A 57,671-nucleotide genomic window follows, 5' to 3' on the forward strand; every position below is an offset into this window, starting at 1 on the left:
GCTCAGCTGGGAGAGCACCTGCTTTGCAAGCAGGGGGTCATCGGTTCGATCCCGATACGCTCCACCAACCTTCGATTTGATCGCAAAGCGCGTCGCGCGTTTTGCCGTCCAATCGGACGAAAATTGACATCGTATAGAGAGATACACATCAGTTTCATGCTGGTTCCGCCAAGTGGGGTGGAACCTGCGGCACTGGCCCTCGGGCCAACCGCGAGGCATGTTACTATCCAAGTCAAGTACACTAACCAAAGTCCTGGAGTGATCCAGGGCGGGAAAGTATGCTTTTGGTCCCGAAGAAGCCTTGCTTCTTCTGGATCAAATCAAGCGCGAGAAGGGCGTTTGGTGGATGCCTTGGCAGCAAGAGGCGATGAAGGACGTGATACTCTGCGATAAGCTAGGGGGAGCCGAGAATAGGCTTTGATCCCTAGATCTCCGAATGGGGCAACCCACCTGACAGTTCATTATAATTACCTTACGGTCTTTATAGTGCGCTGAAACAGGTACTTTTAACCTGAATACATAGGGTTATAAGAGCGAACCCGGGGAACTGAAACATCTAAGTACCCGGAGGAAAGGAAATCAACAGATACTCCCCTAGTAGCGGCGAGCGAACGGGGACCAGCCGAGCCATGAGTGTGACCAGAACTGGTTGGAAAACCAGGCCATAGTGGGTGACAGCCCCGTATGGGAAGCATGATTGGACGTATTAAGTAGGGCGGGACACGTGAAATCCTGTCTGAAGATCGGGGGACCACCCTCGAAGGCTAAGTACTCCTTGCTGACCGATAGCGAACCAGTACCGTGAGGGAAAGGTGAAAAGCACCCCGACGAGGGGAGTGAAACAGTACCTGAAACCGAACGCCTACAATCAGTCGGAGGCTCCATGAGAGCTGACGGCGTACCTTTTGTATAATGGGTCATCGACTTGGTCTCACGAGCAAGCTTAAGCCGATAGGTGTAGGCGCAGCGAAAGCGAGTCTTAATAGGGCGCATGAGTTCGTGGGATCAGACCCGAAACCGAGTGATCTAGGCATGGCCAGGCTGAAGGTAAGGTAACACTTACTGGAGGGCCGAACCCACATCCGTTGAAAAGGATCGGGATGAGCTGTGCCTAGGGGTGAAAGGCCAATCAAACTCGGAGATAGCTGGTTCTCCGCGAAATCTATTTAGGTAGAGCGTCGTACGAATACTCCCGGGGGTAGAGCACTGGATGGGTAATGGGGCCCCACAGGCTTACTGATCCTAACCAAACTCCGAATACCGGGAAGTACTATACGGCAGACACACGGCGGGTGCTAACGTCCGTCGTGAAGAGGGAAACAACCCTGACCAACAGCTAAGGCCCCCAATTCGTGGCTAAGTGGGAAAGCAGGTGGGACGACCAAAACAACCAGGAGGTTGGCTTAGAAGCAGCCATCCTTTAAAGATAGCGTAACAGCTCACTGGTCTAAATAAGTTGTCCTGCGGCGAAGATGTAACGGGGCTCAAGCCACGAGCCGAAGCTTTGGGTGTGCACTTCGGTGCACGCGGTAGCGGAGCGTAGTGTGACATAACTCCATTCCTCTTCTGCACCTTCGGGTGCAATGGAGGATAGGAGTTTTCTGTGAAGCCGGCCTGTGAGGGATCCGGTGGAGAGATCACTAGCGAGAATGATGACATGAGTAGCGACAAACAGGGTGAGAGACCCTGTCGCCGAAAGTCCAAGGGTTCCTGCTTAAAGCTAATCTGAGCAGGGTAAGCCGACCCCTAAGGCGAGGCCGAAAGGCGTAGTCGATGGGAACCAGGTTAATATTCCTGGGCCAGGAGGATGTGACGGATCTCGAAGGTTGTTCTTCCTTATCGGATTGGAAGGGCCGCTTAGAGGTTCCTGGAAATAGCCCTCCGTTAGATCGTACCCTAAACCGACACAGGTGGACTGGTAGAGAATACCAAGGCGCTTGAGAGAACGATGTTGAAGGAACTCGGCAAAATACCTCCGTAAGTTCGCGAGAAGGAGGCCCGGTTTCCAGGCAACTGGAGGCCGGGGGCACAAACCAGGGGGTGGCGACTGTTTACTAAAAACACAGGGCTCTGCGAAGTCGCAAGACGACGTATAGGGTCTGACGCCTGCCCGGTGCCGGAAGGTTAAATGGAGGGGTGCAAGCTCCGAAATGAAGCCCCGGTAAACGGCGGCCGTAACTATAACGGTCCTAAGGTAGCGAAATTCCTTGTCGGGTAAGTTCCGACCTGCACGAATGGCGTAACGACTTCCCCGCTGTCTCCAACATCGACTCAGCGAAATTGAATTGCCTGTCAAGATGCAGGCTTCCCGCGGTTAGACGGAAAGACCCCGTGCACCTTTACTACAGCTTCGCACTGGCATCAGGCACAACACGTGCAGGATAGGTGGTAGGCTTTGAAGCAGGGACGCCAGTTCCTGTGGAGCCATCCTTGAGATACCACCCTTGTTCTGCTTGATGTCTAACCGCGGTCCGTTATCCGGATCCGGGACCCTGCGTGGCGGGTAGTTTGACTGGGGCGGTCGCCTCCCAAACAGTAACGGAGGCGTGCGAAGGTTGGCTCAGAGCGGTCGGAAATCGCTCGTTGAGTGCAATGGCAGAAGCCAGCCTGACTGCGAGACTGACAAGTCGAGCAGAGTCGAAAGACGGCCATAGTGATCCGGTGGTCCCGAGTGGAAGGGCCATCGCTCAACGGATAAAAGGTACGCCGGGGATAACAGGCTGATGGTGCCCAAGAGTCCATATCGACGGCACCGTTTGGCACCTCGATGTCGGCTCATCTCATCCTGGGGCTGGAGCAGGTCCCAAGGGTATGGCTGTTCGCCATTTAAAGAGGTACGTGAGCTGGGTTTAGAACGTCGTGAGACAGTTCGGTCCCTATCTGCCGTGGGTGTAGGATACTTGAGAGGAGTTGCCCCTAGTACGAGAGGACCGGGGTGAACGAACCACTGGTGGACCTGTTGTTGCGCCAGCAGCAGTGCAGGGTAGCTATGTTCGGACAGGATAACCGCTGAAGGCATCTAAGCGGGAAGCCCCCCTCAAAACCAGGTATCCCTGAGGGCCGTGGAAGACCACCACGTCGATAGGCCGGAGATGTAAGCGCAGCAATGCGTTCAGTTGACCGGTACTAATTGCCCGATAGGCTTGATTTGATCCAGTAGCAGCAAGGCTTCTGGTCGATCGAAAGCATACACGAACATGGTGCTTGACTTGGATTTACGGTTTCTTTCTCGGTTTGGTGGTCATAGCACGAGTGAAACACCCGATCCCATCCCGAACTCGGCCGTTAAGCACCGTTGCGCCGATGGTACTGCGTCTTAAGACGTGGGAGAGTAGGTCACCGCCAAACCTAGTAAGAAACCGTATGTATCTCTCGATGCGATGCAAGAAAACGGAACGCCGGCCAATGGCCGGCGTTTTGCGTTTCAACTTCCGTCAAGCCTTTTGCAAGACCTCGACCGACAAGACCGCCGGCAGGTGCCGCGCAATCTCGTCCCACGTTTCCCCCTCATCCGCCGAGGCGAAGATCGAACCGGTGTTGGTGCCGAAGTAAACCCCGGCAGGGCTTCTCCGGTCCGATGCCATCGCCTGTCTCAGGACCGTGAAAAAGCAGTTATCCCGTGGCAACCCGTCTTGCTTGGCTGCCCAGGTCTCGCCGCCATCCTCCGATTTCCATACCGCCGCGGAGGCGTCCGGCGGAAATCGACCCTGAATGTCGCCATTCATCGGGATCGTCCAGATCGTCAACGGGTCTTCGGGGTGCACCATGATTGGAAACCCGAAACTGGACGGAAGCCCTTCGGTGATGTCATGCCAGTTCCGCCCGTCGTCGGTCGACCGGAAAACCCCGTGATGATTCTGTTGGTACAGGCGATCTGGCTCCGAGGGCGCGCGCACCATGTTGTGCACACAATGCCCGATTTCATGATCATCGCCATGTTGATGGTGGCTATGGCTCGGCGCATTGTCGAGGCGGTTGCTGCGCTCCCAGCTCGCGCCACCGTCTTCGGTGCTGAACACCCCGGCCGCCGAAATTGCGATCGCGATATGACCGGGCGTATCGGGCTTGGGCACGATGGTATGAAGGGTCAACCCGGCGCCACCCGGGTTCCAACTGTCTCGCGAGGGATGATCGGAGAGCGCGGGGAGCTTGTCCCAAGTCTCCCCGCCGTCTGAGGACGCAAAGAAATGCGCTGGCTTGGAGCCGGCGTAGATGCGGCCATCGGCTGCGCTCAGCGACCAGATCGAGTCGATCTCGCCAGTGTAAGGCGCAGGTTCGGGAACGCCCCCGATCATCGCGGCGAATTCCGGGTCGCTCGCCGCCCATCGGGCCATCTCGCCTTGGGACAACTGGCTCAAAGACCAGGTTGCCCCGTCGTCGACGGATCTCCAGACCCCGGCACCTTGCCAGTCGCTCCCGCCGCCGGCCCAGAGGTGCCCGGTGGCCGGGTCGCCGATCACGTGGTTGATTGGCCAGAGATCGCAATGCGGCCCGCTGATGTTCCAGCCGCCACCGTTCGGATCATCGGTCAGAACAAACACGCCCTTGGTGGTGCCTACAAGAATTTGCACAGGGTCCATCGGCTCACCTCCCGCTTTCTCGGACCCCCAAGTATGGCCCCGCAACCCGATTCCAGGCAAGGGAAGCAAAGGCAGCCGCCGTCCCCCGGCGCGTCTTGGCTTTTTCCCGAAAAACCAAGGATCAACCCTTGCGCTCCGCACCGACATGCAATAGATCACGCGGACGATTGGCGCGGGGTGGAGCAGCCCGGTAGCTCGTCAGGCTCATAACCTGAAGGTCGTAGGTTCAAATCCTACCCCCGCAACCAAAAATTCCTGCAATATATCAAATTCTTAGGCCGCCTTCAGGGCGGCTTTTGCGTGTCGCGTCGTGTTGCAAGCCCGTGCAACACGATCCCCAAAGATTCCAAACGCTTACGAACATCCCCGATTCCTCCGTGCAACACGGATGCGACACGGGGCGGCGCAGCTGTTCCGCACATGTTCCGGCTCAAAGTCCCTTGGACGACGCGATGCGGACGACCGAGATGCGCTCGGTCGCCCCTGCGATCTGCCGGTTGAGGTCCGCGAGCGCGGCGGCCAACTCGCCGTCGCTCGCGTAGGTGATGCGCTTGCCGTCGTATTCGACGGTGCGCACGCCCTGATAGCGCGCAGCCATCAGGGCATCGCGCCAGGCGGTGAGCTGGGCGAGGTCGGCCACGTCACGCGCCTGCGTTCATGAACCAGCCCCGATGGTCGATGAAGCCTGCCCCGAAGTCCAGGATCACCCGGATCTCCACGCCGTCCACGTCCCAGCCCGAGCGGCTCTCGACCTGCGGACCTTCGGCTCCCGAGAGATAGGCGAACTCCAGCCCGTCGATCTCGCCGGGCTCGGCGGTCACATACCAGCGCGTGGCGCTGGACAGGCGCGGCTCGACCACCAGCGAGAGCGACCCGGAGAACGGGTTCACGTCTGCGGCGGTGGCGGGCGCGATGCTGGCCAGCCACTTCTCGGCCATGGTCTCCAGCGCGGGCGGGACCAGCAGGTTGCGGGGCGTCACGCGGATGGTGCGATCCTCGATGCCCTTCTGGGTGCGCAGCGCCAGCCGAGCCGCGGACAGCGTGGCATCGGAGATCACCGCGCCAGTGCCCGCCTTGTTGCCGTGGTCGGCGTGGAACAGCGTCTTGCCGTCCGAGAGCGTCGGGCCGTTGCCGCTGCCCGCCTCGAGCAGGGTGACGAGGATCCGCGCCTCGGTCTCGGCCGCGGCCTGGCCCATGCGGCGGGCGAGGTCCGAGAAGGCTCCGAGGTCGTCGTTGACCAGAACCTGCCGCGTGATGCCGATCTTCCGCGCCCAGGTCTCGACCTTGTAGGCCTCGCGCGCCTCGGCCATCGTCCCGGCCTTGATCTCGCCGTGCTCGTTCAGCTTCTCCAGCAGCGGGGCCTCGCCCAGCATGATCTTGTTCACCGCGCGAAAGTCCCGCGCCGTGGTCTGGCGGCCGAGACGACGGATGCCCGAGGGCGCGGCCTGATAGGCGTCGCGCAGCACGCGGCCCACGGTGTCCCCGAGGATGATCGGGAAGTCCGAGGTGGTGTGCAGCGCGCGGGTCACGAGGCTCGCGGGCGACAGCGCCAGCGTGGACTCGCCCCGCAGCGTCAGCAGCTCCTTCGCCATCTCCACCGGCGTGGCGTAGGCATAGCGGCGGGCCGGTTCGCTGAGCTCGTGACGCGGATTAATCCGCGCATAAAGGGCCTCGCCCATCTGCCTTGCGCGGAGGGCAGGCTCGTCCTGGCTGTCGCCCATCTCGACGCGGACCTGCTCGGTGCGGATCGCGGGCGCGCTGCGCTTGGCCAGCGCCTCGAAGGCCGCGCGACGGGCGGTGTCGGGGTCCGCGCCTCCGTCAATCTGGCTGTCGATCCAGGACTGGTCCAGCCCAGCGATGCGGGCGATGGAGCGGATCTCGGCGTTGGCCTCGGCGCGGCTCTCGGTGGTCGGCGCCGTGCCGGCGGCCTCTCGGGTGGTCGTGTCGGTCATCTCTGCCTCCATGCGAATGTGGGCGCCGGGATCGGCGGGCGTCGGCACCAGGGAAATCTCGTGGGGTGTCCAGCGGACGGCGGTCAGCACGCGCGCGCCGTTCTCGGTGGTCTCGGCCCAATCCTCGACGGAGTAGCCGACCGAGACGTGGCGCAGGATGCCCGCCAGCACGTCCTGCCAGACAGGCTCCACCTCGGGCCGGGACGAGAACTGGATGAGCGCGGTGCCGCGCTTGCCGTCCACGGCGGCGCTGCGGACGGAACCCAGCACATCCCGCACCGCGGCCTGGCGATGCGCGTCCAGCACGCTGGCGCCTTCGAGGCGCGAGAGGTCCACCGCCTCGGGTGCGAGGCTCAGCCGCTCGATGTATTGCCCGGCCATGTCACGGCGGCGCACGGGCGCGCCGGTGGACCAGATCACCTCGACAGTGCGTGCGTCCGGATCGGCCGTGGTGGGCGCCAGCGTTGCGCGGCGGGTGAGCAGGCAAACGTCGTCCTTCCCGACGTTTGAGCACGTCGATGCCGGGTTTGTCGCTGTGTCAGCCATCGGCCGCTTCCTTCTGCTGCGGCGCGGCCGCCTGGCCGAAGGCGAGCCCCAGCCCCTTCGCGCGCTCACGGTCGGCGGCGATTTCGGCATCCACCTGTTCGGCGTCGTAGCCGCGCTCGGAGATCGCCTGGGACCGGCTCTTGAGCCCCGCGCCGATCGCCATGATCTCGGCCTGGACGTCCTTCATCGGATCGACGTAGTCGAACTTCGGCGGCAGCCATTCGCAGCCGAGATACGCCTCGGGCCTCCGGTCGAAGTCTCGCGCGGGCAGCTCGCCGGTCAGCACAGCAAGCCGAACGAACCGCTCCCAGACCGGGCGGCAGAACAGGTGTACCACCACGTTGTGCTGCAACTGCTCGACCCGGCGGCGGAACTCGATGAGCCCCGCGCGGATCGAGGAATAGGTGACGCCCTCCAGGTCGCCAGAGACCAGCTCGTAGGGCAGCCCCAGCCCCGCCGCGACGGCGCGCAGGTGATTCTTGACGAAGGGCGCGTAGGCGTCGTGCTCGGTGGGGTTCGAGAAACGGATGTCGGCGCCAGGAGGCAGCGGGATCAGGCTGCCGGGCTCCATGCCCACGGTCAGGGCGCCGCCGGTGTTGGAACCCGAGAGCCCGCCCGCCGTGCCGTCAGGATCGGTGATGAAGCCGGTGAAGAGCGCCGCGACCTTGGCCTTCACCAGCGCCGCGTCCTCGAACTGATCGAGCTCGTGCAGCCGCAGCAGCACCGGCGCGAGCCAGGTGATGCCACGCAACTGGCCCGCCGCGAGCGGCTTGAACAGGTGCAGGCAATCGGCGGCGGGAACGCGGAGCGGGTCCATGCGGAGAGACCCGAGAGGATCGCCCGGGCGGGAGGACAAGACCCGGTAGGCGACCCGGCGACCGGCGGCATCGAACTCGATGCCCGCGCGGAGCCGCGCCCCGCCGCCGATCTCGCGGTGCAGGTCCATGGGAACCTGCTCGCGATCCAGAAGCTCGAGGTGAAGGGGGATACCAGCAGAGTCGCTCGCGACGCGCAGCCGGGCGAAGCTCTCGCCGCTCTCGACCATCGCGCGCACGGCCATGGCCTGCAGCCCGTAGAAGTCGGCCAGCCCGTCCGGGGCGGCATGATCGGTCCAGCGCAGCCACAGCGCCTGCAGCCGCTCGCGCACCGCGCGGTCGGGGTGGCTGGACTGAGGCTTGATCCCGGCGCCCGCGACATTGCCTACCAGGCTGTCCACCGCCGCCGCGACCCACGGGTTGTTCCTCGCATACCACCCGGCCCGCCGCGCCGCCGTGGTCGCGCCCGCCAGGATCGCAGCGTTCAGCCCGTCGACCGTCCGCGCCCCCTCCCAACGCCGCCCGCCACCCGCAGCGTCGAAGCCGCGAGCGCGCGCGAGGCCGAGAAGGCGATGGAGGATAGTCCGCATGGGCGCGAGTCTCGCGCCAGCGGATCGATTAAGCTATTGGTAATGTTTTGCAAAATCCGGTATCGGGCGGCGTGTGTCGGGATGGCCGTCGCCCGGAATCCTTGACCTGGCCCTCGGCACATGCCATATATGCGTCATTGGACTGGGGGTTGTTCCCGGTCGGCGACTGGCTCTGGGGTCTCCCGGGGCCTTTTGCTTTTCAGGGGAATACCTTCAGTCCCCACCCTCTCACCGCACCGGCTGGGCTGCGCCGCAGCTTCGGTTCGATGATCTCCCAGGCGCGGTTCGGCTGGGCGGGGTCGAGAACGTGTCGCCCTATGGGGCGGGCCGTAAGGTCTGCGAGCTGCAGCCCAGCCGAGTTGGTCTTCTTGTCGGCGAAGATGATCTCGAAGCCCGGCATCTCGCCCACGTAGTTCGCGCCGTCGCGGATGCGGCGGAAGGCGAGCTCCAGTTCATCGTCCTCGCGCTTGCCGCGGCGCTCCACGACGATGTGCGTGGTCAGCATGTGCTGACCGCGATCCCGCAGGAACGCATGGGCGCGTTCCATGCAGAATGTCAGCGCCATCTCGTAGGGGTTGCCGGGCGCGGCGTATCGCTGGGTCAGCCGTTCCTTGTGGATCGCGGCGGCCACGATGGTGAAATCCGCCTGCTCGATCAGGCGGTTCAGCCCGTCCATGAAGGCATCGCGCTTGTCGCGGCTTTTCAGGAACACGAAGGGCGGCTTCTGCTTGCGGATCTCGTGCTCGTGCAGAACGACGATGTCGTGGCCGAAATGGGCGAACTTGAACGCCTGCACCTGCGGAGCGACGACGTTGGCGTAGCTGTCCTTCCTGAAGATGCAGAAATCCAGCACGAACACGGGATAGTCCCGGTCGATGGCGGTCAGGGTGTGGTCGCCGCTCTCGTCGACGTAGATCACATAGTCGCTGTAGGTCATGAGGCGGCGGCGATCAGGTCTGCTGCGTCCTCCGCATCCTCGGCGGCATAGACGGCTGCCTCGAAATCGGCCCAGGCCTGCGCGCGGATTTTTGCGGCATCGGTGCGCAAGCTGGTCGCTGTCGTCCGCGCATTGCCCAGCGCTTGAACCATCTTCTGCTGCTCAGGAACGGGTGGCAGCGGGAAAGTCAGGCCCAGCAGGGCCGGCTTCGAGATGTTTTTCATCGTAGGGGACGTGCCTGTAACGTTGGCTTCGATCTGTCTTCGCAGATCAGAGATTCGAAGCACCTCGGTCAGGAACATCGGATCGACCGGTTTGGGGTCCAAAGGCACAACGCGGAATATCTTGTCGCAGAGCATCAGCTTGTCACGGGTCTCGTTGATCATGGTGGTTGCGCCGACGAGTCGCGTAACATTTGCACGGCTGATCAGGATCTGGCCGGCCTTCACTTCCAGATGTGGTCGCGGCTTCAAGTGTTTTGGAAGCGCTTTGTTCTCGTTTTCATCGAACGTACCGAATGAAACAGCACCGAGCTTGAGAACGCCCCATTCGCCTGGCTCTGCAGGCCTGCTCAGGCAATTGGGGCTCCAGCCGTTTTCCAGATCGCCAATGACGTCGCCTAGCTGCACCATCGGAAATGGTGATGTGTGCCTCGTGCCTCCGTCCACCAGGCGGCGCAGGATTCCTTCATGGCTCCAGCGATCAATGTCCTTGAAGTTCGCCACGAATACCGGTCGATCGGGAAGCGGGGTGGGTGGTGCGAAGCCGAGCGCGGTCTCGAACGCCTCGGCGGCCTTGGCCTCGGTCTCGGCGGCCCCCTGTTCCAGCGACGCCGCCTTGTCGAGCGCCGCGCGCCAGGCGGCGACGATGGCCTGTTGCTCAGGGAGTGGCGGCAGCGGGATCCGCAGGTCCTGGAACGCCTCGGGCGTGATGCGCTTGCGGCCGCTGGTGCCGCTGGCCTTGCGTCGCAGGGCTTCGATGAAACCGCCGGTGCGCAGAACCAGCTTGACGAACTCGCCGTCCAGCCGCGCGGGGTCGGCGGTGAACACCGGGAATTCCGGCGTGACGACCGCCTTCGCGATCTCGGCGGGCAACATGCCGATGGCGCCGCTGCGCGCATCGATCTTGGAGAACACGATGTCGCCCGGATACGCCGCGAACATGCTGCCCTTGTAGGGCGCGGTCCTGTCGCGCGCTGAAATCTCGCCGGTCAGGTGCACCGTGATCGGCGTCCAGTCGCCGAAGCTGTCGGTGACGACCACCGCCTCGCGCCGCTGGGTCATCAGCTCGCGCAGCGGCGTTGGCGGGAAGTGCGAGTGCTGGTGCTCGACGTCTTCGGCGGTGATCCAGGGCTCGAGAGCCCTCCACTGACGGATCAGGCAGCGGAGGGCAGGAGAAAACCCGGCGTGTCCTCGGGCTTGGCCCCGGCCTCCAGCCACGTCTCGAAGGCGCGATAGGCCTCCAGCAGCGCTGGCAGCTCGTTCGGCACGCTGTCCCCGGTGTCGCCGGTCGAGGTGATGCCAACCGATTTCGGCGCGGCGACGAAGACGGGATAGTCGAACTCCTCGCGCACCGTTGCCCAGAGGGCGGCATCATGTGCCGCGTCGATGGCGCGCAACCCGGCGGTCAGTTCGCGCCAGAAAGCGTCAGACCGCTTCTGCACATCTGCATCGAAGGCCGCCATGTAGTCGCGCTTGAGCTTCGTCGCTTCCTTGGCTTTGCTCGCCGTGCCGTTCCATTTCGGCTTGCCGACCCGCGTCGATCCGATGCCGCGCGGATAGTCGGGCTCAGGCCCTGCCGTCCATGCCGGGGTGGTGCGTTCGACACCCAGCTTCGCCAGTTCGGCGAGGATGTCCTCCACCTCGGCCTCCTCGGCGGTGACGACCTTGCGGCCGAGATCACCGCAGAGGGTGTCGCGCTGCGCGTTGAAGGTGGCGTCGTGGTCGGCGTGCGCCTTGGTCCACGCGGCCTCCCATGCTGTCTCGTCCGCCTCGGTGAACCGTCGCAGGAACACCAGCGACGCCTTCACGGTGGCCTTGGCCGAGCTGAACGTCTCCTCGGGCAGGCTGACCACGCCGAGGATGCGCGCCTTGCCCTCGCACCAGCGGCGCAGCCATGTCAGCGACGGATTGTTGAGGTTGCCGTCGGGCAGGACGATGCCCATCCGCCCGCCCGGCTTCAGCAGATTCAGGCAGCGTTCGACGAACACGATCTCGGTGGCGCGGTTCTTTTTGCCCTTCCCGATCTCGAAGAGGTCGAGGATGTTCGTGCCCATCGCCTTCTGCATGGCGTCGTGGCTCTGACGCCATGGCTCGCCGTACCGGCTCTCGCACCTGTTGATGTACGAGGTTTCCTTGGGGACGCGAGTTTCCTCGCTGCCGCCGACCTTCTGGTCGCTGCCGACGTTGGAGCCGAAGGGCGGGTTGGTGATGACGATGTCGAAGCGGCCGGGGAAGATGCCGTTAATGTCGACGAGGCCGTCGTGGTAATGGATCCCGCCATGGCCATCGCCATGCATGATCATGTTCATCTTGGCGGTGCGCGCCGCGCGAGGCTCGGCGTCGCAGCCGAAGATGCAGTGCCACGCCAGGCGACCGACGCGGGTGTCGATCGGCTTGTTGTCGTCGCCTGACGGGAGAAGCTCCTCGTTCAGCTTGGCGAAGGCGTCGTCGATCAGCTTTTCCTCTTCCTCAATGGGAAGGCCCTTCGCCTCGATATCTGCCTGAACCTTGTCCTTCTGCTTCTGCACGTCGGCCGAGATGCGCTCGCGCACATGCTCGAACGCGCGGATCAGGAAGCCGCCCGAGCCAGCGGCAGGATCGGCGATCAGCTCGCCCTCCTGCGGGTCGAGCATGCTGACCATGAAATCCACGACCGGGCGCGGGGTGAAGAACTGCCCGAGCTCGCCACGGAAGGTGTTGCCGAGGAATTTCTCGAACGCGAGGCCCTTGATGTCGTCGCCGGTCTTCGACAGGTCAAAGCGCTCCAGCTCCTTCACGATGCGGCGGAAGGTCTCCTCGGAGATCTCCAGCCGGTCGGTGGCCGAGAACAGGTCGTCGGCCTTGTAGTAGGCCTTCGTCTGCTCAAAGAGCCCGTCGTGAACCTGAGGATCGGTCGGAAGTCTGGTCGATGCGCGCCGGTCGAGGAAATCGACGGTGAAGGTGCCATGCAGGCCAGACCGTTCGACATACATCTTCACGAACAGGATCTTGGAAATCGTGTCGAAGGCGCGGCCCGGGTCCATCTTGTGGACGTCACGCAGGATCGAGTGGCACTTGAACAGAAGGTCTTGGAATTCCTTGCGGTTGAACACCCGCAGCTTGCTGCGGATTTCCTCGATCCGCTTGGCGTCGCCCCAGTCGGACGCCTTGGCGATCTCGTTGATCTGCACGAAGTCGCCGGGCGCTCCGGGTACGAGCTTGAAGACAGCGGTGAAGCGGTTGTTTGTGGCGATGAAGAATTCCGCGCCGGCCGACCGGGTGTAGCTCTCGCCCTGATAGTAGTCGCGGAGGTTGATCTCGACGCTCTCGGCCTTGCATTCGATGACCAGCACCGGCGAGACACCTGCCCCTCCTGCTGCTTTCGCGGGAGTTTCCCAAATCACAATGTCGGCGCGGGCGCTGCGACTGCCCGAGGTCATCCGCATTTCCTGCCGCATCTGCTCAAGGGCATAGCCGTAGTTCTCGCAGAGGTGGCGGATGAATTTCTGCCGCACCAGTTCTTCCGGCTTTCCCGTGCTGTCGCGCCATTCCCCCTTGAGCGGCAGCCAGATCCAGGTGCCCTCCTGATGGATGGCATCGGGCGCAGCAGGCCAAGGTGTCGCCGGGGCGGCTTTCGGCTTCTTGGTTGCTGCCATGATCAATCTCCTTCGCGAACAGGTCTTGCCGCCGTCTGCTCGGTCGGTATGAGCGATTTCAGGCGTTCGAATTCTTCGACAGCGAGGACGACCACGACCGGACGACCGTGTTTCTCGATCACGACCGGCTCCGCTCGCGCGGTATCGATCAGCAGGCCGAATTGATGCTTGGCATCGCGGGCCGACATGGTCTTCATGGCCGCCTCCCCATATTCGGGTCACAGTGACCATAAGAGTCCGAAGTTTCAATCGGTCATTTCATCCATGCCGACCGGATCACGCCCTTCGCCTCGCGCACTGGCGCCGTGGCCTGTCCCGCCACCCCCTCCACCTCATCGTTCAGTCTGAGCCCCATGCTGATCAGCCCATGCAGGGCGGCGTGGGCGTAGACGAAGGTGTCGAGGGCCTCGTTGCGCTCGCCGTCGCGCTTGGGTTGCCAGGAGCGGATGGGGCGGCCCCTCTCGAAGCGGGTGACGACGCGCTCGGCGGTCAGCTGGCGGAAGTAGTCGGCGTCGAGACGGCGGAGGAAATGGATCGCGCCGGGGCCGGGCTCGGTGAGCCGCAGTCGGGCGTAGACGGCGTCCTTCACCGCGTCGACGCCGACGATGAACAGCGGGATCTTGCCCTTGTTGTTGCGGGTGGGGCGGCGCGGCCAGACGGGGATGCCGGGCCCGCCGCGGCCCTTGATCGCCCAGATGCGGCGGGCGAGGCGGGTGCGGCAGAACTCGTAGGCCATCTTGGTGTGGTGGCCACCGGTGTCGATGGCGGCGGCGCGCACCGGCAGATCGAACCCTGCGGGATGCGGGAACGTCGCCTGCAGCACCATGTCGAGGTCGGCCCAGAGGCGCGGCCCAGACGGGTCGCCCCAGAGCACGCGATAGTCGATCACCCACGCCTCCTCGTCGCGGCCCCAGCCGAGGATCTGCACCTCGATCCGGTCGCCCTGCACGTCGACGCCCGCGGTCAGCACGGCGACAGACGCGGGGAGCGCCTCGCCCCAGTCCTCGCGTCGGGCCATCAGCGGGTCGGCCGGGACGGTGTCGCCCGCCTGGTCTTCCCAGGACTCGCCCAGCTTGGTGTTGACCCAGACCTGCAGGCGGGCGGGATCCTTGCGCACGCGGCCGTGCTCGGCGGCGATCTCGGCCCATGTTTCCCAATGCGAATAGAGCGCGGAGAGGTGGAAGCCCGCGGTGCGGCCGTCGCCCTCGGCGGTCGCGCGCCATTCGCCTGCGGCGAGCAGGCGGGGCTTCTCGTGCTCGTGATGGATGCCGCCGCAGGCCTCGCAGACCAGATGCGCCTGGTCGCGCCGCCTCTCGGGCCAGCGGATACGCGCCCAGGTGATCGGGGCCATGTCGCCGCAATGCAGGCAGGGGACGTGATAGAAGCGCCGGTCGCTGTGCTCGAAGGCGGCCTCGATGCGGGAATGGCCTTTCAGCGTGGGCGTGGAGACCATGTAGATCTTGCGTCGGCCGCGGAAGGTGGCGGTGCGCTGGATCGCGAGATCGACCGGATCGCCCTCGCCATCGGCGTCGCCGGGATAACCGTCAACCTCGTCGAGGAACAGGTAGCGGACGGGCGTGGAGCGGAGACCCACCGCGCTGTTCGCGCCGGTCATCACCAGCTGGCCGCCGGGGAAAGACTTGCGGAACAGGCTGTTGCCTGCGTCGCGGGAGCGGGGCGCGGCGACGAGCTCGCGCAGGGCCGGGGTAGCCTCGATCAGCGGGTCGATCCTGACGGTCGTGTTCCGGCGCACCATATCGAGCGAGGGCATCACCAGCATGGCGATGCCAGGCGCGTTCTGGATGATGTAGCCGAGCCAGTTCAGCCCGGCCTCCGAGCCGCCGGTCTGCGCGCCCTTCATCAGCACGACCCGCTCGTAGGGGCTGGCGGTCGAGAGCGCGTCCATCACCGCGCGCAGGTAGGGCGTGCGATCCGTGCGCCAGCGGCCGGGCTCGGCCGAGGTTGGCGGCAGGATGCGGTGCCGGTCGGCCCAGTCCGAGACCGGGATCGGCGGTTCGGGGCGGATGCCGCGCCGCCAGGCGAGGTCGATCTCAGGCACCATCACCGAAGCTCCCGAGAGGCAGATCGGCCAGGTGTTCGAGATGCTCGCGCATCATCCGGTCGAGGGCGGCGAAGGTGGTGCGCGGGTCGGTGCCGAGCTCAGCGGCCAGCAGGGGCGCGGTGCGCTGCACCCATGCCATGTGCGCATCGCGTTCGGCACGGGCGCGCGCGAACACGGTCCTGGTGGCGGCGGCGGTCTCGACCAGCTGGCCCTGTTCGCGCTCGAACGCGAGCTTGGCGCGCTGAACCTTCACGATCTCATGCAGCCGCTTGGCCTCGGCCAGCGTCGTCGTCGCGCGGGTCGGGCTGACGGCACCGCCCTTGTTGCGCCGCGCGGGGTCGAGGTTGTTCTCGATCCATGCCAGCCCCTCGGCCACGTCGATCCGCCCGTCCGCGCGCACCGGCAGCCCCTCGGCCACCAGCTGCGAGATGCGCCCCTTGGTGAGTCCGACCCGCGCGGCAAAGGCGGTCTTGGTCTCGGCGCTGTCGAGTTTAGTCATTTCCGCCCCCTGACGCTGGCGGGCTTATGCGCTGCGCGTCCCCACATACGAATGTGCGCAGGAGGAACCGCCCGGTGGACTGCGACCCGGCGTTCCCGTTCGCGCACGACGGTTCTGAAGTTTTCGCGCGGCGTGCCGTACCATTCCGCCGGTTGACGATCTGTCTGGTGGGGGTGGTGGAGATTGGTGGGGTGATCCGGCCCGCCCCTGTAAACTGTCATGTCATGCGTGGTGGCGTGATGCATGGCGTCACGTGTCGTGGCGTTCCACGTCGCTGACACTTCGGGCGACAAACACAGATTTGGACGGGGACAAGTCCACCAAACCCACCAAACCCACCAGACAGATCGGGAATGAGCGTCACGCATCGGCATGGCTCCGGAGAACTTCAGAACCGTCGTTGATCGGCGCGGCCCCGGTCTCCGCGGTCTCCAGCTGCCAGCGCGCGCGCCCTGCCGACACGCCTGCGGAGACCAGGCGCAGCCCGTTCACGATGCGGTTCTGCTGCCCGCCGATCCACTTGCCGAGCCGCCCGCCGTTGATTGCGCCGCCTTCGCCCGCCACGCGCAGCAGGGCCTCGCGGAACTCGGGGTGGATGAACTCCGACCGGCCGTAGAGCTGCGGGCGCTGTTCCGTGGCGCGCTCGATGATCTCGCGGACGCTGACCCTGTCCATGCCGATCACCTCGCGCCATTGCTCCAGCACGGTGGTCAGGGCCTCCAGCTTCGGGTCGGCGCCCCGCATGCCCTCCATCGTGTCGCAGGGATCGGCCTCGCCCAGCCAGATCAGCGCGTCGCGCACCCAGCGCGACCAGTCGGTGAAGGAGCCGAGGGGCGCGCGCATGTCGGGCCGACCGGCCATGTGGTAGGCGCGCAGCACCGTCAGCCCGGCCGTGACGTAGTCGCCGCGCTGCGCCGTCACCATGGCGAGCGGATCGCGCTCGAAGGCGCGCAACTCGGGCCGCTCGACGCCCGCGTCCAGCGTCGCCCGGATGGCGCGGCGGGTCATGTCGCCCTCGAGGGTCAGGTTGTTGCCGGTGGCGAAGACGGCGGCGTTGCTCGGCACTTCGGCGTTGACGGACTTGCCGAGGATCCGGACCTTCAAGCTGGTCTGGGTGAGGGTCTGGCACAGGAGCTCGCCACCCAGCGGTTCTTCGCAGTTGTCGATGGCGATCAGCACGTCGCCCGCGATCAGCGCGGCGCCCAGCCGCTTCTCCATTTCCTCCTCGGACTTGCCTTGCGCGATGACGGGCGCGGGGCGGGCGGTTGCGATCTGGCTCGCCAGGTCGACCAGCATGGATTTGCCCGTGCCCGCCGTCGGCGCGTTGAAGCCATGCAGCGGCGCGGTCGGCAGAGACCGGCGGATCAGCGCGGTGAGGATCCCGGAGAGCGCGACCGAGCGGTCCGCGTCGGTGACGAACGGGAAGGTCGAGATCAGATCCTTGAGGAAGCCGAGCGCGCGCTGTGCCGTCGCCTGGTCTGGGTCGCGCGGCAGGGCGGGGAAGCGGACATCCTGCGGGTCGAACAGCAGCCCGGTCTGCGCGTCATAGCCGGGCAGATCGAGGATCGAGCCGTCAGGCCGCAGGGTCGGGCAGTTGATGATCCCGGTCAGCACCGGCAGTCGCCACTGGCCCTCGCGCGCCAGGAAGGTCTCCGCGATCCGGTGCGGGCAGTCGGTGCTGAGCCACTCGCCCTCGCGCTTGTCGAACCGCTTCCAATTCGCCGCGCGGGTGAAGGCCTCGGCCATGTGGTGCGCCTTCACGTCCACCAGCCGGGGCGCGTCGACAGTGCGCCCATCCGAGACCGCCACCGGCACCATCGCCGGGCGCACCACCATGCTGCCTCGCTGATAGTAGCCGAGCCCCGCCTGCATCAGCGCGCCCTCGGCCATGTCGACGGCCCGGTGCAGGAAGCCCGCAAAGATGCGGATCACCGGGCGGCCGTCTCCGTCGTCATCGTCGGCATCCTGGCCGTCTGGAATACGAGCGCGCGAGGTTCGCACCCGCTCCACCCGTTCCGCGCGCCAGCCGTTCTGCCGTGCGAGCCAGAACAGCGTGCCCACGGTCACGCTGCGCACGGACGAGAAGCTGTCCCATTTCTCGGCGCTGTAGGCGGGATCGTTCTTCGACGCCTCAGCCGACCAGGTCTCCCACAGGCCGCGGCCATCGGGCCCGAGCGCCGCGTAGAGCGCGAGCCCGACCTTGATCCAGTCGTCGTAGGGCAGCTCGTCGTTGCGGATGTGGGCGACCGCTTCCTCGATCAGCGCGCGCGACGGGGCTTCCTTCTGCTTGAGCCCGGCGGCCTTGCGTCCATCGCGGTCGATCTCGCGCCGGTCGGCGGTGGTCTGGCCGCCCACCTTGCGCAGGTACTCCTCGGCCGCCGCGATGAAGGCCGCGCAGCGGTCGCGGCTGACGATCGGCAGCTCGTGCAGCGGCACGTCGAGCGGCGAGCGTTCCGGCCAATGATAGGGTGCCTTCGTGTCGGGATGGATGCCGAAGGCCACGAACTGCTGCCCGGTCGCCAGCACCTCGACCCTCGCCACCGTGCCGTCGAGCATGTGGAACTCGCTGGTCTGCACCTTGTCGAACGGCGCATCGGTGCGGAAGGCGAGCAGGATCTTCGGCGCGCGCCCGATCCGGGAGGCAGGCGACATGCCGAGCATTTCGGCCGCGATGCAGGTCAGCCGGTGGGCATGGTCGCGGTCCAGCACGTCGATATCGACGCCGACCAACTCGCCGCAGAGCAGGCCCGTGTTGGTGCAGTTGCGCTGCGCCTTCGTCCAGCGCGCGATTTCGGCCTCGTCTGCGCTGGCGCAGACGGTCTCCCAGCCCTTCATCATCGGCCGCTTGCCCGCGCCCTTCATGGCGACATGCGCGCCCAGCACCGGGATCGGGCGATAGCCGTTGCGATGCAGCCGCAGGCGCAGTTCGGTCGGATCCTCTGGCGCAGCCGGGGTGCTGGACGTCGCATCCACAGTGTCGGCGCAAGACGTGTCGATGGTCAGGGGGATGGGCTCGTCCATGGTCACTCCTCGAGCTCCCATCCTGCAAAATCGTCCTTCTCCCGTTCATCCTCGTTGGTGAGGCAGCCGGAGATGTGCGTCAGCCCGCCATAGATGTGCCGCGTCATGCGCCTCGGATCGCGCCGCAAGGGCCTCGTCACCTGCAGATGGCAATCCATTTCGGAGCGGAGGCGGTCCATCGCGGCGACGGTCTCCCGCGCAATGCGGCTGACCTCGGTGTCGGGCGGCGAAACCAGCAGAAGGCCCATCGTGGCCTCGCGGGCCTGCCGCAATCGCTGGCCAAGCGAGACGTGATCCCAGGGCAGGAACCGGTACAGGGGATCCATCATCGCGCGGCCTCCTGCTGCTCGATCCAGTCGAGAAGCCGCGATTTCCGCGCGCAGATCACGTTACCCATCCTGAAGGTGGGCATCCGCACCTTGGCCTCGCCCGCATAGTAGTAAACCTTCCGGCGCGCCTTCGCGTCGCCGAAGACGAAGATCGCGATGGCGTCCGCGCCGCGCAGCAGATCGTCGGCCAGCGTCGGGCAAACCTCTCCCGTGGCGGGTCCAGCCCGCAAATGCTCCTGCATGATGTCCTCCGAAGTTTCTGGTGGGGTTAGGCGACGCCGAGGGACGCCCGCACCCGGTGTTCGAGTTGCTTGAGGTTCACTACCGCGAAGGCGCGAACCTGCGGATCGGCAACGATGGTGGCGATCTCGGCCATGGGGACGATGCTTCCCGAGGTGATGTCGATCTCGCCCTCGATGTCGGGGTTGGCCTCGGTGGCGCTGATCTGCCGGAAGACCGTGCTGATCACGAACAGCGCCCCACGCCCGTCGCGGAACCGCAGCTGCGCCGTGTGCATCGAGACGACCGCAGGCGAGAGCCCGAGGCGGCTGAACTCGGCAACCGCGCCGAGAACGATGGCGTCCTCGTACGTGAACTTCCGGGCCTTGCCGGTCTCGACCGGGTTTTCCGGCTTGAAGTGGCCGCGCGAGATCCACGCCTCGACCTGATAGCGGGTCAGCTGAGCCGCATCCGCGAGCTGCTGGATGGTGAATTCCTGGTTCATGGCGATTACCTTTGACAGTGCGTCTGAGCTATGGATAGATGACCTCTGACATACTGTCAATGGTATTCGTCCGCCTCGGAAATTCGGGCCTTGCCTGTCCCGCGAACCTGAGCGTGATGAAGCGTTGGAGGACGCGCATGGCCACGATCCGGAAGAGAACGCTGCCCTCGGGCCTGGTGCGCTGGCAGGTGGACTTCACCGACCAGGCAGGCAAGCGCCGCTCGAAGCTGTTCCCGCGCCGGAAGGACGCCGACGTCTATCTCGTGAAGGTTCGCTCGCTGGTCGCCAACCACACCTATCTGGCCGACAGCGAGAGCATCACGGTGGCCGAGGCCGCGCAAAGCTGGCTCGACCACTGCGAGGTGCGGTGCAAGACCGGGCGGCGGATGGAGCGGTCGACGCTGCGCGGCTACAGCGACTATGTGCGGCTGCACATCACGGACGCGCAGGTCGGGGTCGGGGACAAGCTGATCGCCCACCTCACGCGCCGCCATGTCAACGAGTTCCGCGACCGGCTGCTACTCAATGGGCGGTCCGAGCATCTGACCCGCCGCGCCATCTCGGTGCTGAAGCTGATCCTCGACCACGCCATCGACAACGGCCAGCTGTTCACCAACGCCGCCCACGGCGTCCGCATCATCAAGTCGAGCCGGATCGACCACAAGGCGCCAGTCCCTTCGAAGGAGGCGATCCGCGCGCTGATCGAGGCGGCCGACGAGGACTTCAAGCCGCATCTGATCGTCTCGGCCCTCGGCGGTCTGCGCGCGTCCGAACTGCGGGGCCTGCGCTGGCAGGACGTGAATTTCGACAAGGGCTTCATCCACATCCGCCAGCGCGCCGACGCCTACAACCAGATGGGTGAGCCGAAATCGCGCGCGGGCTATCGCGACATCCCGGCCGGGCCGATGGTGCTGAACGCGCTGCGTCGCTGGAAGCTGCGCTGCCCGAAAAGCGACCTCGGGCTGGTGTTCCCCGCCCCGCGCGGCGGGATCCTCCAGCACACCAATACGCAGGCGCGCTTCCGCAAGCTGCAGGAAAAGGTCGAGGTGACGATGCGCTGGCACGACCTGCGCCACTCCGCCGTGTCGCTCTGGATCGAGCAGGGCTTCTCGATCAAGGAGGTGATGACCTTCGCGGGCCATTCCTCGATCCAGATGACAATGGAGCGATACGGCCACCTGTTCCCGTCGCCCGACCACCAGAACGCCATGGCCGAGGTCGAGGCCAAGCTGCTGGGGTGATCGGATCCGAGTGGCGGTTGCTGAATGCTTCGCCCGGTTCATCCGTATGACCCGGATCGGCCCTCGCCAACGCCCCTGTTGCGGGGCTTTGAACCGCTCTACCGAAATGGCTCAGGCTCATAGGCCGCCTTGGCCACCACCTTGCTGGCATCCCCACGCGACCGATATCGGCCGATCATGTCGCCGCTGGCGGCGTCGTCGACCTCCTGCACCCGATAGAGCGTCAGGCTCTTGTCGCTGTTGGGCTTGAGCTGGAAGACCCGGCCGTTCTTGCGGCAATAGATGAATTTCGAGCCCTTGATCTGGGTCCAGGGACAATCGGCATAGGACAGGAGCCGCCGCTCCCGCTCCAGACGCGCCTCTTCCGACCGCCGCTCCGCCTCCGCACGCTCCTCGTCGCGCAGACGCTGCCACTGCGCGCCCACGTAGTCCGACAGGCGCCCGATGATGGCGGGCATTTCCGTGCCAGCCTCTTTCTCGGCCTGGTAGATGGCCAGACATTCGGCCTCGAGCTTCGGTTCCGGATCTCCGAGGTATTCCTCCTCGATCATGGCCTTCATGCGCTGCTCGAGATCGGTCATCGTCAGGGCCGGGCCAGGCAGGCCATTCAGGAAGGCGAGCATGTCGTCCTTCGGGATCCAGCAGTCTATCGCCGAGGCCAGGACCTTGTCCCGTGGGCCTTCCCACTTCTTCCAGACGGAGCTGTCCTGATCCAGTTTCGTGACGATCTCGAGGGCCAGTTTGGCGAGGGACCGCTGCTCTCGCATGTGGCGCAGGGAGGGGCTGCGCACATAATCGGCCAGTAGGCTGTAAACTACTGAGGTTCGCTGATTCATGAACATGCGGCTTTCCCGTTTCTTCCCAATGATTTGCGGCTGCTCCGTGCGACACGACGCCGACGTCGCCAGCCAAAAAACCCACTAAACATTTGCTATTCAAACACTATTCTAGCCCGGCCGGGTTGCCTCATAACCTGAAGGTCGTAGGTTCAAATCCTACCCCCGCAACCAAAATCGTTATCAATACCATAGGTTTAGCCTTTGCGCGCCGTGCATGGCGCGGGACTCCATCATCGCTCTGCGCAAATCACAGGGCCATGATCCTGGCGGTGACACCGGCAATTCCGCGATGCACTATCCCAACGACAAACGCCCCCTCAGAGCGCCACCTCGATCGCGAGGCCTTGGTCCACAGCCATCTCGACGACCGAAGCGGCGACGGCGAGATCCTGAAGGCCAACGCCGGTGCCGTCGAACAGGGTGATCTGGTCATCCGTCGTGCGGCCCGGGAGCGTCTTGTTGATCACCGCGCCAAGCTCGCCGATTTCTGCCTCGCTAATCAGCCCCTGACCCACGGCGTGTTGCGCCTCGCCGATGCTGACCGATTGGGCGACCTGGTCGGTGAACACCGACGCCCGCGCGAGCAGCCCCGGATCGACCTCCTGCTTGCCCCTGGTATCCGTGCCCATGCAGGCCACGTGGGTTCCCGGACTGACATGGCCATGCTCAAGGATCGGTGCAAAGGACGAGGTGATCGTGATGATGACATCGGCTTCGCCCATCCCGTCAAGATCGACCGTCTCGAACGCGACCCCAGCTTCAGCCGCCACCGCCTCGAGCCCCGCCAGCTTCTCCGGGTTCCGGTTCCAGCCGATGACCTTCACCAAATCGCGTTGTTCCAGCGCCGCGCGAAGCTGGAACGCCGCTTGGTGACCGGCCCCGATCATCCCGAGCACGGCGGCGTCAGGCCGTGCGAGATGCTTGATCGATACAGCCGAGGCCGCGGCGGTGCGCAACGCGGTAAGGAGGTTGCCGCCAACCATGGCGCGCAGGCGTCCGGTGTCGGGATCGAAAAGAACGACCGTTGACTGGTGGTTGATAACGCCATGGGCCGCCATGTTGTGGGGCCAGTAACCGCCGGCCTTGAGGCCCAGTGTCATGCCCGCACGGTCAAACCCGCCCTTGAACCCGAAGAGCGCGTCTTCATGCCCGATCGCCTCGCGCACCACCGGGAAGTTTCGGGCCGCGCCCTTGGCCATCGAAGCGAAAACCTTCTCCACCGCCTCGAAAGCGGCCTTGCGTGTCAACAGCTTGGCAATGTCGCGCTCGGGCACGATCAGCATGAAGCTCTCCTCGCTTGGTCGCGCCCCCGCAGCCTGGTTGACCGGGGAGTGCGCAGATGCCGGATCAATAGGCTTTGCCGCGTGCGGAGACCGGCCAGACAACCTCGACCTTGCCGCCCCGCACACCAACGTACCAATCGTGCACGTTGGCTGTCGGGTCGCAATGGCCGGGCACCAGTTTCAGCTTTTCACCCACCTTCAGCACGCCGTTCGGGTCGGCGATCACGCCATGTTCGTCGGAGCATTTGACATATTCGACGTCATCGCGGCCGAAGATCACCGGCAGCCCCGAGTCGATCGATTGAGCCTTGAGCCCGGCATCGCAGATCGCCTTGTCGGGCTTGGCGTGGCTCATCACCTGCGTGAGGATGAAGAAGGCGTTTTCCCACTCGCCCTGGTCGATGCGCTGGCCGTCGGCGTCGAGAATGCGGCCATAATCGGCGTCCATGAAGGCATAGGAGCCCGCTTGCAGCTCGTTGAACACGCCCGAATTGCTCTCGAACTGGTAGGAGCCGGTGCCTCCGCCCGATACCAGCTCGGGTTTCAGCCCCTCTGCTTCGAGGGCGGTGACGGCCTCTTTCACCATGTCCACGGCGATGTCGATCTTGGCCTTGCGGTCTTCGTAGCGGTCGATGTGCTGCATCGCGCCCTGGTAGGCCTGGATGCCGGTGAACTTCAGCCCCGGCGCAGCGTCGATCGCCTTGGCGATCTCCACAACGCTCTCCGCCCCGATCACGCCGCAGCGCCCCGCGCCCACGTCCATCTCGACAAACACCTCCAGTTCGGTGCCATGTTTCACTGCCGCGGCCGAAAGCTCGGCGACGTTGTCGATATCGTCAACGCAGACGATGGTGCGCGCGCCGAGCTTGGGAAGTTGCACGAGCCTGTCGATCTTGAGGTTATCGCGCACCTGGTTCGACACCAGAATGTCGCGGATCCCGCCGCGGGCAAAAACCTCGGCCTCGCTCACCTTCTGGCAGCAGACCCCCACCGCGCCGCCGAGGCGTTCCTGAAGCTTCGCCACATCGACCGATTTGTGCATCTTGCCGTGCACCCGGTGACGCATGCCGTGAGCCTTGGCGTAGTCGCCCATCTTCCTGATGTTGCGTTCGAGCGCGTCGAGATCGAGCACGAGGCAGGGCGTCTGGATGTCCGCCGCGTCCATTCCCGGCAGGGCGGGCAGGTCATAGCCCACTTCGAGGCTGGTGATATCGCTGTGTTGGTTCATCGGGTTTGCTCCTTACCACTTGAGCCAGGGGAGTTTGTCGAGGTCTACGTTGCCGCCGGTGATGATCACGCCAACGCGCTTGCCTTTGAACACCCCGGGGTGTTTCAGGATCGTCGCAAGCGGCACCGCGCTCGATGGTTCCATCACCACGCGCAGGTGTTTCCATGTCAGCTTCATCGCCTCGATGATCTCCTGCTCCGACGCGGTGAAAATGTCGGTGACGTGGGTTTTCACGAAATACCAGGTGTTGTCCTTGAGCGGCACCAGAAGGCCGTCGGCGATGGTTTCCGGTGCGTCGTCGGCGATGATGTGGCCGGCCTTGAAAGAACGGAAGGCGTCATCGGCCTGTTCCGGCTCGGCGGCATAGATCGCGGTTTCGGGCGCAAGGTTCGACACCGTCAGGCAGGTGCCCGAGATCATCCCGCCGCCGCCGATCGGCGCGATCACCGCGTCGAGCCCGCCGGTCTGCTCCAGCAGTTCCAGTGAACAGGTCGCCTGCCCGGCAATCACCCGCGGATCGTTGTAGGGATGCACGAAATCGCCGCCGGTTTCCGCCTGGACCCTGGCGAAGGTTTCCTCGCGCGACGAGGTCGAGGGATCGCATTCGGTGATCCTGCCGCCATAGCGGCGCACCGTGTCCTTCTTGGCCTGTGGTGCGGTGCGCGGCATCACCACGTTGCAGGGAATGCCGCGCAACATCGCCGCGTAGCTCAGGCAGGAAGCGTGGTTCCCGGAACTATGGGTGGCCACACCCTTTGCCGCCGCCCCGTCGTCGAGCCCGAAAACCGCGTTGCAGGCGCCGCGCACCTTGAAGGCACCCGGCTCTTGCAGGTTTTCGCACTTGAAGAACAGCGTCGCCCCGGTAAGCGCGTCGAGGTGGTCGGAGGTGAGCACCGGCGTGCGCCGGATATGGGGCCTGATCCGCTCATGCGCCTCGCGCACATGTTCGATGGTCAAAGCCGCCCCTGTGGAATAGTCGAGCATCCTGATTTCTCCTCAAGCGGCCGCCCTGGCGGAACCATGGCCCTTGACGGCGCTACGGTAGACCCCCTGCGCCGCTGCCACGCCGGAGCCGAGCGCGATGTCGACCCCGAGATCGGCCAGAACCATCTCGGCGGTTGCGATGCCGGCCAGCGCCTGTGTTTCGCTAAGCTGACCGAGATGCCCGATCCGGAACACCTTGCCCGCGACCGCCCCGAGCCCGGCACCAAAGGAGGTGCCATACCGCGTCTCGGCATGGGCCACGAAGGCGTTGCCGTCGATGCCGTCCGGCAAGACGATGGCGGTGACCGTGTCGGACCGGGCGTCGGGGGCTATCGCGCAGAACCGCAGGCCCCAAGCCCCCACCGCCACGCGTACACCGTCGGCGATATGGGCATGGCGCGCGAACACCGCGTCGAGCCCTTCGGCCTCGAGCATCTCGATCGAGGCCTTCAGCCCGTTCAGCAGCCCGACGACGGGAGTATAGGGATAGCCCGAGGCCGGGTTCATCGCCAGCATGTCGCGGAAATCGAAGTAGAAGCGCGGCAACGTTGCCCGCTCCATCGCGGCAACAGCCTTCCGGCTCACCGCCACGATGGCCAGACCCGCGGGCAGCATGAAGCCCTTCTGGCTTCCGGTGATCGCTACGTCGATCCCCCATTCGTCCATCCGGAAATCCATCGAGGCGATGGAGCTGACCCCGTCGACGAAAAGAAGCGCCGGGTGGTCGGCCGCGTTCATCGCCGCGCGCAGCCCCGCGATATCCGAGCGCACCCCGGTGGCGGTCTCGTTATGCGTGGCCAGCACCGCCCTGATCTCGTGGCCCGTGTCGGCCGCAAGGATCTCGGCAAAGGTCGCGACCGGCAGGGCAGCCCCCCAGGGCGCTTCGACGACCTGCACCTCGAGCCCGTGGCGGCGGCACATGTCGATCCATTTGGCGCTGAACATGCCGAAGTTCGCGGCGAGCACCTTGTCGCCGGGGCTGAGCGTGTTTGAAATCGCCGCTTCCCAGCCTCCGGTGCCGGTTCCGGGGAAGACGATCGCCTCGCCCGCCTCGGTTTTTAGCACACGTTTCACCCCGGCAAGCGCGGGTTGCAGAATCTGCGGAAAGACCGACGACCGATGGTCGATCGTCGGCATGTCGCATGCCTTGCGCAGCGCCTCGGGAATGTTGGTCGGCCCCGGGATGAAGACAGGGTTCTGCAGGCTCATGGCCGTCTCCTCTTTAGGTAGCGATGAGACTAGCCCGGGCCGAGCGTGGAGGAAATTTTTTTGAAAAGGATTTTTGAAAAGGGAGATTTCAGAAATTCGTTTACTTGTCAGGCATTTGCGTTTTTCATTGGATGAAATAGTTTTCTAAGATAGGAGAGATCCGGTGAGTGACGCCAGCACGACGAACGCCCCGCGCCGCGCGCGCGGCCGCCCGCGCGGGTGGAATGACAAGACCGGGCAGAACACGATCAAATCGCTCGACCGGGCCATGGAAGTGTTTGACCATCTCAGCACGACACCGGGGCAGACCCTGTCGGAACTCGCCGCCGACCTTCGCCAGTCCCCCGCCACCGTCTACCGCATCCTGATCACCCTTGAACGTCGCCGCCTCGTGGAGTTCGAGCGCGCCGAGCAACTCTGGCACATCGGCCCGCATGCCTTCGTTATAGGCTCGCGGTTCCTGCGCCGCACCAGCCTCGTGGAACGGGCCCGCCCGATCCTGCGCCGGCTGATGGAAGACACCGGCGAAACCGCCAACCTCGGCATCGTGCAGGGCGGCTCTGTGCTCTTCGTGAGCCAGGTCGAAACCCATGCGAATATCCGCGCCTTCTTTCCGCCCGGCTCTCTGTCCCCGCTGCATTCATCCGGGATCGGCAAGGCGCTGCTGGCCGACATGTCCGAGGAGCGGCTGAACCGCATGATCAGCCATGGCCCGCTCGAAACCTTCACCCCCAACACCCTGGCCACGAAGAGCGCACTCGTGGCGGATCTCGCCATGACCCGGCAGCGCGGCTACGCCATCGACAACGAGGAAAAGAACCTCGGCATGCGCTGCATCGCATCGAGCGTGTTCGACATGCACGAGGAAGCGGTGGCGGGGATCTCCATTTCCGGCCCGTCGATCCGGATGGAGCCGGACCAGATCGCGCGATTGAGCCGCTTTGTCGTCGATGCCGCCGCTGATTTGACCGCCGCGCTGGGCGGAACGCCGAGGCAAGAGCCGCCCTCGGCTTGACCGAGCTGTTTCGAGTCCTGCAGCGGCGTGCCGAACACCATCTTCATCGCAAGGCAGGCCGTGATGGCGGTATCGCGAAAAGTCTGCTGGAAGCCAGATCTGCCCGTCGGCGCGGCATCGCGGGTCGAACCAGATTGTCACCGAGCTCCGGCACCTGAGCGCTCTTGCACAGCTATGTTCGGGATGAGTGGTGCCAGGAAAGGACTTGCACACGCACATCTAACAAATAGAATTTACGAACACATTCAACGTTTGATTTTGCGATATTCCCCGGGCACATACCCCCGGACCACCACGGATTCGGAGGTTCGAGTGCAGACCGAGGACCGTATTCTGGAAAGGAATTACAGGTGCTTGGCATCCGAAAACCTTTCTTCATTCCGCAGCTCGTTGTAGGGTCCGAGTGCTTGGGCTTTTGTCAACCCTGGGGCATCGCGATGCTCTTCAGTCATGGAGAACATCGTGAAGAGGATACTTTCAAAGCTTCAACGCAACGCGGGTCGGCAGGCATTAAGCGCAACGTCGGTTTTCTGGATTGCGCGGCTAGGAACGTGCCAGTGCAAACATGGGCTCCTAAGAGCTTTCTCGCCCGATGTTGGCCGCGTCCGTCTGATTGCTCTCCGTCGCACTGCCGGACGATGCAGCACCGGCTACACCCAGAAACCGCCATCGAATCGGGCGCCAACACCGACACAAGATGTCGGATTTGTGTTGGGCTAGAACGTGGTAGGCGGTGGCAAGGGGACTGGGGGAAGACATCTCAATGGTTCGGCGTGGCGCCGATCCAGAGCACATGGCGCCCCGCTTCGAGGCGTATCCTGACCTGGCCTTGCCGGTATTCGACGTCTGCACCATCCAGCGTGGCACTGCTGCACGGGCCTTCGACCCTGATGTCAAGCCGCGCCGCGCCGAGCGTAACGCTCGCTCGGAACCCCGGCCAGACTGTCGGCAAGCGGGGGCGCACGACCAGAAAATCGCCCTCGCGGCGCAGACCGAGAATGCCCTCGATGCCCGCGCGATACATCCAGGCGGCCGAGCCGGTATACCAGGTCCAGCCGCCGCGTCCGACATGCGGCGCGACCGAGTAGACATCGGCCGCCACAACATAGGGCTCGACCTTGTATTGCGCGACCTCGCTGGGGGTGCGGGCATGGTTGATCGGGTTCAAGAGCGCGAACAGCTCCGCCGCGCGGTCACCCTCGCCCATTTCGGCGAAGGCAAGAATCGCCCACATTGCGGCATGGGAGTATTGCCCGCCGTTTTCGCGCAGCCCAGGCGGGTAACCCTTGATGTAGCCAGGGTCCTCGGGCGCATGGTCGAACGGCGGCGCGAACAGCAGTACCAGCCTATCGTCGCGGCGGATGAGCTCGCGGTCGAGCGCGGCCATGGCAAGGGCTGCGCGGGCGGGGTCAGCGGCGCCCGAGAGCACCGCCCAGGACTGGGCGATCGAGTCGATCTGGCACTCGGCCGCCTCCACCGATCCAAGCCAACTGCCATCGTCGTAGCTTGCGCGCCGGTACCAGGCGCCGTCCCAGGCGTGGCGTTCCATCGCGCTGCGCAGCTTGGCAGCGTGGTCCTGCCAGCGCTGCGCGCGTTCGGGGTCTCGCTCCGCCGCAAGCGGCGCGAACAGCGAGAGAGTGCGAAACAGCAGCCATCCAAGCCAGACGCTTTCGCCGCGCCCTGCTTCGCCCACACGGTTCATGCCGTCGTTCCAGTCGCCCGTGCCCATAAGCGGGAGGCCCCGTGGCCCGGTCAGCTCCAGGCACTGGTCGAGCCCGCGCGCGCAATGCTCAAACAGCGAGGCCGAGACATCTGCGGGCATCGGCTGGAAAAAGGCGTCATGTGCGCCGGGCTCCAGTGCCGGACCTTCAATGAACGGCACCGGTTCGTCGAGCACCGCGCCGTCGCCGGTCGCGCCGACATAGGTCGCAGCCGCGAAGGCGAGCCAGACACGGTCGTCGGAGATGCGACTGCGTACACCCTGGCCGGAATGCGGAAGCCACCAATGCTGCACGTCGCCCTCGACGAACTGCCGTGATGCCGCGCGCAGGATCTGTGCCCGGGTCTCCTGCGGCAGGGCGAGGCTCAACGCCATTCCATCCTGCAATTGGTCGCGGAACCCGTAGGCGCCGCTGGCCTGGTAGAAGGCCGCACGGGCCCGAATGCGGCAGGCCACCGTCTGGTAGAGCAGCCAGCCGTTGAGCATGATGTCCATAGCGCGGTCAGGTGTCGTGACCTGGACCGCCCCCAGAATGCCCGCCCAGTGGTCACCTACCTGGCGCAGGACCGCGTCGAGATCGGCGGCACGGTAGCGCTCGATCAGGCCACGTACCGCATCTGCCGAGTCGCCTTGGCCGAGCAGGAAAACCACCTCGACACTTTGCCCGGGGGCGAGCTCCACTTCGCGCGAAAGTGCAGCGCAAGGGTCGTAGCCGGCGCCGGTCGCCCCTGAGAGGGGCTGGCCAGAGCGGAGGGCGGCGGGCGCATGAAGCCCACCGCCCTGACCCAGGAACGCGGTACCATCGCCCGTTGAACTGGTCTGCTTGCCCCCGAGGTCGGCAAAGGCGATCCGGCCCGGAAACGCCGTGCTCCACGGGTTGCGTGCCAGAAGGGCCCCGGTAGCGGCGTCGATTTCGGTGATTACGTGCTGCGCGGAGGCTGATCGCGACGAGCCCAGTACCCAGCCTGCATAGGCGGTGACCGACAGTCGTCGGCGCCTGGCCGAACGATTGATCAGCGTCAGGCGGGAGATCTTCACCGGATCGTCGAGCGGCACATACTGCAGGAGATCCAGCGCGATCCCGTGCGCTTCGTGCTCAAATCGGCAGAAGCCGAATCCGTGGCGGGCGACATATCTGCCGCCGTCGCGGATCGGCTGGGCGGTGGGCGACCAGAGTTGGCCGGTCTCGCTGTCGCGCACGAAAAAGGCTTCGCCGGGCGGGTCAATGACCGGGTCGTTCGACCACGCCGTCAACTGGTTTTCGCGGCTGTTCTCAGACCAGGTGTAACCGCTGCCCGTCGCCGAGGCCTGGAACCCGAAGCCGGCATTGGCTACCACATTGATCCACGGGGTCGGCGTCGTCGCCTCACCGTCGAGCACGATGACGTAGTCCCGCCCGTCCCGGTCGAAGCCGCCGAGCCCATTGAAGAATTCAAGGTCCGGCAGCGGCGCTGACGACGGCTCCGCTTGCGTGCCGTCCTCTGGCGCTATTGCCGGTGGCGCCGGGGCCACCGGCAATAGCGCCAGCTGTTCGGCAAGGCAGCCACGCCGTGCGGCGAGCACTACCCGCGCAGAGGCGGCAACCAGATCGCGCGCTTCGGGGCTCATCAGATCTGCACGCAGGGCAAAGACGGCGCCCTGGGCCGGGGTCACGCCGAAACGCGGACGCGATTGGCTGCGCCGTACAGCCGCCTCGATCGCGGTCTGAAGATCCTGAATGTAGGACGAAGGGTGCTCATTGATGATGACGAGATCGACCGCGAGACCCTTCATCCGCCAGTACTCGTGGGCTCGCAGAAGCTGAAGGACCTGCGCCATGTCCATGGTGCTATCAATACGCAAGAGCACGATTGGCAGGTCGCCAGAGATTGCGAGGGACCACAGCCCCGCCTGCGGCCCGATGCCGCGCGCGAGCGTCGCTCGCGACGGGCGCCATCGCGGGTCGATGTAAAGGATCGGAGCCGCCAGGCGCTGGAAATCCGCCGCCTCCTGCGCACCGACGCCCAGGTGGCGCAGCTGGACCTCGCCCTGTGTCCAGGCCAGCGTGCGGGCGCGCACGAAGGCGGCTCGGTCGCAGTGCTGGTCGACCAGGTCGATCAGCGCCTCGCGCGAAGCGGCCACGACAGTCCAGAAGGCAACGCGCGCGGTCTCGCCAGGCTTGATTCTGAGCCGCTGACGTAGCGCGAAGACCGGGTCAAGAACAGTGCCCGTCGTATTTGAGAGGACCATGTTGTCCATCCCGGCGGGCGATGCAGCGGTCCTGCCACGCCCGATGAACCGGGCCCTGTCGGTCTCGTATTCCGGCGCGCCGATAGCATCGCCCTCGACCACGGCGAAATGCGCGGCCCAGATCGGCGGCTCGTCCGGCGAGCGTGGCCGGCGGGTGGCGATCAGCGCGCTGTATTCGGGCAGGAATTCGGTCTGCACGAAGAGCTTGGCGAAGGCCGGATGGGCCAGGTCAGTCGCTGGCGTGGTCAGCGCCAGTTCACTGTAGGAGGTCACCTCGATTTCTCGCTCATGCCGGCCGCTATTGGACAGCGACAGGCGGCGCACCTCGCCGTCATCCTCGCCCGAGACCAGCACGTCGAGCACCGTCGACAGCGACCCGTCGCGGCGGATGAACTCGGCCCGGTCCTCGAAGAACTGCACCTCGGCGTGTTTGGCCTGGCCCGCCATCGGATGCGGCGTGGCCGACCAGACCGCACCGGTCGCGGTGTCTTTGATATAGACGAACGTCCCGCTGTCGTCGCGGGTGGCGTCCTCGCGCCAGCGGGTCACAGCGATTTCGCCCCAACGGCTGTAGCCGCCACCGGACGCGGAAAGCATGACTGCGTAGCGCCCGTTCGACATCAGCTGCGTCACGGGTGCACAAGGCAGTGGCCCCACGTACCGGCGCATCAGCGGCAAGCCCGGATCGGGCTCCGCCGCCGCCAGCTTGACCTCTTCGGCACGCGGATGCGCCACCGCGACATCTCGCGGCATCCGCTCGTGAAGGAGCAATTCCACTGCCCGGATCATCGGCTCGCGGTGAAATCTCGCGCGCATCCGTCCGTCCTGCAGCACGTTAGCAATGGCGGCGATGGTCATCCCCTGGTGATGCGCCATGAAATTGCGCACGATCGCCACGCGCTTGCCCTCGGGCACGCGCGCCTTGGTGAAGTCGAGCGCCTCGTAGAACCCGTAGCGCCCGACCCCTCCCAGATCCGAAAGTCGGGCAAAGTTCTTGCAGGCGCCCGGCGCGTCGAGCATCGCGGCCAGCCCAGTGGCGTAGGGCGCGACCACCAGATTGCTGGCCAGACCCCGTTTCAGCCCGAGGCCGGGCACGCCGAAGTTTGAGTATTGGTAGGTGAACTCAAGGTCACGGGCGTTGAAGGCCGATTCCGAGATCCCCCAAGGCACGCCTCTCTCGCGGCCATATGCCTGCTGGCGCGCCACCACCAGCCGGTCGGTCTGCGCCAGCAGGCTGCCCTCGGGTTCGCGCACCACCAGCACCGGCATCAGGTATTCGAACATCGACCCCGACCACGAGATCAGCGCCAAGCCCGAGCCCATCGGCGTGGCCGAGCGACCGAGGCGGAACCAGTGGCGGGTGGGTAGATCGCCCTTGGCAATGGCGATCAGGCTCGCGAGTCGCGCCTCCGAGGCCAGCAGGTCGTAGCAATTGCCGTCGAGCCGGTTGTCGGCGGCCGAATAACCAATCGACAACAGCTTGCGCTCGGCATCGAGCAGGAAAGCGAAGTCCATCGCCATCGCCATCCCGCGCGCCACCGCAGCCAGAGCCGTGTAGCGCGCCGCCAGCTTCGTCACATTACCGGAATCGAGCGCCAGATCACGCGCGTGGCCGTCGATACCGGCGCGCAGCGCACCGATCCAGAACATCAGGTCGGGCACATCGGCGGTGCTCCCGCCCGCAGGCAAGAGGCTCTCGGCGTCGCTCGCGGCCTTTTTCGCAAGCCGTGCCAGCACCGGCAAGAGCCCCGCCAGTGGCTGAGCGCCCTCAATTTTCTCGCCGATCTCGGCCAAAATGGCCGCCGCCGCGCTTTTCGACCCGTTCGGCAGCGCTGCGACCGCCGCCTGCCCGAGCCGCAGCGTGTCATGCAACCCGGTCCGGGCGTCTTCCGCGACGGGACCAGCGGCGAAGTCCTCGCAGGCATTGGCCAGCACGATCAGGTGGCCCGCAAGGTTACCGCTGTCGACCGAGGAGACATAAGCCGGGTCGAGGACCCGCAGGTCACGGGTGTCGTACCAATTATAGAAATGCCCCCGCTGTTTTGGCATGCGTTTCATGGTGCCCAGCGTCGCCTCCAGTCGCTCGACGGTGGCGCTGGCGTCGGCCCAGCCGAAATCGCGCGCGGCGACGGTCGAAAGCAGATAGAGGCCGAGGTTGGTCGGCGAGGTACGGTGCGCCACTACCGGCTGGGGGTCTTCCTGGAAGTTGTCCGGCGGCAGCATGTTCTCGCTGGCGTTGGCGAACGTCTCGAAATAGCGCCAGGTGCGCCGGGCGATCAGCCGCAGCGCGCTGGCCTCATCCGGGCTCAAAGCCGTGCGCGCGGCCGGTCTCGGCGCGCGACTGACAAGCAGCGCCAGCGCCGGCGCGCCCAGCCAGAGCGCCGCGAAGGGCAGCGCCAGCGGCCAGCTAGTGGGCGTCAGCGCCACGGCTCCGGCGGCGATACCCGACCCAAGCGCCATGCCCGCCGCCATGCCCCGGGTATAGCCGGACAGTCCGGGTCGCGGCGCGCCGGAAGTCTGCGCGGCGGTGGTCCATTCGAGCATGTGACGATGGGTGACCAGGAGCCGGGTCAGCGCGCGCGCAATCGCGTCGAGCATCCGCCAGCTCTGGTCGGCGAGCAGCGCCACGTCAAGCCCGCTCCGCAGCGCCACCAGCCGCAGATCGGCCGCCAGCGCGCCGAGGTGGCGACCAAGCCGGATGCCGGAGCGGCGCGGCACAATGGAAAGCATCGCAGGCAGGAAGGCCGGGATCGCCATTGCTGCCAGCACAAGCAACGTGGCCACCGACGCTGCCGGCTGGGGCAGCTGCCAGCCGGCGAAAAGCATGGCCAGCATGAATGGCCCCTGCACACTGCGCCGGAGATTGTCGAGCATCTTGCCGCGCCCGATTTCGGGCAGGCCGCCACGGCGACCCAGAATCCAGGGCAGGAGTTGCCAGTCGCCCCGCGCCCAGCGGTGCTGACGCTTGACGGCAACGTCGTAGCGGGCGGGAAATTCCTCGACCAGTTCCACGTCCGTGACCAGGCCTGCACGGGCGAAAACGCCCTCGAACAGGTCGTGGCTCAGGAGCGCATTCTCCGGCACCCGGCCCGCCAGCGCTGCCTCGAAGGCATCGACATCGTAAATGCCCTTGCCGGTATAGGAGCCTTCGCCGAACAAGTCCTGGTAGACATCCGAGACCGCCGCCGCATAGGGGTCCATCCCGCCCGGCCCGGAGACGATGCGCTGGTAGAGCGAACCCTCGTGCCCCACCGGCAGTGACGGCGTTACGCGTGGCTGCAGGATCGCATAGCCCTCGACCACCCGGCCCTGGGCAGCATCGAAGACGGGTCGGTTCAGGGGATGCGCCATCTTGCCGATCAATCTGGCGGCGGCATCGCGCGGCATCCGCGTGTCGGCGTCTAGGGTTATGACGTAGCGCACCCCCTCGGGCACCCAGGGCGGCGCGCCGCCGGGACCTGCGAAACTGGTGTCACGGGCACCACGCAGCAGGCGGTTCAGCTCATGCAGTTTGCCGCGCTTGCGCTCCCACCCCATCCACACGCCCTCGCCCGCATTGAAGCGCCGCTGCCGGTGGAGCAACAGAAAACGCGGCCCGGCCGGCGCCGGCGAGAGGCGCAGGTTCAGCGCCGCGATCTCAGCCTCAGCCAGCGCCAGCAGATCCGCGTCGGTCGGCAGGGTTGCCTCTGCGGCGTCCAGACCATCGGTCAGCAGGGCGAAGGTCAAATCGCCGCCACCACCGTTAGAGAGGAAGTGCACCTCGAGCCGCTCGATCTGCTCGCGCAGGTCATGCTCGCTGGTCAGCAGCGTCGGTACGGCCACCAGCGTGCGCAGCGACGTGGGTACACCGGATTTCAATTCGAGCCCAGGCAGCAGGGTCGCCCCCAGTGCGCCGGTGACGACGCGATCGACCAGCGCCTTTGCCACCTCGGTGGCTGGCAGAATCGCGGCGATAGCCCAGAGCGCCAACCAGACCCACGGCGCTGCCAACCCCAGCGCCCAGATCGACAGGGCGAGCAGAAGCGCACCGACCGCGAGGATCATGCCGATATAGCCCGGCATCCCGATCCGTCTAATCAGCCGCCCGAACCACACGCGCGGAGCGGCGCGATAACCGATATGGCGTTCGAGGGCCGGCCGTCCGCCCGCGACAAGGTGCCAGCCCGGGTCGGTAGTCGCCCCGGCGGCTTGCGCGGCGCAATCGTCGGCCACCTCCCGGTCGGCGCGACAGGCCGCCAGCGCGTGGTCGGCGATATCAAGCTCGGTCCACTCCGAGCCGCGCGCCAAATCCTCGATCGCGCTGCGATAGAGATTGCGGCTGGGAAAATCCATAGCGGCAAAACCGTCATGCTCTCCGAGGCGCGCGTCCACCAGGCTCACGCTCTCGAAGAATTCCGCCCAGTCAGTGTCCGAGATCCGCCGCATGCTGGTGATGACATTGCGCACGCTGACGTTCGACGCGCCTTGGCGTTCCTGCACGTGTCGGATCGCTTCATCGACACTGCTGCTTTGGCCGCGCAACCGCTCCTCCAGCCAGTCGAGCGCCGGCATCGTCCGCGGATCTTCACCGCGCAGACGCTTGGCGAGCTGGCCGGCGAACCCCTCGTCGAGCGGCCCCCTGTGCCGGCTGGCGATGTCTGCCGCCAGAGCGGCCTGTGCGCCACGTGGCGCCAGCAGAGCATCGGCCACCGCGTCTGCCTCAGCACGTGTCGCAAGCCCGGCGGTTATCTGGTCTGCCAGCCTGCGCAAATTTTCCACCAGCACGATTCGAAGGGTGATCGCGACGGCCCAGATCTCGCCGATCGTCAGCGGTTGCACGCGCTGATAGGCAACGACAAAGCGGCGCAGGGTTTCGGGGTCAAAATGGCTGTCGGTATGTGCGACGAAGGCCCAGGCCAGCCCTAGCACCCGGGGATAGCCGCGAAATGGTCCATCGGCCAGCTTCGGCAGCTGGCGGTAATAGCCCGCCGGCAGGTCGTCGCGGATCTCGCGGATCTGTGCCTCTACAAGGTGGTAGTTGTCGAGAAGCCATTCGGCGGCCGGCACCACTGCCCGGCCTCCTTCACCCTCGCGCGCGCTCGCTCGATAGGCGGCCAGCAGCACCGCCGCATTGGAGGCGAGCCTCGCGTTGAGTGGAACGACGCGTATCGGCCCGTCCGCAATGTTCTGGGCGCGCGCGAGACTCTCGGCGTGCCTCTCCAGCCGCTCGATGCCGAAAAGCTCGGCCCGGGCCGGCGCCACGTCATTCCAAGGCGAGGCGCGCGCAGTCCCGCGTTTGCCCAATCGGGGCAATTCGTTCATTGCGACGAACCAAGACGTGCGGCACTGTCTCGCCCCTGTATCGCCGGATCGACGTCGTGTGCGGTTGGTTCCACCCGCGTTCTCAGATCTTTTTTCGAGGCGCTTCCTTTGTCGGTGTCAGGCCCTTTTCGAAGGTTGTCGGCGCGACCGGGGCCACCTTCTTCTGTTTGGGTTTCTTTGTTTCTTTGTTGCTGCGCTTTTGTCCTTTGGCCACGATTAGTGCTCCTTTTGACCGTCCTGCGGACGGATGCGGGGAATTGGTGTGACGCAGAGCAAACACGCCTGTCGCCCCCAATTCCGGTTGCCTTTTTGCTTGGATGTCGCCTGAGACCCGTTGAGGTAGTGCCGCGAGCTGCTCGGTCTTGGTCTGTCGATGGCTCGGTGAATCTCCAGTCAAATGGACCTGGGCCGATCATATTCTGGTCCGGCAAGGTCTGGTTGCCGACGCCAATCCGGACCCGGCGATTGCACCGATCATTTCCCGCAAACGCCCTTTGGACACGAGGGTATGCCATGGCCAGTCCGCCCTGAGTGAATTGGAGTGCGGCATTCCTGTTTGCTCAGAATTTGAGTTCCGCGAGGCACGCTTCCGCTATGTCCCGGTCAGGGGAATCCGTTCCGGGCACCGTCGCCCAGCCGGCCTTCATCAGGGCATCGCGCCTCTGGTAGGTCGAGGCGTCTCGAATCGTTGCCAGCTTGTCTACACGTGCCGGGTCGGACCGTGCCATGCCGACGCAGACCGGCACCATGGACGCGACGACGTTACTACGGGACAACGCCTTCGCCCTGTCACTCGCGGTTCCGCCAGTTACCCAGCCGCCCCATGTGAAACCGACCACCCCAACCAAGACCGCGCCGATCAGCGCGCCATAGATGCCGGGTTTGAGCCATTCGGGAGTGGTCATTTCATGTCCTCCGGCGGAGAGAGCGCCGCCTCACTGCTATTGTTGTTTTGGATCATGACCGTATCCCGGCTCAGCGCCCCGTTCAGGTCGCTCTCGGTTAACTCCCACCTCTCGGTACGACCCGTTTGGCCACCCCGGACGTGCACGGTCAGGTATGTCGCGGTGCGTCTCCATGCCTCGAAGCTGAGTCCTTGAAGGATCTCTTCCTCGACAACGATCTCGTAGTCGCCGGCCGGCAGCTCACCCGGATATCCGGAAAGCGTGAACGGGTTCGAAAACTTCACCGTCTTGGTCGACGACCGCATGTTCATCCCTGCTCTCCGCGATTCTGGCAGATCCGTCCGTCATCACTGTTCGCGGCTCCTCTGAAACTGGGCCGGCACAGTCGAACGCTCATCAACCTTTTACAGCAGGATCATTCGACCGGCGCTGACGCATGTTAGTCCGGGCCATCGGACGGCGGCCTGAGCCACCAGGCCGATTGCTGACACGTGGATAACAATCGCCAACACTGACCTGTGTAAGGGCGCCGGAACCGACCTGCGCGTAACCTGTGTCAAACAGGGCGATATGCGCTCTCGTAATCAAGGGACGGAATGACAATGACCGAACCAAATGTTCTCAACCCGCACCCACCCGAGTTCGAGCGATTTCTCTACGCACCCGTCGGCGAGGATCGGAACGGATATGTCGTGACGGTTCTCTCCACGCTCGCGCGGCTCGGCCTCGACCCCTGGACCGAAACTGCCGAACTTGTAACTCTGGGGCGCGAGGCCGCGGGCGCTAAGCTTGGACTTCTGCTTTCGAGGTTCAGGGACGTTCCCTCACTCGAGAGCAATCACGGACGTGTTGCTCGGGGCCTGAGCAAACTCCTCCCGGAAGACCCGCCGAAAGGCACCCTGCAGCGGGATGCCTCCCCGGCCTCCGGCGGACCTTTAGGCGCAAGCGGGGCACTCTGGACAATACTCGCGATCATTTTTGTGCTGTTTCAAATGCTGCTGGTTGGCGGGGTGGGATCCGGCGAATGACAGTTTCCTCGAGACCACTGTCGTGTGGTGGGTTAATTGAGTCCCAGTCCTGGCAAATTCCGGCGACCTGAGAGAAGCCGGTGCTGAGCGCCGGTCAAATCGTTCCTCGCGCGCGAGCCGGCTTTCCGTGATCGGCTCCAACCTCTGACTCCCGGCACGGACAGGTCGAACTGCGCCATTTGCCTGGCTAACTTGCGTCAGTGCGACTGACGTCCGACTTCGGCTATATGAGACCTAAGGGCGTCGTTTCCGGGCATTCGGATCGGGAGACGCGGCAATCCGTTGGGCGCATTCGCTCTGTCTCCGTAATCAGCGAACCGGCCGATCTCGACCAGAGGCCGGGCAAATTCCATCCGGTTGGCGGCACAGGGTCCAGGGCGACATGGCATAATCGAGAATAGGTAACGAAATGACCTCCAGATCACTCAGAACAACCACCGCAATTTTTGCTGCGTTGTCTCTCTTGCAGCCCCTTCCGGCGCAGACGCAATCCAGCGCAGACGTCCGCTCTTTCGAAGAGATCTGCGCTGAGGCCATGATTGCGGACGCACTTGCCTGCGAACTCCATATCAAGGAACTCCAGATTGCGGCCGAGGCCGAAGCACAGGCGGCGGTTGACGCTGCTGAACAGGCTGCTGCCGAAGCCGAAGCCGCCGCGCAAGCTGCGACCGAGGCCGAGCCGGACACGCAAGCCGATGCCGCCGCCGAGGCGGACGAGCTGGATCGCGTTGCTGCCGAAGCAGAAGCGCAGGCCGCCGAAGCCGCCAGCGCCGCCGGACGGCTTGCTGCCGAGGCCGAAGCTGCTGCACAAGCTGCAGCTGACGCGGAAGCGCAAGCTGCGGGCGAGGCCACTGAAGAGGCCGAGGGTATTGAATTTGAAAAAGCCGAAACTGAGGCCGACGCTGAGGCTGAACCCGCCGCAGATGCACAAGCCGAGGCTGACGCACAAGTTCAGGCAGAAGCTGATGCGGCTGCGCAGGCCGAGGCGGATGCTGAAGCCGATGCCCTGGCCGAAACAGAATCCGCCGCGCAAGCTGAGGCTGGCACAGACCAGGATGACGAGCCTGTCCCGGAAGCCATCACCGAAGCACTGGAAGCGAATGAACCTGTTGCCGAAGATTGTCTAGCAGAGGACATAGATGCCGACGGCTCTATACTCTGTGTTGATGAGTTGACCGGCGAAGGTATCGCAGCAATCGCAGACGAGGATGGTACCGAGGCCGACACGGAGGTCGAGGTGACGACCGAGACCGTAACCGAAAGCACCCACCGCTCGAGCAGCGAGGAATTCAGTGAAACGACATCTGACGCCGAGGGCGGAACATCAACGGCAGCTGCCGGCGGATCGGCAATGGAGCAACGCGACACTGGGATGAGCGACCTCGAAAAGGCCGGCTTGTTCGTGCTCGGCGCGGTGGTTGTCGGCGCGATCCTGTCCAATGGCCAGCGGGTGGAAGCCAATACCGGCGACAGGGTGATCGTGCTCAATGACGACGGCTCCCACCGGGTTCTGAAGGATGATGATGCGCTTCTGCGCCAGCCCGGCTCGGAAGTGCGCACCGAACGCTTCAACGATGGCTCGACCCGAACCACAGTCACCCGAGACGATGGCACCCAGATCATCACGATACGGGATTCCACCGGGCGCGCGCTCCGCCGCGTGCGGATCGAACCGGACGGGCGCGAATACCTGCTTATCGACGACACCCGCACCTTCGATCCGGTAATCGTGCGTGACCTTCCGAGGCCGATCTATGATGACTTCGATTACCGCGCAGCGACTGATCGTGAAGCGCTGCGCCAGGCACTTCTGGCCGCCGACCAGCGTGGCATTGGCCGCAGTTTCAGCCTGCGACAGGTGCGGGACTATGTTGAGGTGCGCGAACTGGCGCCCGAGATCAACTTCGGTGCGGTCACCTTCGCTACGAATTCCGCCGCACTTCAACCATCGCAGGCGGAACAGCTGCGGGAGATGGGTCTTTTGATGCGCGATCTGATCGCCGACGATCCGACCGAGCTATTCCTCATCGAGGGCCATACCGACGCGATTGGAGACGCAGGATACAATCTTCTCCTGTCGGATCGGCGGTCTGAGTCCGTGGCGCTTGCCTTGAGCGAGTATTTCCAGGTCCCGACGGAGAACATGGTCGTTCAGGGGTACGGGGAACGCTTCCTCAGGGTCCCCAGCCAAAGCGCCGAACGTCTGAACCGGCGCGTTGCCGTGCGCCGCATCACGCCTCTGTTGCAGCAAAACTGAGCCCGACCGGTTCGGGGCCGTCGCCACATCGCGCGCCTCACCCCGTCGCGGTGCACCTGTAGACTGATCCATGTTGTGGCGACCATTCGGCAAATGGTTAGTCTCGAACAGCGAGACGGCCACTTGCCGATCACCGAACAGGGGAACCAATGAACCGCATAATATACATCGTCGGACTTGTCGTGATCGTCCTGTTTATTCTGGGATTTCTCGGGTTGCGCTGAGTGCCGCGTGCACTTTGAGCGGTTCCCGCACCCGGCAACAGTGACGACGACTTGAGCCGATCTGGACGGACTGGCTTGCGCTGAAGTGAGCCCCGGCACGATCCGTTGCGATCAACCCATTCCTGGAGTGATATAATGAACGCCACTTTGAAAACGAATGCGAAATCCTCAGACGACGATCTCAGCCAGCAGATCGAGGATCTGCGTGAAGATCTGCTGAAGCTTGCCGCAACGGTTAGAAACGAGATGTCCGATGGTATCGAAGAGGCCGGGCGGCAGATCAGCAAAACCGGACGGGAAGCACAGACAACGGCCACCAACGCGGTGATCGGCCATCCCCTGACTGCAGTCGGGATTGCCGCTGGCATTGGCCTCCTGCTCGGCCTTCTCGCGCGGAAAGGCTGAACGATCATGGCGCTGCCGCTGTTCGCGCCGCTTCGCGATCTGCTCGCTGCACATACCGGCGCTGCGGCGGGGCGGGCTGCGGCAACAGCCGCCACGGTATTTCTCGTGGTGGTGGCCGTGGCCTTTCTTGTTGCGGCGGGGCTTGTTGCGCTCACAGCCAAGACCGGATTCACCGTAGCGGCGCTTGTGTTCGCCGCAGTTTTCGCGGTGCTCGCGATTGCTGTGTACTTTGTTGGACGGGTGCTTTCAGCGCGTCGGGCGGCGAAGATCCTGGCGGCGCGAAATCGTGCCGCGGCCGACATCGCCCTGACGACCGCTCTCGCCCGGTCAGCCCGACCGCTAGCTCCGCTGGCTGCTTTCGTCGCGGCGTTCGTGCTGGCGCGGCGGCTGTGACTGATAACGGATACGACAGGTTCACCGACCCGCGACTGCTCTATCTGAAGGGCCGACGGTCCTGCTGATGCAGGTTAGCGCCGCGCGGGTCGCGACCGGCGAAGATGGGATTCACAATCTCCGCCAGGTTGCCCGATTCGATGGCCTGCGAGCGGCGGCACGGCTCCAACAAGGGATCTCGAACCATGGACAAAGACCGCATCAAGGGAACCGTCAAAAAGGCCGAAGGCGCAATAAAGGAAGCACTGGGAAAGGCGTCGGGCGACGAGTCGCTCGAGGTCGAAGGCAAGATCGAAAAGGCCGAAGGCTCGATCCAGAAGGCATTCGGCAAGGCAAAGGACTCTCTGCGCAAGAGCTGATGCCGCGGATTCTCGAAACCCGTTGAAAGGATTTCGCAATGGAAAAGAACAAGAAGAAGGTCGCGACCGCAAAGCCGAAGGCTTCCAAACGGATGAGCGAATACAAGTCCCGTGAGGTTGATGGCAAGTCAAACCAGACCGACCTGGCGTTTCAAAAAGCATTCGGCAAAGGAAAGGCTGTTCCCCACAAGGGCTGATCCCGATGCCGAACGGCCCCGCCGCGATGTCCCTCGCGTTGCGGGGCCGATCGTTCTGAGAGTTCCGGATAAGGAAAGCGCCATGCTGGGAACCATTCTTGTCGTCATGCTCCTTCTGATGCTTGTCGGTGCGCTTCCGACATGGGGCCACAGCCGATCCTGGGGCTATGGCCCAAGCGGTGGGCTCGGGTTCATTGTGCTGATCGTGATCGTGCTGGTGCTTATGGGGCGTTTCTGAGTGCCGACCCGCCCGGCGCGGTCAGCGCCGACGCACCGAGTTGCCGCCAGCAAGGATGCCATTGATCAGTGCGGCCACAGCCACGTTCAACGCATCCTGACCGCTCGCCGGAGCAAATTCATGCGCCGCCGCCGCATCCTTGAGAACGCCGACGATCTCTTTCTCCGGAAGAATCTTGTGATCGTTTAGCGCAAGCAGCAGCGACTCACATATGGCAAGAGCGGCTGTTCCTGCAATGTCGTTGGGCAAGGTCATGGTCGGCGTCGCTTTCAGGTTCGGGGCATTGGGTCCGGCATCGATTGGCCGGAATGTTGGTCGAGTATAGGCGCTATGTGCTATGCAGGACTGACGCAAAGCAGCCTGAGGCACTTCTTTTTCGCAATCCGTTTCAATGTAGCTGCCGACCCTGAATGGAAGCGCAAATGCTGAACCTGCAAAGCCCTTTGTCACGAAAGCTCACAGCCTTCGTCGCCTTGTCGGACGCCGATCTTGCAACGCTGGCGCGTTTTGACCGACGCCGGAAGACCTTTCATTCCGGGCACGAAATGATCCATGAGGGCGAGGTGAATGCCTCCGCCTACATCCTTTCCACGGGCTGGGCCTGCTCCTACAAGATACTGCCCGATGGCGATCGGCAGATCGTGGACTTTCAGATCCCGGGCGATTTTCTGGGATTGCGGAGCATCCTGTTCCGCACCGCCGATCACACCGTCGAAGCCATAACCCGTATCGAGGCGTCCGAAGTGCTTGAACCTGACCTGCTCGATGCCTTCGCGAACGCGCCGCGGCTTGCGACGGCCGTTCTCTGGGCGGCGTCGCGGGACGAGGCGATGGTGGTGGAACATCTGGTCAACCTGGGCCGACGCTCAGCGGAAGAGCGCATGGCGCATTTGCTGCTCGAGCTCGGGGCACGGCTGCACCTGGTGGGGCTGGGCGACGAGGCCGGATTCGACTGCCCGCTGACGCAATACCACCTTGCCGATGCGCTGGGCCTGAGCGCGGTGCATGTGAACCGCGTCTTGCGCCGCCTGCGCGAAGACGGGCTCGTCACATTTCAGAAGGGGCGCGTGATTGTCGACGCGCCCGCCCGTCTCCGAGACCTCGCGGGGTTCGATACGGCCTATCTGGACCAGACGGGGCCACTTCTGCGCTGAACCTCGTCTTCGGGTATGCCTGCCAGAGCGGCGTCGTCATGCGACGTGGGAGCGATCGAATTGACGAAGCCTCCCTGCCGGGCCGGAACTACTCCCGGTTGCCGAGCAGGGAAGCCTCGCCGGCACCTCGAAAACGGTACTGACAGCTCAAAAAACCCGCTGTCTCGCAGACTATATCGGCACAGGTTGGGGCCGGGACTGATGCAGGTTGGTGTCGGAGGCAATAGATTGAGTGCGGTTCCCGTCGTCGAAACACGAATGGGACGGGCGCTGGGTTGTACCCGTCCCGTCCCATTTTTTTGCCTCACGCCTGCAATCAACCCGTTGGCGTGATCACGATCTCGACCCTTCGGTTTTCGGCGCGCCCCGCAGCACTCGTGTTGGGCGCGATCGGCTCGTAATAGCCGCGCCCCGTTACGGTAATCCGCGTCGATGGGGTTCCGGCGGCCACAAGCACCCGGGCGACCGCCATCGCGCGATCCTGGCTCAGTTGGGTGTTGTACGCGGCCGAACCGACGTTGTCGGTATGACCGATGACACGAACCGTGGATCTGGGGTGCCGTCGCAGGCTGTCTGATACCGCTCTCAGCGCCGGGTGAAACTCGGGATCGACGGTTGCCGATGCAGTGCGGAACGTCACCGCTTCTGGCAGCGTAACCAGGAGTTGCGACCCGGTGTTGGTGATATATGCACCTGTCCCGGCCAGCGACTGGCGCAATTCGCGCTCTTGCGAAGCCAGATTCGCGCCGATCGCCCCACCAACCGCTGCGCCGATGGCGCCACCGACGACGGTTGCCCCGGTGCTTCCGCCGATTGCTCGTCCGGCTACCGCCCCGGTCACACCACCGACTATTGCGCCGGTCGCGGGCTGGTTCGCAGTCCCGTCGTTGTATGTGCAGCCTGCAAGCCCGAGGGCGATCGTGGCAGCTACAACTGTAATAGTATTTCGGTGCTTGCCCATCTGCTTTGTCCTTTCACAGGAGTAACCCGCAAGGCATCTGCCAGGCGTTTTCTCCGAACGCGTTCGAGAATGGCACAATGGCCGAACAATGGTGCTGATCTGCGTTAGGCAAGTCCTGAACAAGTGAGTGCCCGTCGAAGGTTATTGGCCGGAGCCGCCGCGGGCTTACCGAAACGTGGGGCCCCCACGGCTACAACCATCACCGCCGCTATTCCAGCCTCCACGCGCTCACACCGTGGGAGTATCGCCAACGGTCCGGAGAGGACCGCCCATGAACAGGGCCAACCGATAAACGCTGCCTCTCGGGGGAGCAGGTAATCGGTGCTATCGAACTCTTGAACTGCGTGTCGATTGCCACGCTTGCTTGCCCATCGTGTCCGGGTTCATTTGGTGGTCGCGGGAAAATCGGGACAAGATGGTATCATCGCTTCTTGGCGATCTTGAATGGAGCTGTTTTCGCCTCCCTTTCAAGCCGAGCATTGCGAAGCTGGGCGCTCTTGACCTGCCTTTGCGCTGCTTCGTCGTTGATTATTTCTCTGACGATACGAGTTGTCTTGTCCATCGCCGTCTCCGGTTTGAGAGCCTGCGCCTTGAATACGGTTTCTTTTGTTAGCTTTGCCAATGGTCATTCTCCTGAGTGAATACATGTGTGAATGTCTGAACTAGGTATATTTCTGCCGCCACAGTCTCGCGCCGTTCGGCTTCACCAGAACGAACACCCCAATGGAATCGTAGAGCTTGTAGGACTTCTCTTTGGCCTAGGCTTTGTTGATTTCAATGTCTTTAGGCGCTGTTGGCGTATCATCCCCCAAGTCTGGCCGGTCGTTCCTGGATCGGCACCGCATTTTCATGGGTTGTTGGGAGAGATGTCATTTTCAGCTTTGGATGCTGAACCTACTGGAAAGCAGACGGAAAGTCCATGTTTTCTTGCAGTTATGAGCAGCTATGTTCGGGGGAAATGGTGCCCAGGAGAGGACTCGAACCTCCACGACCTTTCGATCACTGGTACCTGAAACCAGCGCGTCTACCAATTCCGCCACCTGGGCAGGTGTCGTGGAGCCGCGATGTAAGGCCAGCGGCGGGCGGTGTCAACGGGTTTCGCGGGCAAAATCGGTCGGTCATTGCGCCTTGTCGCGACCAGCTCGCGCAGCTATTGAGGGCTGCGGATGATCCGAGGAGATTGCTATGTCGAAACTGGTCACCATCTACGGCGGCTCGGGCTTTGTCGGACGCTATATCGCCCAGCGCATGGCGCGGGCCGGGTGGCGGGTGCGGGTGGCTGTGCGCCGCCCCAACGAGGCGCTTTTCGTGCGGACCTACGGGGTTGTCGGGCAGGTCGATCCGGTGCTGGCCAACATCCGCAACGAGGCTTCGGTCGCGCAGGCGATGCAGGGTGCGGATGCGGTGGTGAACTGCGTCGGCACTTTCGACAAGGGAGGCAAGAACAATTTCGGCGCGGTGCAGCACGAAGGCGCGGAACGGATCGCGCGGCTGGCGGCGGCCCAAGGCGTTGAGACGCTGGTTCACATCTCGGCCATCGGTGCCGACACGAACGGCGATTCACTTTATGCGCAATCCAAGGGCCGTGGCGAAGAGGCGATTCTGCGCCATTTCCCCAACGCCGTGATCCTGCGTCCTTCGGTGGTCTTCGGCGCCGAGGACCAGTTCTTCAACCGTTTCGCCGGGATGACCCGGCTGAGCCCGGTTCTCTCCGTTGTCGGTGCGGAAACGAAATTTCAGCCCGTGTTTGTCGATGATGTCGCGGCCGCCGCCGAGCGCGGGGCGACCGGCAAGGCCAAACCGGGGATCTACGAACTTGGCGGGCCGGAGGTGAAGAGCTTCCGCGAGTTGATGCAGATGATGCTGACGGTGATCCAGCGCCGCCGCCTGATCTTGAACCTGCCGTTCGGCCTTGCCCGCTTCATGGCCTGGTGGTTCGACCTCTGGCAATCGCTTTCCGGCGGGTTGATCAAGGCACCTTTGACGGTGGATCAGGTCAAAAACCTGCGGCATGACAACGTGGTTTCGGAGGGGGCCCGGGGCTTCGCCGATCTCGGGATCGAGCCGCGCGCGATGGCCACGGTTCTGCCCGGCTACCTCTGGCGCTTCCGCACCTCCGGCCAATACGCCGCGATCAAGGACTCGGTGAAGAACCTGAAGGCCTGAGATCAGCTGTAGGCGATTACCAGCAACACCACGCCGAGGATCACCCGGTAGATCACGTAAGGTGTGAAGCTCACCGTTTTCAGCAGCCGCATCATCAGGCTGAGTGCGATCAGCGCGGAGACGAAGGCAAAGCCGGCGGCGATGGCCCCGTCGCGCGCGGCCGCGATGTCGGCTGTTGCCACAACTTCGGCACCGAGCAGCGCCCCCGACGCGATGATCGTGGGGATCGACATCAGCATCGCAATCCGGGCACCGTCTTCCCGGGTGTAGCCCAGCGCCCGCGCGCCGGAGATCGTGATGCCCGAGCGCGAGGTGCCGGGGATGAGCGCGACGGCCTGCCACAGCCCCATCACCACGGCATCGCGCAACGACCAGTCGGCAGTCCGTTTCACCTGCGCGCCGCGCTGGTCGGTCCAGTAGAGCACGAGACCGAACAGGAGCATCGTCCAGCCGATCACCGCGGTGGAGCGCATCGAGTCGTCGAGGCCGCTGAGCTTGAGTGCCAGGCCGAACAGGATCACCGGCACCGTCGCCACCCCGAGCAGGAAGGCGAGCCGCGCCCCGGGCGTGTCGATCCGGCCGGCGAAGAGCCGCGGCAGCCCGCCGACGGCCTCGGCCACGTCGGACCGGAAATAGAGGATGACGGCGCCGAGCGTGCCAACGTGCACCGCCACGTCGATCACCTGACCCTGATCGGCAAGCCCGGTCAGATTCGGCAAGAGAATCAGGTGCCCGGATGACGAAACCGGCAGGAACTCGGTCAGGCCCTGGATGACCGCGACAAGAAGAAGGTGCCAGAGCGACATCGGTGCGTTCCCGTGAATTCAGATGCCCCAAGTTAACTGGCTGAAAATGAAAGGAAAGGGGAAATATAGGTCAGTAGTTATTCCATATAAATGGTGTGGATTGGCCTGCGACAGCCTGCCGCTGTCCAAATTTTGTGAAATTAGGTCATTAATTCTGCCTTTTCTTTTTCGGATTCCCTGCTAAACAGTCGCTCCGAGGAAGACGGAGGCAAACATGGCAAAGCAGCCGATGCTGAGATTCGTGGATATGGCGCGCGACATGCCCACCAAGCGGGCCGCGCAGGATCGCAGCCACGATTTCGATGAGATCTATGCGGAATATGCCGACGCCAAGGCCGCCGAGCAGGCGTCCCGGTGCAGCCAGTGCGGCGTGCCCTATTGCCAGACGCATTGTCCGCTGCACAACAACATCCCCGACTGGTTGCTGATGACGGCAACGGGTCGGCTGAAGGAAGCCTACGAGCTCAGCCAGTCGACCAATACCTTCCCCGAGATCTGCGGTCGCATCTGTCCGCAAGACCGGCTTTGCGAGGGCAATTGCGTGATCGAGCAGTCGGGCCACGGCACCGTCACGATTGGCGCGGTCGAGAAATACATCACCGACACCGCCTGGGAACGTGGCTGGGTCGAGGAGATCGTGCCGCGCGCGGAGCGTGGCGAGAGCGTGGGCATCATCGGCGCCGGGCCGGGCGGGCTTGCTGCCGCCGACGTGCTGCGCCGCGCCGGCGTTCAGGTGACGGTCTACGACCGGCACGACCGGGCGGGCGGGCTGCTCACCTACGGTATTCCCAGCTTCAAGCTCGAGAAAGACGTGGTGCTGCGCCGTGTCGGTCAGCTTGAACGCGCGGGCGTGAAATTCGTGCTCAACTGCAACGTCGGCGAAGACATCTCGTTCCAGGCGATCCGCGGCCAGCACGACGCGGTGCTCGTCGCCACCGGCGTCTACAAGTCGCGTGAACTGGGCGGCCCCGGCGCGGGCGCGTCCGGCATCGTGCGCGCGATCGACTACCTCACAGCCTCGAACCGGATCGGCTTCGGCGACGAGGTGAAGGAATTCGACGACGGCACGCTCAACGCCAAGGGCAAGAAGGTTGTCGTGATCGGCGGGGGCGATACCGCGATGGACTGCGTGCGGACCGCCATCCGCCAGGGTGCCACTTCGGTGAAATGCCTCTATCGGCGCGACCGCGCCAACATGCCCGGTTCGCAGCGCGAAGTTGCCAATGCCGAGGAAGAGGGGGTGAAGTTCGTCTGGCTTTCCAACCCCAAGGGTTTCTCCGGCGATCCGGTCACCGGCGTGGTGGTGCAGAAGATGCGCCTCGGCGAGCCCGACGTCACCGGCCGCCAGAGCCCCGAGCCGATCGAGGGGTCGGAATACACCGAAGATGCCGATCTGGTGATCAAGGCGCTCGGCTTCGAGCCGGAAGACCTGCCCACCCTCTGGGGAGAAGACGCGCTGCCGGTGACCCGCTGGGGCACGGTGATGGCCGAGTTCAACACCGGCGCCACCAGCCTGGCCGACGTCTACGCCGTGGGCGATATCGTGCGCGGTGCGTCGCTCGTGGTCTGGGCGATCAGGGACGGGCGCGATGCGGCCAGCGCGATTCTCAAGGCATTCGACGAACAAGGCGCGCAGGTGGCGGCGGAATAGGCTTCGCCCGATGCGCCGGATACTCGGCAGTCAGACAAGCGGGCTGGCCTCGCCGGCCCGGAAGGCAACCGGAACAAGGGAGGCAAGGAGATGCGATTGACCGCGACATTCGCCGCGCTTGGTGTCCTTGTGCTGCCGGCCATCGCCGGCGCCTTCACGCCGCCGGAGGGCTGCACGTCATTTCTGACTGTGCAGAACCGCAGTTGTTCGGTTACCCTGCAATGGCGGTGCAGCCCCGAAGAAAACAGCGATTTCTGGTCGGCCACATTCTCGTCCGAAGGGCTCGAATCGATCGTCCGCTATACGGACGACTACCAATGGCTTGATGCGGTCTACATGTGGGACAGCTCGCGCGAGGAATTCGCGCCGCCCGCCGCCGATCCGATCTCGCTCACCCGGCTGCTCGACACCGGGCGAGACACTTTCGATTTCACCATGCACCGCTCGCAGCCCGACCGCAGCTATGACGTTCGCGTGGTCGGGGCCGATACTCTGACTGGCGAGACCGTCGAGATCGACGGGTACAGCCTCGATGTGGTGCGCACCCGGGTGGAGATCACCGCCGAGGACGGCACGGTGGAATACAAGTCCGAAGGCGCGCAATATCTTTCGCGCCCGCTCGGGCAGTTCTTCCTCGGCACCGAACGGGTGTTTGGCACCGATGGGTCGGTTGCCGAGTTCGACGATGCCCCGGTCGACATCATCGAACCCGGCGAGCCGGGTTTCGGCGCGACCGAACCGCTTTACGAATGCAATATCCAGGATGCAGCCATGACGCCCGCCGCTCCGACGACGGCGCAGAAGGAGATCACCGATGACGAAACTTGACGACAACTGGATGGCCGAAGAACAGGCCCGCCGCGCCTGGCTTGCCGAGAACGGCATGTATCGTGACGAGTTCGAGCACGCCTCCTGTGGCGTCGGTCTCGTGGTGTCGATCGACGGCACGCCGTCGCGCAAGGTCGTCGAGCACGGCATCGACGCGCTGAAGGCGGTCTGGCACCGGGGCGCGGTAGACGCCGACGGCAAGACCGGCGACGGCGCGGGCATTCACGTTCAGATCCCGCAGGCCTTCTTTCACGACCAGATCCGTCGCACCGGCCACGAGCCGCGTGACAACGAACAGATCGCCGTGGGGCAGGTGTTTCTCCCGCGCACCGATTTCGGCGCGCAGGAAACCTGCCGCACCATCGTGGAAACGGAAGTTCTCCGCATGGGCTATTACATCTACGGCTGGCGCGGGGTTCCGGTGGATATCTCCTGCCTCGGAGAAAAGGCCAATGCCACCCGGCCCGAGATCGAGCAGATCATCATCTCGAACTCCAAGGGCGTCGACGAGGAAACCTTCGAGCGCGAGCTTTACGTGATCCGCCGCCGGATCGAAAAATCGGCGGTGGCGCGCGGCGTGCGCGAGCTTTACCTCGCCTCGCTGTCCTGCCGCTCGATCATCTACAAGGGCATGATGCTCGCCGAGCAGGTGGCGGTGTTCTACCCCGACCTGATGGATGAGCGTTTCGAGAGTGTATTCGCGATCTATCACCAGCGCTATTCCACCAACACCTTCCCGCAGTGGTGGCTGGCCCAGCCCTTCCGGATGCTCGCCCATAACGGCGAGATCAACACGCTCAAGGGCAACATGAACTGGATGCGGAGCCACGAGATCCGCATGGCATCTTCGGCCTTCGGCGACCTTGCGGAAGACATCAAGCCGATCATCGCCAGCGGTTCGTCCGATTCCGCGGCGCTCGATTCCGTGTTCGAGGTTCTGGTACGTGCCGGTCGGTCTGCGCCGATGGCAAAGGTGATGATGGTGCCGGAGGCGTGGTCGAAGCAAGCCGGGGAACTGCCGCAAGCCTGGGCCGACATGTATTCCTACGCCAACTCGACGATGGAGCCCTGGGATGGCCCGGCGGCGTTGGCAATGACCGACGGCCGCTGGGTCTGTGCCGGCCTCGACCGCAACGGACTTCGCCCGATGCGCTACGTCGTCACCGGCGACGGGCTCGTGATCGCGGGGTCGGAAGCCGGGATGGTGCCGATCGACGAGGCGACCGTGGTGGAGAAGGGCGCACTTGGCCCGGGCCAGATGCTCGCCGTCGACATGAAGGAAGGGCTCCTGTTCCACGATTCCGAAATCAAGGACAAGCTGGCGGCCTCGCGTCCCTTCGGCGAAGCCGTGAAGCACATCAAGGATATCGAAGAAGACCTCGCGAAGGTCGAAGAAAAGGCGATCTTCGCCGGCGAAGAGCTGCGCAAGCGGCAGATTGCGGCGGGCTATTCGCTCGAAGAGCTTGAACAGGTGCTCGCGCCGATGGCGGAGGACGGCAAGGAAATCCTCGCCTCGATGGGCGACGACACCCCCGCCGCCGTGCTCTCCAAGCAATACCGCAACCTCAGCCATTTCTTCCGGCAGAACTTCAGCCAGGTGACGAACCCGCCGATCGACTCCTTGCGCGAATTCCGCGTGATGAGTCTGAAAACCCGGTTCGGCAACCTCAAGAACGTGCTCGACGAAACCGGAAGCCAGACCGAGATACTCGTGCTCGAAAGCCCCTTCGTCGGCAATGCGCAATTCGAGGAACTGAAGGCGCAGTTCAACGCGCCTATGGTGGAGATCGATTGCACCTTCGCCGCCGATGGCGGGCCGAACGCGCTGCGCGACGCGCTTGAGCGGGTTCGCGCGGAAGCGGAAGATGCGGTGCGTTCCGGTGCCGGGCATATCGTGCTCTCAGACATGGGCCAGGGCGAAACCCGTGTGCCGATGCCGATGATTCTTGCCACCAGCGCGGTGCATTCCTGGCTGACCCGGCAGGGCCTGCGTACCTTCACCTCGCTCAACGTGCGCTCGGCGGAAGCCGTCGATCCGCATTACTTCGCCGTGCTGATCGGATGCGGTGCGACGGTGGTCAACGCCTATCTGGCCGAGGACAGCCTTGCCGACCGGATTTCGCGCGGGCTTCTCGACGCGACGTTGAGCGACGCCGTGCGCACCTACCGCGAAGCGATCAACCAGGGCCTGCTCAAGATCATGTCGAAAATGGGCATCTCGGTGATCTCGTCCTATCGTGGCGGGCTCAACTTCGAGGCCGTGGGCCTCAGCCGGGCGATGGTCAACGAGTATTTCCCCGGCATGACCAGCCGGATCTCGGGGATCGGCGTCGGCGGTATCCAGAAGAAGCTCGAAGAAGTCCACGCCCGGGGCTGGCTCAGCCAGGGCACCAACGTTCTGCCCATCGGCGGCTTCTACAAGGCGCGCAAAGGCGGCGAAACCCATGCCTGGGGCGCGCAGGCAATGCACCTGATGCAATCGGCCTGCGACCGGGCGTCCTACGAACTTTGGAAGAAGTATTCGGCGCTGATGCAGGCCAGCCCGCCGATCCACCTGCGCGACATGCTCGACATCAAGCCGCTCGGCGCGCCGGTGCCGATCGACCAGGTCGAAAGCATCACCGCGATCCGCAAGCGTTTCGTCACGCCCGGCATGTCGCTCGGTGCCCTTAGCCCAGAGGCGCACAAGACGCTGAACGTGGCGATGAACCGGATCGGCGCGAAATCCGACAGTGGCGAGGGCGGGGAAGACCCGGCCCACTTCGTGCCCGAGGCGAACGGCGACAACCCGTCAGCCAAGATCAAGCAGGTGGCCTCGGGCCGCTTCGGGGTGACGGCGGAGTATCTCAACCAGTGCGAAGAGCTTGAGATCAAGGTGGCCCAGGGCGCCAAGCCCGGCGAGGGCGGGCAATTGCCCGGCATCAAGGTCACCGACCTGATCGCGCGGCTCAGGCACTCGACCAAGGGTGTCACGCTGATTTCGCCGCCGCCGCATCATGACATCTACTCGATCGAAGACCTCGCGCAGCTGATCTACGATCTCAAGCAGATCAACCCGCGCGCCAAGGTCACGGTGAAGCTCGTCGCCTCGTCCGGCGTTGGCACGATCGCGGCCGGCGTGGCCAAGGCCAAGGCCGACGTGATCCTGATTTCGGGCCACAACGGTGGCACCGGTGCTTCGCCGGGCACCTCGATCAAGTTCGCCGGCCTGCCGTGGGAAATGGGCCTCACCGAGGCGCACCAGGTGCTCTCGATGAACAACCTGCGCAGCCGCGTCACCCTGCGCACCGATGGCGGCCTGCGTACGGGCCGCGATATCGTGATGGCGGCGATGATGGGGGCCGAGGAATACGGCATCGGCACCGCCGCGCTGATTTCCATGGGCTGCATCATGGTGCGCCAGTGCCAGTCCAACACCTGCCCGGTGGGGGTGTGCACCCAGCGCGAAGACCTGCGCGCCAAGTTCACCGGCAGTGCCGACAAGGTGGTCAACCTGATCACCTTCTACGCCCAGGAAGTGCGGGAGATCCTCGCCCGGATCGGCGCGCGCTCGCTCGACGAGGTGATCGGCCGGGCCGATCTGCTGAGTCAGGTCAGCCGGGGTGCCTCGCATCTCGACGATCTCGACCTCAACCCGCTGCTGGTGAAGGTCGATACCAATGACCGCGTGTCCTACGATCTCGACCGGCCGCGCAATCCGGTGCCCGATACGCTGGACGCGGAAATCGTGAAGGATGCCGCGCGCTTCCTCAAGGACGGCGAGAAGATGCAGTTGCAATACGCGGTGCGCAACACCGACCGCACCATCGGCACCCGCGTCTCCAGCCACATCGTGCGCAATTTCGGGATGCGCAACAAGCTCCAGCCCGACCACCTGACCGTGAAGCTCACCGGCTCCTGCGGCCAGTCGCTCGGCGCTTTCGCCGCCCCCGGCCTGAAACTGGAGGTCTCCGGCGACGCCAATGACTACGTCGGCAAGGGGCTTTCGGGCGGGATCATCGTGGTGCGTCCGCCAATGTGCAGCCCGCTGGTGGCGCAGGAAAACACCATCATCGGCAACACCGTGCTCTACGGGGCCACCGACGGCTATCTGTTCGCGGCGGGCCGTGCGGGCGAACGCTTCGCGGTGCGCAACTCCGGCGCGCATGTCGTGGTCGAAGGCTGTGGCACCAACGGCTGCGAGTACATGACCGGCGGTGTCGCGGTGATCCTCGGCGACATCGGTGCCAACTTCGGTGCCGGCATGACCGGGGGCATGGCCTATGTCTACGATCCCGATGGCCTCGCACCGACCTTCATGAACATGGAAACGCTCGTGACCGTGCCGGTGACCGTGGACCATTGGGAAACCGAGCTGAAATCGCTGATCCTGCGCCACGCAGACGAGACAGGCTCGGTCAGGGCGCACCAGATCCTGCAGGACTGGGACATCGAAAAACAGAAGTTCGTGCAGATCTGCCCCAAGGAGATGCTGCCGCACATCCCGGTGCCGCTCTCGCTCGAAGAAGACGCCATCCCGGCGGAGTGACACCGGCGGAAAACAGGTGCGAAGGGCGGCTCATCGGGCCGCCCTTTTCGCCTCAAACCTCGGCGAAGCCCACCACGTAGTTGTGGCCATAGTGCTTGGCGCATTTCGGGCAGGTCGTGTAGTAGAAATAGAGCCTCCCGTCAGGATTGCCCCGTTCGCGGGCAAGGGCCTCCATTTCCGCGCACCAGTCGCGCATCCGCGAATAGGGGCCGTCGAAAACGCGGGTCACAAACGTGCCGCTCAGCCGAACCATGTCTTCGCCGGGCACGTCCTTGCCCGCCGCAAAAAGATGTTCCGAGGTCCACGCCCCGAGATCGCGCGACAACACGAGAAACTCGTTCGGATCGTAGGCCCCCGCCGCTTCGAGGTGGCTGTGCACCCGCGGGAACACGCGCCCCATGTCGACCGGCACGTGGAAGATCGCATGGGTCACGGCGCGCACGAAAAGCTTGTTGTCGAAATGCAGGTCAAGCCCATCCCACGCCGCCGGGTCAAACCGCGGACAACACCCGGTTTCGGTGTCGGACATATCGGTAATGGGCAGGATATCGTATGGCATCGCTCTCTCCTTTCTCCCGCCCCATAGCACCGAACGGCCGACACCGCCTTGATCTGGCTGCGGCGCGGCGGAGCTTGGCCGATCGCGCCGCTTGACCGGGCCGCGTCGCGCGGTGACAAGGAATCATGGCACGACGGGACGACACGAAAAACGCATCGCTGACGCTGGGCTTGCTGCGCGGGCTCTGGCGGCTCCTGATGCGCATTGTCGGGCGTTTCGGCGGCTACATCCTGCGCTGGGTTCGCCGCGTGCTGACCGTGTTCTTCGCCGTCGTGGCCATTTCCGTGCTTGGTTATGCGGTCTTCGATCCGCGCACCACGCTCTACATCGCCGCCGAGCAAAGCCGGCTTGACCGGATGAGCCACGAATGGGTCGACTTCGACGAGATCGCCCCGGTGATGGCGCGCTCGGCGGTGGCGGCAGAAGATGCGAACTTCTGCATCCACTGGGGCTTCGACATGGTGGCGATCCGCCAAGTGATCGACAGGGGCGAAAGCCGGGGTGCCTCGACGATCAGCCAGCAGGTGGTCAAGAACGTCTATCTCTGGCCCGCCCGGTCGTGGCCGCGCAAGGCGCTTGAGGCGATGATCACGCCGGCGGTCGAGTTGGTCTGGTCGAAACGCCGGATCCTTGAAGTCTACCTCAACATGATCGAGTACGACGAGGGTGTGTTTGGCGTCGAGGCGGCGGCGCAGCATTACTTCGGGGTCACGGCCAAGGCGCTCAACGCCGAGCAGGCCGCGCGCCTCGCCGCGGTGCTGCCCGCGCCGAAAGATCGCTCCGCCTCGGCACCTTCGCAATTCGTGAGCCGTCGCGCCGCCTCGATCCGCGATGGGGCGGCAACAATCCTCCGGGATGGCCGCGCCGCCTGCTTCGAGGATTGAACGCCGCCCGAATTCGCGCCATTACCTGCTGAACCCCCAAGAGAACCGTCCGACATGACCCGCCTGTTTCACTTCCCCCTCTCCCCGTTCTGCCGGAAAGTGCGCCTTTCCCTGGCCGAAAAGAAGATCGACGTGGAACTCGTGGAGGAACGCTACTGGGAGAAATCCTCCGAGTTCCTGCGGCGAAATCCGGCCGGGAAGGTGCCGATCCTGAAGATCGACGGCAAGACCCTGACCGAGAGCGCGGCGATCTGCGAATATATCGAGGAACGCTATCCCGGGCCGTCGCTGATGCCGGTCGATCCCGATGGCCGCTACGAAGTGCGCCGGCTGGTGTGCTGGTTCGACGACAAGTTCCACAGCGAAGTGACCTCGAAGCTGCTCTACGAGCGGGTGAACAAGAAGATCACCGGGCAGGGCTACCCGGATTCGAACAACGTCAAGGCCGGGGCGCGGGCGATCAAGTATCACCTCGACTACCTCGGCTGGCTGCTCGACATGCGCCGCTGGCTTGCGGGCGACGCGATGACGCTCGCCGATTTCGCCGCCGCCGCGCATCTGTCGAGCCTCGATTACATCTCGGATGTCGACTGGGACCGCAACGCCAACGTGCGCGAGTGGTATTCCAAGATCAAATCCCGCCCGGCGTTTCGCTCGATCCTTGCCGACCAGATCTCAGGCTTCCCGCAACCGCCGCATTATGCGGATCTGGATTTTTGACCTCCGGACTGCGGCAGAAGCTCATCGACCACGCCCAGGCGGAGGGCTTCGCCAAGGTCGGCATCACCCGGCCCGACGTTTTGCCGACACTTGGCCGACGTCTTGCAGACTTCGTGGACAAGGGCCGGCACGGCGATATGGGATGGATGGCGGAGCGCATGCACTGGCGCGGCAATCCGGCGGCGCTCTGGCCTGAGGCGCGGTCAGTGATCATGCTGGCGGAAGTCTATTCGCCCGAGCATGACCCCCGCGAGGTGTTGCGCCACCCCGACAAGGCGGCGATCAGCGTCTATGCGCAAAACCGCGACTACCACGACATCGTCAAGAAACGGCTCAAGCGGGTCGGGCGCTGGTTGATCGACGAAGCGGGCAGAGATACTGAAATCAAGGTGTTCGTCGATACCGCGCCGGTGATGGAAAAACCGCTGGCGGCGGCGGCGGGTCTTGG

45 protein-coding genes, 3 tRNA genes, 2 rRNA genes and 1 pseudogene (2 of these 51 only partly in view) are annotated in these 57,671 nt (G+C 64.4%); 21 read left to right on the top strand and 30 right to left on the bottom strand.

Features of this window, described 5'->3' with window-relative positions:
* The 3 genes from B9Y97_RS08605 to rrf form a co-directional block, all read left to right on the top strand.
* Positions 1-67: transfer RNA gene (locus B9Y97_RS08605), tRNA-Ala, on the top strand (it extends 9 nt beyond the left edge of the window).
* A gap of 251 nt (positions 68-318) precedes the next feature.
* Positions 319-3,151: ribosomal RNA gene (locus B9Y97_RS08610) — 23S ribosomal RNA — on the top strand.
* An 82-nt stretch (positions 3,152-3,233) separates the two neighbouring features.
* Positions 3,234-3,348: ribosomal RNA gene (gene rrf / locus B9Y97_RS08615) — 5S ribosomal RNA — on the top strand.
* Between the two features lie 86 nt (positions 3,349-3,434).
* On the opposite strand, the gene B9Y97_RS08620 is transcribed toward rrf, so the two are convergent.
* Positions 3,435-4,580 (bottom strand): WD40/YVTN/BNR-like repeat-containing protein, encoded by a 1,146-nt coding sequence (locus tag B9Y97_RS08620; RefSeq protein ID WP_085526351.1) that lies wholly within the window; start codon positions 4,578-4,580, stop codon positions 3,435-3,437.
* A 171-nt stretch (positions 4,581-4,751) separates the two neighbouring features.
* Here B9Y97_RS08620 and B9Y97_RS08625 point away from each other — a divergent pair.
* A tRNA-Met gene (locus B9Y97_RS08625) sits at positions 4,752-4,828 on the top strand.
* A gap of 182 nt (positions 4,829-5,010) precedes the next feature.
* Here B9Y97_RS08625 and B9Y97_RS08630 read toward each other — a convergent pair.
* The 13 genes from B9Y97_RS08630 to B9Y97_RS08690 form a co-directional block, all read right to left on the bottom strand.
* Positions 5,011-5,220 (bottom strand): phage head-tail joining protein, encoded by a 210-nt coding sequence (locus B9Y97_RS08630; protein WP_085526352.1) that lies wholly within the window; start codon positions 5,218-5,220, stop codon positions 5,011-5,013.
* Between the two features lies 1 nt (position 5,221).
* Positions 5,222-7,078, bottom strand: coding sequence for a prohead protease/major capsid protein fusion protein (locus B9Y97_RS08635; protein ID WP_085526353.1), 1,857 nt, complete (start codon positions 7,076-7,078; stop codon positions 5,222-5,224).
* Positions 7,071-8,483: a phage portal protein gene (locus tag B9Y97_RS08640; RefSeq protein ID WP_085526354.1), complete on the bottom strand. Its 1,413-nt coding sequence runs from the start codon at positions 8,481-8,483 to the stop codon at positions 7,071-7,073. The genes B9Y97_RS08635 and B9Y97_RS08640 overlap by 8 nt, the downstream gene beginning before the upstream one ends.
* Positions 8,484-8,682: 199 nt before the next feature.
* Complete coding sequence (locus tag B9Y97_RS08645) at positions 8,683-9,420, bottom strand: DUF3800 domain-containing protein (protein ID WP_085526355.1); 738 nt, start codon at positions 9,418-9,420, stop codon at positions 8,683-8,685.
* Positions 9,417-10,703: a restriction endonuclease subunit S gene (locus B9Y97_RS08650; RefSeq protein ID WP_085526356.1), complete on the bottom strand. Its 1,287-nt coding sequence runs from the start codon at positions 10,701-10,703 to the stop codon at positions 9,417-9,419. The genes B9Y97_RS08645 and B9Y97_RS08650 overlap by 4 nt, the downstream gene beginning before the upstream one ends.
* A 92-nt stretch (positions 10,704-10,795) precedes the next feature.
* Positions 10,796-13,276, bottom strand: coding sequence for an N-6 DNA methylase (locus B9Y97_RS08655; protein WP_085526357.1), 2,481 nt, complete (start codon positions 13,274-13,276; stop codon positions 10,796-10,798).
* A 2-nt stretch (positions 13,277-13,278) separates the two neighbouring features.
* On the bottom strand, positions 13,279-13,473 hold the full coding sequence (locus B9Y97_RS08660) for a type II toxin-antitoxin system Phd/YefM family antitoxin (RefSeq protein ID WP_085526358.1): 195 nt from the start codon (positions 13,471-13,473) through the stop codon (positions 13,279-13,281).
* 56 nt (positions 13,474-13,529) lie between these two features.
* A complete protein-coding gene (locus B9Y97_RS08665; protein WP_085526359.1) occupies positions 13,530-15,338 on the bottom strand; it encodes a phage terminase large subunit family protein in 1,809 nt (602 codons plus the stop codon).
* Positions 15,328-15,837: a hypothetical protein gene (locus B9Y97_RS08670; RefSeq protein ID WP_085526360.1), complete on the bottom strand. Its 510-nt coding sequence runs from the start codon at positions 15,835-15,837 to the stop codon at positions 15,328-15,330. The genes B9Y97_RS08665 and B9Y97_RS08670 overlap by 11 nt, the downstream gene beginning before the upstream one ends.
* A gap of 360 nt (positions 15,838-16,197) precedes the next feature.
* Positions 16,198-18,858 carry a PriCT-2 domain-containing protein gene (locus B9Y97_RS08675; RefSeq protein WP_176224328.1) on the bottom strand — a complete coding sequence of 887 codons (2,661 nt, stop codon included), beginning with the start codon at positions 18,856-18,858 and terminating at the stop codon, positions 16,198-16,200.
* A gap of 2 nt (positions 18,859-18,860) precedes the next feature.
* The gene (locus B9Y97_RS08680) at positions 18,861-19,187 is read right to left on the bottom strand and encodes a hypothetical protein (protein ID WP_139828264.1); all 327 of its coding nucleotides are present in this window, start codon (positions 19,185-19,187) and stop codon (positions 18,861-18,863) included.
* Complete coding sequence (locus B9Y97_RS08685; protein WP_254900882.1) at positions 19,184-19,429, bottom strand: hypothetical protein; 246 nt, start codon at positions 19,427-19,429, stop codon at positions 19,184-19,186. The genes B9Y97_RS08680 and B9Y97_RS08685 overlap by 4 nt, the downstream gene beginning before the upstream one ends.
* A 26-nt stretch (positions 19,430-19,455) precedes the next feature.
* Positions 19,456-19,911: a MerR family transcriptional regulator gene (locus tag B9Y97_RS08690; protein ID WP_085526363.1), complete on the bottom strand. Its 456-nt coding sequence runs from the start codon at positions 19,909-19,911 to the stop codon at positions 19,456-19,458.
* Positions 19,912-20,048: 137 nt separating this feature from the next.
* Here B9Y97_RS08690 and xerC point away from each other — a divergent pair, with 137 nt between their 5' ends.
* Complete coding sequence (xerC, locus tag B9Y97_RS08695; RefSeq protein ID WP_085526364.1) at positions 20,049-21,152, top strand: site-specific integrase; 1,104 nt, start codon at positions 20,049-20,051, stop codon at positions 21,150-21,152.
* Between the two features lie 98 nt (positions 21,153-21,250).
* Here xerC and B9Y97_RS18110 read toward each other — a convergent pair whose 3' ends face one another.
* The 5 genes from B9Y97_RS18110 to bhcA form a co-directional block, all read right to left on the bottom strand.
* Positions 21,251-21,994, bottom strand: a complete 744-nt coding sequence (locus B9Y97_RS18110; RefSeq protein ID WP_176224329.1) for a hypothetical protein — start codon at positions 21,992-21,994, stop codon at positions 21,251-21,253.
* Positions 21,995-22,308: 314 nt separating this feature from the next.
* Positions 22,309-23,274: an iminosuccinate reductase BhcD gene (gene bhcD, locus B9Y97_RS08705; RefSeq protein ID WP_085526365.1), complete on the bottom strand. Its 966-nt coding sequence runs from the start codon at positions 23,272-23,274 to the stop codon at positions 22,309-22,311.
* Positions 23,275-23,338: 64 nt separating this feature from the next.
* The gene (gene bhcC / locus B9Y97_RS08710) at positions 23,339-24,502 is read right to left on the bottom strand and encodes a 3-hydroxy-D-aspartate aldolase BhcC (protein ID WP_085526366.1); all 1,164 of its coding nucleotides are present in this window, start codon (positions 24,500-24,502) and stop codon (positions 23,339-23,341) included.
* A gap of 12 nt (positions 24,503-24,514) precedes the next feature.
* Positions 24,515-25,486, bottom strand: coding sequence for a beta-hydroxyaspartate dehydratase BhcB (gene bhcB, locus B9Y97_RS08715; protein ID WP_085526367.1), 972 nt, complete (start codon positions 25,484-25,486; stop codon positions 24,515-24,517).
* A 12-nt stretch (positions 25,487-25,498) separates the two neighbouring features.
* Positions 25,499-26,695 (bottom strand): L-aspartate--glyoxylate aminotransferase BhcA, encoded by a 1,197-nt coding sequence (gene bhcA, locus B9Y97_RS08720; protein ID WP_085526368.1) that lies wholly within the window; start codon positions 26,693-26,695, stop codon positions 25,499-25,501.
* Positions 26,696-26,858: 163 nt separating this feature from the next.
* On the opposite strand from bhcA, the gene bhcR reads away from it, so the two are divergent.
* Positions 26,859-27,710 (top strand): HTH-type transcriptional regulator BhcR, encoded by an 852-nt coding sequence (gene bhcR / locus B9Y97_RS08725; protein ID WP_254900883.1) that lies wholly within the window; start codon positions 26,859-26,861, stop codon positions 27,708-27,710.
* An 11-nt stretch (positions 27,711-27,721) separates the two neighbouring features.
* Here bhcR and B9Y97_RS18345 read toward each other — a convergent pair.
* From B9Y97_RS18345 to B9Y97_RS08740, 5 genes and pseudogenes are all read right to left on the bottom strand, one after another.
* A pseudogene (locus B9Y97_RS18345) lies at positions 27,722-27,929 on the bottom strand (transposase); the annotation flags it as partial.
* A gap of 541 nt (positions 27,930-28,470) precedes the next feature.
* On the bottom strand, positions 28,471-36,960 hold the full coding sequence (locus B9Y97_RS08730; protein ID WP_085526369.1) for a glycoside hydrolase family 94 protein: 8,490 nt from the start codon (positions 36,958-36,960) through the stop codon (positions 28,471-28,473).
* 82 nt (positions 36,961-37,042) lie between these two features.
* Positions 37,043-37,174: a hypothetical protein gene (locus tag B9Y97_RS18350; RefSeq protein WP_254900884.1), complete on the bottom strand. Its 132-nt coding sequence runs from the start codon at positions 37,172-37,174 to the stop codon at positions 37,043-37,045.
* A 346-nt stretch (positions 37,175-37,520) separates the two neighbouring features.
* Positions 37,521-37,865, bottom strand: coding sequence for a hypothetical protein (locus B9Y97_RS08735; RefSeq protein WP_085526370.1), 345 nt, complete (start codon positions 37,863-37,865; stop codon positions 37,521-37,523).
* Positions 37,862-38,176, bottom strand: a complete 315-nt coding sequence (locus tag B9Y97_RS08740; RefSeq protein WP_176224330.1) for a hypothetical protein — start codon at positions 38,174-38,176, stop codon at positions 37,862-37,864. Before B9Y97_RS08740 ends, B9Y97_RS08735 begins: the two co-directional genes overlap by 4 nt.
* A 285-nt stretch (positions 38,177-38,461) precedes the next feature.
* Here B9Y97_RS08740 and B9Y97_RS08745 point away from each other — a divergent pair, with 285 nt between their 5' ends.
* The 7 genes from B9Y97_RS08745 to B9Y97_RS08770 all read left to right on the top strand — a co-directional run bounded on the left by B9Y97_RS08745 (position 38,462) and on the right by B9Y97_RS08770 (position 42,966).
* The gene (locus B9Y97_RS08745) at positions 38,462-38,893 is read left to right on the top strand and encodes a hypothetical protein (protein WP_085526371.1); all 432 of its coding nucleotides are present in this window, start codon (positions 38,462-38,464) and stop codon (positions 38,891-38,893) included.
* A gap of 409 nt (positions 38,894-39,302) precedes the next feature.
* Positions 39,303-41,150: an OmpA family protein gene (locus B9Y97_RS08750; RefSeq protein ID WP_085526372.1), complete on the top strand. Its 1,848-nt coding sequence runs from the start codon at positions 39,303-39,305 to the stop codon at positions 41,148-41,150.
* A 359-nt stretch (positions 41,151-41,509) separates the two neighbouring features.
* Positions 41,510-41,779: a glycine zipper domain-containing protein gene (locus B9Y97_RS08755; protein WP_085526373.1), complete on the top strand. Its 270-nt coding sequence runs from the start codon at positions 41,510-41,512 to the stop codon at positions 41,777-41,779.
* 6 nt (positions 41,780-41,785) lie between these two features.
* A complete protein-coding gene (locus tag B9Y97_RS08760) occupies positions 41,786-42,172 on the top strand; it encodes a hypothetical protein (protein ID WP_085526374.1) in 387 nt (128 codons plus the stop codon).
* A gap of 185 nt (positions 42,173-42,357) precedes the next feature.
* The gene (locus B9Y97_RS08765; RefSeq protein ID WP_085526375.1) at positions 42,358-42,531 is read left to right on the top strand and encodes a CsbD family protein; all 174 of its coding nucleotides are present in this window, start codon (positions 42,358-42,360) and stop codon (positions 42,529-42,531) included.
* Positions 42,532-42,569: 38 nt separating this feature from the next.
* Positions 42,570-42,728 (top strand): hypothetical protein, encoded by a 159-nt coding sequence (locus B9Y97_RS18115; protein ID WP_176224331.1) that lies wholly within the window; start codon positions 42,570-42,572, stop codon positions 42,726-42,728.
* Positions 42,729-42,813: 85 nt separating this feature from the next.
* On the top strand, positions 42,814-42,966 hold the full coding sequence (locus B9Y97_RS08770; protein ID WP_369596658.1) for a DUF3309 family protein: 153 nt from the start codon (positions 42,814-42,816) through the stop codon (positions 42,964-42,966).
* A gap of 21 nt (positions 42,967-42,987) precedes the next feature.
* Here the strand turns inward: B9Y97_RS08770 and B9Y97_RS08775 are convergent, their stop codons facing one another.
* Positions 42,988-43,221, bottom strand: coding sequence for a hypothetical protein (locus tag B9Y97_RS08775; RefSeq protein ID WP_085526377.1), 234 nt, complete (start codon positions 43,219-43,221; stop codon positions 42,988-42,990).
* Positions 43,222-43,376: 155 nt separating this feature from the next.
* On the opposite strand from B9Y97_RS08775, the gene B9Y97_RS08780 reads away from it, so the two are divergent.
* On the top strand, positions 43,377-44,120 hold the full coding sequence (locus B9Y97_RS08780; protein WP_254900885.1) for a Crp/Fnr family transcriptional regulator: 744 nt from the start codon (positions 43,377-43,379) through the stop codon (positions 44,118-44,120).
* A 316-nt stretch (positions 44,121-44,436) separates the two neighbouring features.
* On the opposite strand, the gene B9Y97_RS08785 is transcribed toward B9Y97_RS08780, so the two are convergent.
* The 3 genes from B9Y97_RS08785 to B9Y97_RS08795 form a co-directional block, all read right to left on the bottom strand.
* Positions 44,437-45,081 carry a YiaD family glycine zipper/OmpA-like lipoprotein gene (locus B9Y97_RS08785; RefSeq protein WP_085526378.1) on the bottom strand — a complete coding sequence of 215 codons (645 nt, stop codon included), beginning with the start codon at positions 45,079-45,081 and terminating at the stop codon, positions 44,437-44,439.
* Between the two features lie 421 nt (positions 45,082-45,502).
* Positions 45,503-45,703: a hypothetical protein gene (locus B9Y97_RS08790; protein ID WP_085526379.1), complete on the bottom strand. Its 201-nt coding sequence runs from the start codon at positions 45,701-45,703 to the stop codon at positions 45,503-45,505.
* A 337-nt stretch (positions 45,704-46,040) separates the two neighbouring features.
* Positions 46,041-46,127: transfer RNA gene (locus B9Y97_RS08795), tRNA-Leu, on the bottom strand.
* Between the two features lie 139 nt (positions 46,128-46,266).
* Between B9Y97_RS08795 and B9Y97_RS08800 the strand changes: the two genes are divergently transcribed.
* Entirely contained in the window at positions 46,267-47,247 is a 981-nt protein-coding gene (locus B9Y97_RS08800; protein WP_085526380.1) for a complex I NDUFA9 subunit family protein, read from the top strand.
* A gap of 2 nt (positions 47,248-47,249) precedes the next feature.
* Here the strand turns inward: B9Y97_RS08800 and B9Y97_RS08805 are convergent, their stop codons facing one another.
* Positions 47,250-48,053: an undecaprenyl-diphosphate phosphatase gene (locus B9Y97_RS08805; RefSeq protein WP_085526381.1), complete on the bottom strand. Its 804-nt coding sequence runs from the start codon at positions 48,051-48,053 to the stop codon at positions 47,250-47,252.
* 214 nt (positions 48,054-48,267) lie between these two features.
* Between B9Y97_RS08805 and B9Y97_RS08810 the strand changes: the two genes are divergently transcribed.
* The 3 genes from B9Y97_RS08810 (at position 48,268) to gltB (ending at position 55,060) form a co-directional block, all read left to right on the top strand.
* Positions 48,268-49,704: an NAD(P)-dependent oxidoreductase gene (locus B9Y97_RS08810; RefSeq protein WP_085526382.1), complete on the top strand. Its 1,437-nt coding sequence runs from the start codon at positions 48,268-48,270 to the stop codon at positions 49,702-49,704.
* Positions 49,705-49,800: 96 nt separating this feature from the next.
* Positions 49,801-50,532, top strand: a complete 732-nt coding sequence (locus B9Y97_RS08815; protein ID WP_085526383.1) for a hypothetical protein — start codon at positions 49,801-49,803, stop codon at positions 50,530-50,532.
* Entirely contained in the window at positions 50,519-55,060 is a 4,542-nt protein-coding gene (gene gltB, locus B9Y97_RS08820) for a glutamate synthase large subunit (RefSeq protein WP_085526384.1), read from the top strand. The genes B9Y97_RS08815 and gltB overlap by 14 nt, the downstream gene beginning before the upstream one ends.
* Before the next feature lie 52 nt (positions 55,061-55,112).
* On the opposite strand, the gene B9Y97_RS08825 is transcribed toward gltB, so the two are convergent.
* On the bottom strand, positions 55,113-55,619 hold the full coding sequence (locus B9Y97_RS08825; RefSeq protein WP_085526385.1) for a hydrolase: 507 nt from the start codon (positions 55,617-55,619) through the stop codon (positions 55,113-55,115).
* A 197-nt stretch (positions 55,620-55,816) separates the two neighbouring features.
* On the opposite strand from B9Y97_RS08825, the gene mtgA reads away from it, so the two are divergent.
* The 3 genes in view from mtgA to queG are tightly spaced (at most 54 nt apart) and all read left to right on the top strand, a layout consistent with a single transcriptional unit that may run on beyond the window.
* Complete coding sequence (gene mtgA / locus B9Y97_RS08830; protein WP_139828417.1) at positions 55,817-56,503, top strand: monofunctional biosynthetic peptidoglycan transglycosylase; 687 nt, start codon at positions 55,817-55,819, stop codon at positions 56,501-56,503.
* 54 nt (positions 56,504-56,557) lie between these two features.
* On the top strand, positions 56,558-57,223 hold the full coding sequence (locus B9Y97_RS08835) for an FtsZ-binding protein FzlA (RefSeq protein WP_085526387.1): 666 nt from the start codon (positions 56,558-56,560) through the stop codon (positions 57,221-57,223).
* Positions 57,220-57,671: the start of a tRNA epoxyqueuosine(34) reductase QueG gene (gene queG / locus B9Y97_RS08840; protein ID WP_254900886.1), read on the top strand. It continues 586 nt past the right edge of the window; the window shows 452 of its 1,038 coding nt (coding positions 1-452); the start codon lies at positions 57,220-57,222; its stop codon lies off the right edge, out of view. Before B9Y97_RS08835 ends, queG begins: the two co-directional genes overlap by 4 nt.

It is taken from the genome of Maritimibacter sp. HL-12, from assembly GCF_900177545.1.
GTDB lineage: Bacteria > Pseudomonadota > Alphaproteobacteria > Rhodobacterales > Rhodobacteraceae > Sinisalibacter.

Bases quoted from the DNA above. Each gene is read 5' to 3' on its own strand.
- mtgA (WP_139828417.1), top strand. From the start codon at position 55,817: ATGCGCATTGTCGGGCGTTTCGGCGGCTACATCCTGCGCTGGGTTCGC.
- B9Y97_RS08685 (WP_254900882.1), bottom strand. From the start codon at position 19,429: ATGCAGGAGCATTTGCGGGCTGGACCCGCCACGGGAGAGGTTTGCCCG.
- B9Y97_RS08660 (WP_085526358.1), bottom strand. From the start codon at position 13,473: ATGAAGACCATGTCGGCCCGCGATGCCAAGCATCAATTCGGCCTGCTG.
- B9Y97_RS08690 (WP_085526363.1), bottom strand. From the start codon at position 19,911: ATGAACCAGGAATTCACCATCCAGCAGCTCGCGGATGCGGCTCAGCTG.
- B9Y97_RS08745 (WP_085526371.1), top strand. From the start codon at position 38,462: ATGACAATGACCGAACCAAATGTTCTCAACCCGCACCCACCCGAGTTC.
- B9Y97_RS08765 (WP_085526375.1), top strand. From the start codon at position 42,358: ATGGACAAAGACCGCATCAAGGGAACCGTCAAAAAGGCCGAAGGCGCA.
- B9Y97_RS08750 (WP_085526372.1), top strand. From the start codon at position 39,303: ATGACCTCCAGATCACTCAGAACAACCACCGCAATTTTTGCTGCGTTG.
- B9Y97_RS08825 (WP_085526385.1), bottom strand. From the start codon at position 55,619: ATGCCATACGATATCCTGCCCATTACCGATATGTCCGACACCGAAACC.
- B9Y97_RS08835 (WP_085526387.1), top strand. From the start codon at position 56,558: ATGACCCGCCTGTTTCACTTCCCCCTCTCCCCGTTCTGCCGGAAAGTG.
- bhcA (WP_085526368.1), bottom strand. From the start codon at position 26,695: ATGAGCCTGCAGAACCCTGTCTTCATCCCGGGGCCGACCAACATTCCC.
- bhcB (WP_085526367.1), bottom strand. From the start codon at position 25,486: ATGCTCGACTATTCCACAGGGGCGGCTTTGACCATCGAACATGTGCGC.
- xerC (WP_085526364.1), top strand. From the start codon at position 20,049: ATGGCCACGATCCGGAAGAGAACGCTGCCCTCGGGCCTGGTGCGCTGG.
- B9Y97_RS08780 (WP_254900885.1), top strand. From the start codon at position 43,377: ATGGAAGCGCAAATGCTGAACCTGCAAAGCCCTTTGTCACGAAAGCTC.
- B9Y97_RS08740 (WP_176224330.1), bottom strand. From the start codon at position 38,176: ATGAACATGCGGTCGTCGACCAAGACGGTGAAGTTTTCGAACCCGTTC.
- B9Y97_RS18115 (WP_176224331.1), top strand. From the start codon at position 42,570: ATGGAAAAGAACAAGAAGAAGGTCGCGACCGCAAAGCCGAAGGCTTCC.
- B9Y97_RS08655 (WP_085526357.1), bottom strand. From the start codon at position 13,276: ATGGCAGCAACCAAGAAGCCGAAAGCCGCCCCGGCGACACCTTGGCCT.
- gltB (WP_085526384.1), top strand. From the start codon at position 50,519: ATGACGAAACTTGACGACAACTGGATGGCCGAAGAACAGGCCCGCCGC.
- B9Y97_RS08800 (WP_085526380.1), top strand. From the start codon at position 46,267: ATGTCGAAACTGGTCACCATCTACGGCGGCTCGGGCTTTGTCGGACGC.
- B9Y97_RS08810 (WP_085526382.1), top strand. From the start codon at position 48,268: ATGGCAAAGCAGCCGATGCTGAGATTCGTGGATATGGCGCGCGACATG.
- B9Y97_RS08785 (WP_085526378.1), bottom strand. From the start codon at position 45,081: ATGGGCAAGCACCGAAATACTATTACAGTTGTAGCTGCCACGATCGCC.
- B9Y97_RS08675 (WP_176224328.1), bottom strand. From the start codon at position 18,858: ATGGACGAGCCCATCCCCCTGACCATCGACACGTCTTGCGCCGACACT.
- B9Y97_RS08680 (WP_139828264.1), bottom strand. From the start codon at position 19,187: ATGATGGATCCCCTGTACCGGTTCCTGCCCTGGGATCACGTCTCGCTT.
- B9Y97_RS08760 (WP_085526374.1), top strand. From the start codon at position 41,786: ATGGCGCTGCCGCTGTTCGCGCCGCTTCGCGATCTGCTCGCTGCACAT.
- B9Y97_RS08735 (WP_085526370.1), bottom strand. From the start codon at position 37,865: ATGACCACTCCCGAATGGCTCAAACCCGGCATCTATGGCGCGCTGATC.
- B9Y97_RS08640 (WP_085526354.1), bottom strand. From the start codon at position 8,483: ATGCGGACTATCCTCCATCGCCTTCTCGGCCTCGCGCGCGCTCGCGGC.
- B9Y97_RS08805 (WP_085526381.1), bottom strand. From the start codon at position 48,053: ATGTCGCTCTGGCACCTTCTTCTTGTCGCGGTCATCCAGGGCCTGACC.
- bhcD (WP_085526365.1), bottom strand. From the start codon at position 23,274: ATGCTGATCGTGCCCGAGCGCGACATTGCCAAGCTGTTGACACGCAAG.
- B9Y97_RS08645 (WP_085526355.1), bottom strand. From the start codon at position 9,420: ATGACCTACAGCGACTATGTGATCTACGTCGACGAGAGCGGCGACCAC.
- B9Y97_RS08670 (WP_085526360.1), bottom strand. From the start codon at position 15,837: ATGACTAAACTCGACAGCGCCGAGACCAAGACCGCCTTTGCCGCGCGG.
- bhcC (WP_085526366.1), bottom strand. From the start codon at position 24,502: ATGAACCAACACAGCGATATCACCAGCCTCGAAGTGGGCTATGACCTG.
- B9Y97_RS08635 (WP_085526353.1), bottom strand. From the start codon at position 7,078: ATGGCTGACACAGCGACAAACCCGGCATCGACGTGCTCAAACGTCGGG.
- B9Y97_RS08730 (WP_085526369.1), bottom strand. From the start codon at position 36,960: ATGAACGAATTGCCCCGATTGGGCAAACGCGGGACTGCGCGCGCCTCG.
- B9Y97_RS08775 (WP_085526377.1), bottom strand. From the start codon at position 43,221: ATGACCTTGCCCAACGACATTGCAGGAACAGCCGCTCTTGCCATATGT.
- B9Y97_RS08620 (WP_085526351.1), bottom strand. From the start codon at position 4,580: ATGGACCCTGTGCAAATTCTTGTAGGCACCACCAAGGGCGTGTTTGTT.
- B9Y97_RS08650 (WP_085526356.1), bottom strand. From the start codon at position 10,703: ATGACCCAGCGGCGCGAGGCGGTGGTCGTCACCGACAGCTTCGGCGAC.
- B9Y97_RS08665 (WP_085526359.1), bottom strand. From the start codon at position 15,338: ATGGTGCCTGAGATCGACCTCGCCTGGCGGCGCGGCATCCGCCCCGAA.
- B9Y97_RS08755 (WP_085526373.1), top strand. From the start codon at position 41,510: ATGAACGCCACTTTGAAAACGAATGCGAAATCCTCAGACGACGATCTC.
- B9Y97_RS18110 (WP_176224329.1), bottom strand. From the start codon at position 21,994: ATGTTCATGAATCAGCGAACCTCAGTAGTTTACAGCCTACTGGCCGAT.